The 57,671-nt window shown below is 60.1% G+C and carries 47 protein-coding genes, 1 other RNA gene and 1 pseudogene (1 of these 49 running past the window's edge); 17 read left to right on the top strand and 32 right to left on the bottom strand.

Annotated elements, in window-relative coordinates:
• The 4 genes from QMX93_RS10250 to QMX93_RS10235 all read right to left on the bottom strand — a co-directional run.
• Window positions 1-751: the 5' end (the start) of a bifunctional protein-serine/threonine kinase/phosphatase gene (locus tag QMX93_RS10250; protein WP_282355374.1), read on the bottom strand. Its footprint begins 920 nt before the window's first position; the window shows 751 of its 1,671 coding nt (coding positions 1-751); its start codon is at window positions 749-751; its stop codon lies off the left edge, out of view.
• A 7-nt stretch (window positions 752-758) separates the two neighbouring features.
• Window positions 759-1,970 carry a nitrate/nitrite transporter gene (locus QMX93_RS10245; protein ID WP_282355372.1) on the bottom strand — a complete coding sequence of 404 codons (1,212 nt, stop codon included), beginning with the start codon at window positions 1,968-1,970 and terminating at the stop codon, window positions 759-761.
• Between the two features lie 431 nt (window positions 1,971-2,401).
• Window positions 2,402-2,977: an ANTAR domain-containing protein gene (locus tag QMX93_RS10240; protein WP_007916390.1), complete on the bottom strand. Its 576-nt coding sequence runs from the start codon at window positions 2,975-2,977 to the stop codon at window positions 2,402-2,404.
• Window positions 2,978-2,991: 14 nt separating this feature from the next.
• Complete coding sequence (locus QMX93_RS10235; protein WP_282355368.1) at window positions 2,992-4,203, bottom strand: CmpA/NrtA family ABC transporter substrate-binding protein; 1,212 nt, start codon at window positions 4,201-4,203, stop codon at window positions 2,992-2,994.
• Between the two features lie 222 nt (window positions 4,204-4,425).
• On the opposite strand from QMX93_RS10235, the gene QMX93_RS10230 reads away from it, so the two are divergent.
• Entirely contained in the window at window positions 4,426-5,448 is a 1,023-nt protein-coding gene (locus tag QMX93_RS10230) for a quinone-dependent dihydroorotate dehydrogenase (protein ID WP_053118732.1), read from the top strand.
• 291 nt (window positions 5,449-5,739) lie between these two features.
• Here QMX93_RS10230 and QMX93_RS10225 read toward each other — a convergent pair whose 3' ends face one another.
• Window positions 5,740-5,955 carry a ribosome modulation factor gene (locus QMX93_RS10225; protein WP_003223300.1) on the bottom strand — a complete coding sequence of 72 codons (216 nt, stop codon included), beginning with the start codon at window positions 5,953-5,955 and terminating at the stop codon, window positions 5,740-5,742.
• Between the two features lie 532 nt (window positions 5,956-6,487).
• Here QMX93_RS10225 and rlmKL point away from each other — a divergent pair.
• Together rlmKL and QMX93_RS10215 are read left to right on the top strand one after the other, a co-directional pair.
• On the top strand, window positions 6,488-8,758 hold the full coding sequence (rlmKL, locus tag QMX93_RS10220; protein WP_282355365.1) for a bifunctional 23S rRNA (guanine(2069)-N(7))-methyltransferase RlmK/23S rRNA (guanine(2445)-N(2))-methyltransferase RlmL: 2,271 nt from the start codon (window positions 6,488-6,490) through the stop codon (window positions 8,756-8,758).
• 145 nt (window positions 8,759-8,903) lie between these two features.
• Window positions 8,904-11,285, top strand: a complete 2,382-nt coding sequence (locus tag QMX93_RS10215) for a diguanylate cyclase (RefSeq protein WP_282355363.1) — start codon at window positions 8,904-8,906, stop codon at window positions 11,283-11,285.
• A gap of 190 nt (window positions 11,286-11,475) precedes the next feature.
• On the opposite strand, the gene dacB is transcribed toward QMX93_RS10215, so the two are convergent.
• Entirely contained in the window at window positions 11,476-12,936 is a 1,461-nt protein-coding gene (gene dacB / locus QMX93_RS10210) for a D-alanyl-D-alanine carboxypeptidase/D-alanyl-D-alanine-endopeptidase (RefSeq protein ID WP_053118738.1), read from the bottom strand.
• Between the two features lie 233 nt (window positions 12,937-13,169).
• Here dacB and QMX93_RS10205 point away from each other — a divergent pair, with 233 nt between their 5' ends.
• Window positions 13,170-13,514 carry a YggL family protein gene (locus QMX93_RS10205; protein ID WP_007916365.1) on the top strand — a complete coding sequence of 115 codons (345 nt, stop codon included), beginning with the start codon at window positions 13,170-13,172 and terminating at the stop codon, window positions 13,512-13,514.
• A 135-nt stretch (window positions 13,515-13,649) separates the two neighbouring features.
• On the opposite strand, the gene QMX93_RS10200 is transcribed toward QMX93_RS10205, so the two are convergent.
• Window positions 13,650-14,840 (bottom strand): benzoate/H(+) symporter BenE family transporter, encoded by a 1,191-nt coding sequence (locus QMX93_RS10200; protein ID WP_282355358.1) that lies wholly within the window; start codon window positions 14,838-14,840, stop codon window positions 13,650-13,652.
• Window positions 14,841-15,176: 336 nt separating this feature from the next.
• Here QMX93_RS10200 and QMX93_RS10195 point away from each other — a divergent pair, with 336 nt between their 5' ends.
• Entirely contained in the window at window positions 15,177-15,941 is a 765-nt protein-coding gene (locus QMX93_RS10195) for a GntR family transcriptional regulator (protein WP_053118741.1), read from the top strand.
• A gap of 253 nt (window positions 15,942-16,194) precedes the next feature.
• Here the strand turns inward: QMX93_RS10195 and guaD are convergent, their stop codons facing one another.
• The 4 genes from guaD to xdhA all read right to left on the bottom strand — a co-directional run bounded on the left by guaD (window position 16,195) and on the right by xdhA (window position 22,344).
• The gene (gene guaD / locus QMX93_RS10190) at window positions 16,195-17,499 is read right to left on the bottom strand and encodes a guanine deaminase (RefSeq protein ID WP_282355353.1); all 1,305 of its coding nucleotides are present in this window, start codon (window positions 17,497-17,499) and stop codon (window positions 16,195-16,197) included.
• Between the two features lie 13 nt (window positions 17,500-17,512).
• On the bottom strand, window positions 17,513-18,370 hold the full coding sequence (gene xdhC / locus QMX93_RS10185; protein ID WP_122854388.1) for a xanthine dehydrogenase accessory protein XdhC: 858 nt from the start codon (window positions 18,368-18,370) through the stop codon (window positions 17,513-17,515).
• A gap of 127 nt (window positions 18,371-18,497) precedes the next feature.
• Window positions 18,498-20,897 carry a xanthine dehydrogenase molybdopterin binding subunit gene (gene xdhB, locus QMX93_RS10180; RefSeq protein WP_282355341.1) on the bottom strand — a complete coding sequence of 800 codons (2,400 nt, stop codon included), beginning with the start codon at window positions 20,895-20,897 and terminating at the stop codon, window positions 18,498-18,500.
• Complete coding sequence (gene xdhA, locus QMX93_RS10175) at window positions 20,890-22,344, bottom strand: xanthine dehydrogenase small subunit (protein ID WP_282355338.1); 1,455 nt, start codon at window positions 22,342-22,344, stop codon at window positions 20,890-20,892. Before xdhA ends, xdhB begins: the two co-directional genes overlap by 8 nt.
• A 290-nt stretch (window positions 22,345-22,634) precedes the next feature.
• Between xdhA and QMX93_RS10170 the strand changes: the two genes are divergently transcribed.
• The 6 genes from QMX93_RS10170 (at window position 22,635) to ffs (ending at window position 32,099) form a co-directional block, all read left to right on the top strand.
• Window positions 22,635-23,294 (top strand): GntR family transcriptional regulator, encoded by a 660-nt coding sequence (locus tag QMX93_RS10170; RefSeq protein WP_053118751.1) that lies wholly within the window; start codon window positions 22,635-22,637, stop codon window positions 23,292-23,294.
• Window positions 23,295-23,296: 2 nt separating this feature from the next.
• A complete protein-coding gene (gene smc / locus QMX93_RS10165; protein ID WP_282355335.1) occupies window positions 23,297-26,785 on the top strand; it encodes a chromosome segregation protein SMC in 3,489 nt (1,162 codons plus the stop codon).
• 259 nt (window positions 26,786-27,044) lie between these two features.
• Window positions 27,045-27,908, top strand: a complete 864-nt coding sequence (gene zipA / locus QMX93_RS10160) for a cell division protein ZipA (protein WP_053118755.1) — start codon at window positions 27,045-27,047, stop codon at window positions 27,906-27,908.
• Window positions 27,909-28,034: 126 nt separating this feature from the next.
• Window positions 28,035-30,392 (top strand): NAD-dependent DNA ligase LigA, encoded by a 2,358-nt coding sequence (gene ligA, locus QMX93_RS10155; RefSeq protein WP_282355332.1) that lies wholly within the window; start codon window positions 28,035-28,037, stop codon window positions 30,390-30,392.
• Between the two features lie 312 nt (window positions 30,393-30,704).
• Window positions 30,705-31,868 carry a putative zinc-binding metallopeptidase gene (locus QMX93_RS10150; protein WP_212544352.1) on the top strand — a complete coding sequence of 388 codons (1,164 nt, stop codon included), beginning with the start codon at window positions 30,705-30,707 and terminating at the stop codon, window positions 31,866-31,868.
• Window positions 31,869-32,002: 134 nt separating this feature from the next.
• An RNA gene (ffs, locus tag QMX93_RS10145) (signal recognition particle sRNA small type) lies at window positions 32,003-32,099 on the top strand.
• 195 nt (window positions 32,100-32,294) lie between these two features.
• On the opposite strand, the gene QMX93_RS10140 is transcribed toward ffs, so the two are convergent.
• The gene (locus QMX93_RS10140) at window positions 32,295-33,044 is read right to left on the bottom strand and encodes a transporter substrate-binding domain-containing protein (RefSeq protein ID WP_282355328.1); all 750 of its coding nucleotides are present in this window, start codon (window positions 33,042-33,044) and stop codon (window positions 32,295-32,297) included.
• A gap of 145 nt (window positions 33,045-33,189) precedes the next feature.
• Between QMX93_RS10140 and dnaX the strand changes: the two genes are divergently transcribed.
• The 5 genes from dnaX (at window position 33,190) to QMX93_RS10115 (ending at window position 38,966) form a co-directional block, all read left to right on the top strand.
• Window positions 33,190-35,280: a DNA polymerase III subunit gamma/tau gene (gene dnaX, locus QMX93_RS10135; protein ID WP_282355326.1), complete on the top strand. Its 2,091-nt coding sequence runs from the start codon at window positions 33,190-33,192 to the stop codon at window positions 35,278-35,280.
• A 67-nt stretch (window positions 35,281-35,347) separates the two neighbouring features.
• Window positions 35,348-35,686 carry a YbaB/EbfC family nucleoid-associated protein gene (locus QMX93_RS10130; RefSeq protein WP_053118768.1) on the top strand — a complete coding sequence of 113 codons (339 nt, stop codon included), beginning with the start codon at window positions 35,348-35,350 and terminating at the stop codon, window positions 35,684-35,686.
• A gap of 273 nt (window positions 35,687-35,959) precedes the next feature.
• The gene (locus QMX93_RS10125; RefSeq protein ID WP_212550409.1) at window positions 35,960-36,994 is read left to right on the top strand and encodes an NADP-dependent oxidoreductase; all 1,035 of its coding nucleotides are present in this window, start codon (window positions 35,960-35,962) and stop codon (window positions 36,992-36,994) included.
• Window positions 36,995-37,060: 66 nt separating this feature from the next.
• Window positions 37,061-37,663, top strand: a complete 603-nt coding sequence (gene recR, locus QMX93_RS10120) for a recombination mediator RecR (RefSeq protein ID WP_008088815.1) — start codon at window positions 37,061-37,063, stop codon at window positions 37,661-37,663.
• 154 nt (window positions 37,664-37,817) lie between these two features.
• Complete coding sequence (locus QMX93_RS10115) at window positions 37,818-38,966, top strand: acyl-CoA dehydrogenase family protein (RefSeq protein ID WP_282355315.1); 1,149 nt, start codon at window positions 37,818-37,820, stop codon at window positions 38,964-38,966.
• 90 nt (window positions 38,967-39,056) lie between these two features.
• Here the strand turns inward: QMX93_RS10115 and QMX93_RS10110 are convergent, their stop codons facing one another.
• The 19 genes from QMX93_RS10110 to ccoN (QMX93_RS10020) all read right to left on the bottom strand — a co-directional run bounded on the left by QMX93_RS10110 (window position 39,057) and on the right by ccoN (QMX93_RS10020) (window position 56,015).
• Window positions 39,057-39,605: an adenine phosphoribosyltransferase gene (locus QMX93_RS10110; protein WP_024012326.1), complete on the bottom strand. Its 549-nt coding sequence runs from the start codon at window positions 39,603-39,605 to the stop codon at window positions 39,057-39,059.
• A 78-nt stretch (window positions 39,606-39,683) separates the two neighbouring features.
• Window positions 39,684-40,418, bottom strand: a complete 735-nt coding sequence (gene fnr / locus QMX93_RS10105) for a fumarate/nitrate reduction transcriptional regulator Fnr (RefSeq protein WP_053118774.1) — start codon at window positions 40,416-40,418, stop codon at window positions 39,684-39,686.
• A gap of 132 nt (window positions 40,419-40,550) precedes the next feature.
• Entirely contained in the window at window positions 40,551-41,933 is a 1,383-nt protein-coding gene (gene hemN, locus QMX93_RS10100; RefSeq protein ID WP_282355312.1) for an oxygen-independent coproporphyrinogen III oxidase, read from the bottom strand.
• Window positions 41,934-42,208: 275 nt separating this feature from the next.
• Complete coding sequence (locus QMX93_RS10095; RefSeq protein ID WP_282355310.1) at window positions 42,209-42,892, bottom strand: sulfite exporter TauE/SafE family protein; 684 nt, start codon at window positions 42,890-42,892, stop codon at window positions 42,209-42,211.
• Window positions 42,885-43,097 (bottom strand): cbb3-type cytochrome oxidase assembly protein CcoS, encoded by a 213-nt coding sequence (gene ccoS / locus QMX93_RS10090; RefSeq protein ID WP_053118779.1) that lies wholly within the window; start codon window positions 43,095-43,097, stop codon window positions 42,885-42,887. The genes QMX93_RS10095 and ccoS overlap by 8 nt, the downstream gene beginning before the upstream one ends.
• Before the next feature lie 22 nt (window positions 43,098-43,119).
• A complete protein-coding gene (locus QMX93_RS10085; protein WP_282355307.1) occupies window positions 43,120-45,570 on the bottom strand; it encodes a heavy metal translocating P-type ATPase in 2,451 nt (816 codons plus the stop codon).
• Between the two features lie 140 nt (window positions 45,571-45,710).
• A complete protein-coding gene (locus tag QMX93_RS10080) occupies window positions 45,711-46,250 on the bottom strand; it encodes a FixH family protein (protein ID WP_212544359.1) in 540 nt (179 codons plus the stop codon).
• Between the two features lie 11 nt (window positions 46,251-46,261).
• Window positions 46,262-47,677, bottom strand: coding sequence for a cytochrome c oxidase accessory protein CcoG (ccoG, locus tag QMX93_RS10075; RefSeq protein ID WP_053118785.1), 1,416 nt, complete (start codon window positions 47,675-47,677; stop codon window positions 46,262-46,264).
• 262 nt (window positions 47,678-47,939) lie between these two features.
• Window positions 47,940-48,131 (bottom strand): hypothetical protein, encoded by a 192-nt coding sequence (locus QMX93_RS10070; RefSeq protein WP_159813746.1) that lies wholly within the window; start codon window positions 48,129-48,131, stop codon window positions 47,940-47,942.
• Window positions 48,132-48,265: 134 nt separating this feature from the next.
• Window positions 48,266-48,673, bottom strand: a complete 408-nt coding sequence (locus QMX93_RS10065) for a type II toxin-antitoxin system VapC family toxin (RefSeq protein WP_212544360.1) — start codon at window positions 48,671-48,673, stop codon at window positions 48,266-48,268.
• Window positions 48,674-48,928, bottom strand: coding sequence for a type II toxin-antitoxin system Phd/YefM family antitoxin (locus QMX93_RS10060; RefSeq protein WP_212544439.1), 255 nt, complete (start codon window positions 48,926-48,928; stop codon window positions 48,674-48,676).
• Window positions 48,929-49,097: 169 nt separating this feature from the next.
• Window positions 49,098-50,081 (bottom strand): cytochrome-c oxidase, cbb3-type subunit III, encoded by a 984-nt coding sequence (gene ccoP, locus QMX93_RS10055; RefSeq protein WP_053118790.1) that lies wholly within the window; start codon window positions 50,079-50,081, stop codon window positions 49,098-49,100.
• Window positions 50,078-50,263: a CcoQ/FixQ family Cbb3-type cytochrome c oxidase assembly chaperone gene (locus QMX93_RS10050; protein WP_003175465.1), complete on the bottom strand. Its 186-nt coding sequence runs from the start codon at window positions 50,261-50,263 to the stop codon at window positions 50,078-50,080. Before QMX93_RS10050 ends, ccoP (QMX93_RS10055) begins: the two co-directional genes overlap by 4 nt.
• A gap of 5 nt (window positions 50,264-50,268) precedes the next feature.
• Window positions 50,269-50,877 carry a cytochrome-c oxidase, cbb3-type subunit II gene (gene ccoO / locus QMX93_RS10045; RefSeq protein WP_053118792.1) on the bottom strand — a complete coding sequence of 203 codons (609 nt, stop codon included), beginning with the start codon at window positions 50,875-50,877 and terminating at the stop codon, window positions 50,269-50,271.
• Window positions 50,877-52,319 carry a cytochrome-c oxidase, cbb3-type subunit I gene (ccoN, locus tag QMX93_RS10040; protein WP_053118794.1) on the bottom strand — a complete coding sequence of 481 codons (1,443 nt, stop codon included), beginning with the start codon at window positions 52,317-52,319 and terminating at the stop codon, window positions 50,877-50,879. The genes ccoO (QMX93_RS10045) and ccoN (QMX93_RS10040) overlap by 1 nt, the downstream gene beginning before the upstream one ends.
• Window positions 52,320-52,800: 481 nt before the next feature.
• Entirely contained in the window at window positions 52,801-53,754 is a 954-nt protein-coding gene (ccoP, locus tag QMX93_RS10035) for a cytochrome-c oxidase, cbb3-type subunit III (protein ID WP_282355293.1), read from the bottom strand.
• Window positions 53,751-53,966: a cbb3-type cytochrome c oxidase subunit 3 gene (locus QMX93_RS10030; RefSeq protein ID WP_053118838.1), complete on the bottom strand. Its 216-nt coding sequence runs from the start codon at window positions 53,964-53,966 to the stop codon at window positions 53,751-53,753. The genes ccoP (QMX93_RS10035) and QMX93_RS10030 overlap by 4 nt, the downstream gene beginning before the upstream one ends.
• 5 nt (window positions 53,967-53,971) lie before the next feature.
• On the bottom strand, window positions 53,972-54,580 hold the full coding sequence (gene ccoO / locus QMX93_RS10025; protein WP_053118801.1) for a cytochrome-c oxidase, cbb3-type subunit II: 609 nt from the start codon (window positions 54,578-54,580) through the stop codon (window positions 53,972-53,974).
• 10 nt (window positions 54,581-54,590) lie between these two features.
• Entirely contained in the window at window positions 54,591-56,015 is a 1,425-nt protein-coding gene (gene ccoN / locus QMX93_RS10020) for a cytochrome-c oxidase, cbb3-type subunit I (RefSeq protein WP_282355289.1), read from the bottom strand.
• 95 nt (window positions 56,016-56,110) lie between these two features.
• Between ccoN (QMX93_RS10020) and QMX93_RS10015 the strand changes: the two genes are divergently transcribed.
• Window positions 56,111-56,803, top strand: coding sequence for an alpha/beta family hydrolase (locus QMX93_RS10015; protein ID WP_282355286.1), 693 nt, complete (start codon window positions 56,111-56,113; stop codon window positions 56,801-56,803).
• A 716-nt stretch (window positions 56,804-57,519) separates the two neighbouring features.
• Here the strand turns inward: QMX93_RS10015 and QMX93_RS10010 are convergent.
• Window positions 57,520-57,671 (bottom strand): annotated as a pseudogene (locus QMX93_RS10010) (IS110 family transposase); the annotation flags it as partial.

The following is a 57,671-nucleotide window of genomic DNA, read 5'->3' as shown; positions in this document are numbered from 1 at the left end:
CTGGCGGCAGTGGCCATTGCTGCAAATGCATCAACGCATCGCCAATACTCGCTTCGCCGACCGCATCGACCCGCACCAGCAAAGCGCTGGCGTTGTCCTGACTGCCGGCCAGATGCGCGGCGTTGACCAATGTTTGCGCCGCGCTGTGCAGATCCGGCTGATCACGCAGGATCGCCGCAATCGCGGTATCGCCCAGGGTTGACCACACGCCATCACTGAGCAGCACAAAGCTTTCGCCGTCACGCAATTCACCGTCGAGAAAATCCAGCACCAAATGTTGATCCAGCCCGAGCGCACGCTTGAGCACATGCTGCATGCCCGGCTGCTCCCAGACGTGATCCTCGCTGATGCGCTGCAACGCGTCGGCGTGCCAGCGGTATACCCGGCAATCTCCTACATGGGCGAGGGTAAAGCGCCGACCGCGCATGACCAAAGCACTGACGGTGGTGAGTAACGGCTGCCCACCGCCATTGGCCTGCAACCAGCGATTTTGTGCGAGGAGCAAGCGGTCGAGGGCCTGCGCCACGCTCCAGGTTTCCGGGGTGGCGTAATAGTCGAGCGCCAGCGCCTGCAACGTCGAACGCGCGGCGAGGCCGCCATCGGCGCATTGGCTGACGCCGTCGGCGATGGCGAACAGATAACCCTTGCTCGCCGCCAGCGGCGGGGCCGGCGTGACCAGGCGCAAAGCGTCCTGATTCTCCGCGCGCGGCCCGGCGGCGCTGGCTTCGGCGAAACTAAGTTGCAGGGCCATCGACGCCTCAGACCCGCGCCGCCGTCACCGCTGCCGAACCCCATGTGGTCCTCCAGCGACGCTTGACGCCGTGCAGGCCAAACCACGCCAACACGCCAAGGCTGGCGAACAACCACAGCGCCAGTTGATAGCTGCCGGTGCTCTGCTTGATCGCACCCATGCCCGCCGCCAAGGCGAAACCACCAATGCCGCCGGCCATGCCGATCAGCCCGGTCATTACGCCGATTTCCAGACGAAAACGCTGCGGCACCAGTTGGAAAACCGCACCGTTGCCTGCCCCCAAACCGAGCATGGTGCAGACGAAAAGTGCCAGCGCCGCGTAGGAACTTGGCAGGTTGAACCCGACGGCGGCGATGCAGATCGCAGCGACGGTGTACATCGCCAGCAAGGTGCGGATGCCGCCGAAACGGTCAGCCAGGGCGCCACCCAATGGACGCATCAAACTGCCGCCGAACACGCAAGCGGCGGTGTAGTAACCGGCGGTCACCGGGCTCAAACCGTATTGATCGTTGAAATAGCCGGGCAGGGCGCTGGCCAAGCCGATAAAGCCGCCGAAGGTGACGCTGTAGAAGAACATGAACCACCAACTGTCGCGGTCGCCGAGGGCTTTGAAGTAGTCGGTCATGGCTTTGGCTTTTGGCCGTTCCGGCGCGTTTTTCGCCAGCCAGGCGAACAGCACCAGCGTCAGTATCAGCGGGATCAGGGCGAAGCCGAAAACATTGCTCCAGCCGTAAGCGGCGGCGAGCACCGGGGCGAGCAGCGCGGCGAACACGGTGCCGGAGTTGCCCGCGCCAGCGATGCCCATGGCTTTGCCCTGATGCTGCGGCGGATACCATTGCGAGGCCAGCGGCAGGGCAACGGCAAACGAAGCGCCGGCCATACCGAGAAACAGGCCGAGGATCAGCGCTTGTTCGTAACTTTGAATGCCGATTTTCCAGGCCCCGAACAGTGCGCAGATGACGATGACCTGGCCAATCAGCCCGGCGGTTTTCGGCGAGAGTCGATCGGCGAGCATGCCCATGATGAAGCGCAGAACGGCACCGGCGAGGATCGGTGTGGCGACGACGAGGCCGCGTTGTTGCGTGGTCAGGTGCAGGTCGGCGGCGATCTGCACCGCCAAAGGGCCGAGCAAGTACCAGACCATGAAGCTCAGGTCGAAATAGAGGAAGGCCGCGAACAATGTCGGGGTGTGGCCGGATTTCCAGAAGCTTGAATTCATCGCGCACCTCAGCTGAAAAGAGTCTCGAAAGGAGTCATGCAACAGCAGGTGGGGCGCCGCACGGCCGCACCACCGGCCCCGGTCTGTGGGGCCAAAACGCAAAAACGCCGCTACCTGCTGCGCCGGGTGGGGCGAACGGGTGAGCGACGTCTTTGTCGTGGGTGGGGCAACCGCCGTTGGTTACCTGAGGGAATGCTTAGCGAGATTTGTGCCAACAGCGGGAAATCAAAAGCCCCTCACCCTAGCCCTCTCCCGGAGGGAGAGGGGACTGACCGGGGGATGCTCGCGAAGTACGTCGACCTGTGATTTCTGTTGTGAATCCATAATCGACTCGGTCTTTCAGGTCGATGTTTGACGCCAGACACCTAGATCAGTCCCCTCTCCCTCCGGGAGAGGGCTAGGGTGAGGGGCTTTTCAGCGGTGAAAACACCTCAACCCAACAACTCACTCATGGCAATAATCTGCTCCGCCACTTGAATCAGCTTTTGCTGCCGGCTCATCGCCTGGCGCCGCATCAGCGTGTACGCCTCTTCCTCATTGCAGTCCTTCATCTTCATCAACAAGCCCTTGGCCAGTTCAATACGCTTGCGCTCCGCCAGTTGCTGATCGCGCGCCTGCAACTGCGCGCGCAACGCCTGATCACTCTCGAAACGCGCCATCGCCACATCGAGAATCGGCTGCAAACGCTGGGCGTGAATGCCTTCGACGATGTAGGCACTGACCCCGGATTTGATCGCCTGACGCATCACTCCCGGATCATGCTCGTCGGTAAACATCACGATCGGCCGTGGCTGGTCGCGGCTGACCAGCACCACTTGTTCCATGACATCGCGGCTCGGTGACTCGGTATCGATCAGGATCACGTCCGGGCGCACCGTTTCGACGCGCGCGGGCAGGTCGATGGTCAGGCCGGATTCGTCGATGACTTCAAAACCGGCTTCGGTCAGCGCCGCTTTCAGACGTCCGACTTTTTTCGCGGTGTCGTTGATCAGCAGAATGCGCAACATGTTCGCGTCTCCTGTCAGCGGCGGGCGAGAAGGGCTGAGTCGTCGCTCATGGCGTGCAGTTTGAAGCTGCGCGCATAAGCGGCCGGGTCGCTGCCGTCCCAGATTTTGCCGTCGAGCAACTGGCTGCTGCGCATGTCGGTACCCCACGCGGCGACGCCGACTGCGGTGGCAGCGTCGCGATACAGATCGAGCTGCTGAACCTGACGGGCGACGCCCAGGTAATCCGGATCCTCGCGCAGCAAACCCCAGCGCCGGAACTGGGTCATGAACCACATACCGTCGGACAAGTACGGCAAATTCACCTCGCCATGGCCGTGGAAACGCAGCGCATGAGGATCCTGCCAGCGGTTGCCGAGGCCATCGGCGTAATCACCGAGAAAACGCGGTTCGATGCACGCCACTGGCGCGTCGAGGTATTCCGGCGCGCTGAGCAACTGCACGGTGCTGCGGCGGTTTTCCGGGCTCTCTTCAATGAAACGGCTGGCTTCAAGTATCGCCATCACCAACGCGCGTGCGGTGTTCGGGTATTGCTCGACGAATTCGCGGGTGCAGCCGAGGACTTTTTCCGGGTGATCGGGCCAGATGGTCTGGCTGGTGGCGAGGGTGAAGCCGAGATCCTGCTGTACCGCGCTGGCGGCCCACGGTTCGCCGACGCAAAAACCGTCGATGCGCCCGGCCTGCAAGTGCGCGACCATTTGCGGTGGCGGCACCACCACGCTGTCGACATCCTGCAGCGGATGAATGCCCTGACTCGCCAGCCAGTAATAAAGCCACATCGCGTGGGTGCCGGTGGGGAAGGTCTGGGCGAAGGTGAGTTTTGCGCGGCTTTGGTGCACGTGGCGATCCAGCGCGTCAGGACTGGTCACGCCGAGGTTCTGCAAACCGTGCGAAAGATTCAGGCTCTGGCCGTTTTGATTGAGGCCCATCAACACGGCCATGTCGGTCGGCGCGACACCGCCGATGCCCAGGTGCACCGCGTAAATCAGCCCGTACAAACTGTGCGCGGCATCGAGTTCGCCTTTGACCAGTTTGTCGCGCAATCCTGCCCAAGAGGTCTGGCGCTTGAGGTTCAGGGTCAATCCGTAAGGCTGAGCAAAGCCTTGCGTGGCCGCGACCACCACCGAGGCGCAATCGCTCAGGGCCATGAAGCCGAGGTTGATTGCACTCTTTTCCGGAGCATCGCTGCCGTTGACCCAGGCCAGCGGCCCTACCGAAGGTTCATTCATCCAACGCTACCTCGAAAAAAAACGCCGCCGCGGACTTTGCGCAGGCAAAACCCGGGACGACGCCATTGTCCTTGCCCGCACGCCGCCATTGGCCTGCAAGCTGATAACGATGGCGGTGCAAGGCATATGCCACTCGCCGCGATTTGCGCGTGCGCCTCGCGCGGTGGGGCGATGCCCGGCTATAATCGCCGCCTCTTTTCGCCGCCCGAGTCAAAGCCGCCCATGTACACCCTGGCCCGTCAGATGTTGTTCAAACTTTCCCCGGAAACCTCCCACGATCTGTCGCTGGATCTGATCGGCGCGGGCGGACGTTTGGGCCTCAACGGCTTGCTGTGCAAGGCACCGGCAAAAGTCCCGGTGACCGTCATGGGCCTGGAATTCCCCAACCCGGTGGGTTTGGCGGCCGGGCTGGACAAGAACGGCGCAGCCATCGATGGCTTCGCGCAACTGGGTTTCGGTTTTGTCGAAATCGGCACCGTGACCCCGCGTCCACAGCCGGGCAACCCGAAACCACGGATTTTCCGTCTGCCGGAAGCCGAGGCGATCATCAATCGCATGGGTTTCAACAACCTCGGTGTCGATAACCTGCTGGCGCGCGTGGCGGCGGCGAAATACAACGGCGTGCTGGGCATCAACATCGGCAAGAATTTCGACACGCCGGTTGAGCGTGCGGTCGACGACTACCTGATCTGCCTGGACAAGGTTTACGCCCACGCCAGCTACGTGACCGTCAACGTCAGCTCGCCGAATACCCCGGGCCTGCGCAGCTTGCAGTTCGGTGATTCGCTCAAGCAATTGTTGGCCGATCTGGCCACGCGCCGTGCTGAACTGGCGTTGCGTCATGGTAAGCATGTGCCGCTGGCGATCAAGATCGCACCGGACATGACCGACGAAGAAACCGCGCAGGTGGCGCAGGCGCTGATCGATACCGGGATGGACGCGGTGATCGCGACCAACACCACCCTGAGCCGTGTTGGCGTTGAAGGCATGGAACATGGCGACGAGGCGGGCGGTTTGTCTGGCGCGCCGGTGCGTGAGAAGAGCACCAATACGGTGAAAGTGCTGGCGGGCGAGTTGGCTGGGCGGTTGCCGATTATTGCCGCGGGCGGGATTACTGAAGGCAAGCATGCGGCGGAGAAGATTCTCGCGGGTGCGAGCCTGGTGCAGATTTATTCGGGCTTCATCTATAAGGGCCCGGCGCTGATCCGTGAATCCGTAGACGCAATCGCCGCCCTGCGCAAATAACTGTGAGGGGCTTTTGTGGTGAGGGGATTTATCCCCGATGGGCTGCGCAGCCGCCCCAAAACCATTCACCTCGCTGTGTCAGGTAAATCGGGATCTCAGTATTTGCGACTGCTGCGCAGCCGATCGGGGATAAATCCCCTCGCCACAGTGATCTGTGTAATCGGCATTCTTTGACAGGCATAAAAAAGGGCTCCTCGAAGGAGCCCCTGGGCCGTAGCCCGCCGTCCGGGAAGGACGTGCATGGTAAGTCGTTACAAATTCAGATTGTCGTGTCGGAGTAGGTGCCCTGTGTCAGCCGACGGCGTGAAGTTCGTTGAGTCTATGGATTCCCGCAGTGCCGGTCATACCGTCCCAGTTGTCGCCGCGTCCTTCTCGCCAGCCGTTAATCCAGGCTTGACGTACCGACGGTAGAGTAAATGGGCAAAGCTCACGGGATTTGCCACCAACGCCATATTGATATCCGCGCAAAAATGCTCTTTCCAACGGATCACGCTTAAGTCTTCTCATAGGGTGTTGCCCTCACTTGTTGACTGTTTGTGTCGCGTCGACCTCAATCGAGGTCTGGCAGAAAAAACTCTGCCGTGGTGCGGCTCGCTGCCGGCGTGGCGAGCCAAGGTGTTGACGCCGTTGCGACGTCAACCTGTGGTCAGTTCTAACCAATGAGTCACAGCGATGGAATGACCGTTTTGTCATAAGGACGTAACGAAAAGAGTGCTATAGCGATAAGTAACCGGGTATTTATTGAACGTTTATTGAGCAAACCCCGGTATGATCGGCCCCGCGCTGGATGATGGCCTTAATTCTTTAGTGAGAATGACCCACGTTTGCGCTGGAGTACTATTCGACGAAGGGTCGCTTTAAGACTTTTTGTTACTCCAACTTTTTTATCTGTCCTTGCATCTAAGCTCTTTTAACCCGAGCAGCGGGGATGGAACGGCACACCTTCGTGCCACGCGGGCGTTCTTTTAGAAAAGCGCCTGATTGAAAACCGGATCGGCAATGCGTTGCCGATTCACTAGCCAAAGGCTTTGGAAATACCATGTCCGACAGTTTCGAACTCTTCCTCACTTGCCCTAAAGGCCTTGAAGGCCTGCTCATCGAGGAAGCCGTCGGGCTTGGCCTTGAAGAAGCGCGCGAGCACACCTCCGCCGTGCGTGGCATGGCGACCATGGAAACCGCTTATCGCCTGTGCCTCTGGTCGCGTCTGGCCAACCGCGTGTTGCTGGTGCTCAAACGCTTCCCGATGAAGGACGCCGAAGACCTGTACCACGGCGTCCTCGACGTCGAGTGGCAGGATCACATGCTCAGCGACGGCACCCTGGCCGTCGAATTCAGCGGCCACGGCTCAGGCATCGACAACACCCACTTCGGCGCGCTGAAGGTCAAAGATGCCATCGTCGACAAACTGCGCACGCCGCAGGGCGACCGTCCGTCGATCGACAAGCTCAACCCGGATCTGCGCATTCACCTGCGTCTGGATCGCGGCGAAGCGATTCTCTCCCTCGACCTCTCCGGCCACAGCCTGCACCAGCGCGGCTATCGCTTGCAGCAGGGCGCCGCGCCGCTGAAGGAGAACCTCGCGGCGGCGATCCTGATCCGTTCCGGCTGGCCACGCATTGCCGCTGAAGGCGGCGCGCTGGCTGACCCGATGTGCGGTGTCGGTACGTTCCTCGTCGAAGCGGGGATGATCGCCGCCGATATGGCGCCGAACCTGCGTCGTGAGCAGTGGGGTTTCACCGCTTGGCTCGGTCACGTGCCAGCGCTGTGGAAAAAACTGCATGAAGAAGCCGCTGAACGCGCCGCTGCCGGTCTGGCCAAGCCACCGCTGTGGATTCGCGGTTACGAAGCCGATCCGCGTTTGATTCAACCGGGTCGCAACAACGTTGAGCGCGCCGGTCTGAGCGATTGGATCAAGATCTACCAGGGCGAAGTCGCCACTTTCGAGCCGCGTCCGGATCAGAACCAGAAAGGTCTGGTCATCTGCAACCCGCCGTACGGCGAGCGTCTCGGTGACGAAGCCAGCCTTTTGTACCTCTACCAGAACCTCGGCGAGCGTCTGCGTCAGGCTTGCCTGAACTGGGAAGCAGCGGTGTTCACCGGCGCGCCGGATCTCGGCAAGCGCATGGGCATCCGCAGCCACAAACAGTATTCGTTCTGGAACGGCGCGCTGCCGTGCAAACTGCTGTTGATCAAAGTCACTCCCGATCAGTTCGTCACTGGCGAGCGTCGTACGCCGGAACAGCGTCAGGCCGAGCGTGAGCAAGCGGCTTACGATCAGACCCCGGACGAGCCGCAAGAGCGCAAGTTCAACAAGAACGGCAACCCGATCAAACCGACGCCAGCCCCGGCACCGGTGATCGAGCAGCCGCGCTTGAGCGAAGGCGGGCAGATGTTTGCCAACCGTCTGCAAAAAAATCTCAAGGCGATGAGCAAGTGGGTCAAGCGCGAAGGCATCGATTGCTACCGCATCTACGATGCCGACATGCCTGAGTACGCGATGGCGATCGATCTGTATCACGACTGGGTGCACGTGCAGGAATACGCCGCGCCGAAGTCGATCGATCCGGAAAAAGCCTCGGCACGCATGTTCGATGCGCTGGCGGCGATTCCGCAGGCGCTGAACGTCGACAAGAGCCGCGTGGTGGTCAAACGCCGTGAGCGCCAGAGCGGCACCAAGCAGTACGAGCGTCAGAGCGCGCAGGGCAAGTTCAATGAAGTGACCGAGGGTGGCGTGAAGTTGCTGGTCAACCTCACCGACTACCTCGACACCGGCCTGTTCCTCGATCACCGCCCAATCCGCATGCGCATTCAGAAAGAGGCCGAGGGCAAGCGTTTCCTCAATCTGTATTGCTACACCGCGACCGCCAGCGTGCACGCAGCCAAGGGCGGCGCGCGCAGCACCACCAGCGTCGACCTGTCGAAAACCTACCTCGACTGGGCGCGCCGCAACCTGTCGCTGAACGGCTTCTCGGACAAGAACCGTCTGGAGCAGGGCGACGTGATGGTCTGGCTGGAAAGCTGCCGTGAAGAGTACGACCTGATCTTCATCGATCCGCCGACCTTCTCCAACTCCAAGCGCATGGAAGGCATCTTCGACGTGCAACGTGATCAGGTGCAGTTGATCGACCTGGCCATGGCGCGTCTGGCGCCGGGCGGCGTGTTGTACTTCTCGAACAACTTCCGCAAGTTCCAGTTGGAAGAGAACCTCACCGAGCGTTACGCGGTCGAGGAAATCAGCGCACAGACCATTGATCCGGATTTTGCCCGCAACACCAAGATCCACCGCGCCTGGAAAATAACGGCTCGTTGACGCTTCGCCAGACTGGATCCACAGAGCCTTGATTTTTAAAGGCTCTTGGATCCAGTCAGCGCTAGCCAAATTAATGGCTAATAGCTATAACTCAACCCATGGCCAAGGGGTTTTTCCCGGAACATTGGCGTAGTGAGTTGTCCTTATGTCGTTGCACCCCGTGCGCCCGAAGATACTGGGTTTTATCAGCGAAGAAGTCTCGGCCTGGCTGGTCGCGCTGCTGGTATTGCTCGCCGGCGGGATTCTCACGGGGCTGCTCGCCTGGGCCACACTCAATGAATTTCACCAGCAATTGCGTCAGCGATTTCAGCTGCTGACCAATGAACGTTACAGCCGCATCGAAGAACGCTTCGAGGATCAAGAGCAACGCCTCGACGGTCTGCGTCGTTTCTTCTCCAATTCTGAATCGGTGTCCCGCGCCGAATTCGACGGTTACACCCAACCTCTGTTACTGCGTACTCAAGCCTATTCGTTCGCCCTCAAGGTCAGTGGCGCCGAGCGCGCGGCGTTTGAGCAGCGCGTGCGGGATGACGGCTTGGGCGATTTCACCATTCGCGAACTGAATGCCCATGGCGAGTTGCAACTGGCCGCGCCTCGCGATCAGTACGTGCCGGTGCTGTACAGCCAGACCCAGAGCAAGCTCGGCTCGCCGTTGGGTTACGACTTGCTCGCGCAACCGATGCGCCGCGATACGTTGATGCGTGCCGATCAGTTGAACAATCTGGCGGTGTCGCAACCGTTGCACTTGGTCAGCACCGAACCGTCCTACGCACGCGGTGTATTGTTAGTGGCTCCCGTCGTCCACGAGGGTGAGCAGCAGTCGTTCGGTTATGTTGCGGCGGTGATCAGCATGCGCCAGCTGCTCGCCGACGGTTTGCCGGACGCGTTTCATGACTATCTGTCGGTGCGCATTCTCGATCTGTCGACCAATGATCAGCACGAAGTGTTGTTCGAATCGACCAATGAGCCGGCGCCGAGTGACTTGTCTGCGACTCGCCTGTTGCGAATGGCCGATCACGACTATCAAGTCGACATCCTGCCGAGCGAAGCGTTTATGCAGGCCAACCATTCGTCGGTTGGCAGCATCGTGATTCTCGGTGGGCTGTTGAGCGTTTTGCTCAGTGCGTTGTTGTATGTGCTGGTCAGTCAGCGTCAGCGCGCGGTGCGCATGGTCGAGCAACGCACCGAGGAACTGCACGCCAGCGAACAGGAATTGCGCGGCACCCATGGTCAGTTGCGCGGGGTGCTTAACGCGGCGACACAAGTGGCAATCATCGCCACCGACCTGCGCGGCGTGATCAGCACGTTTAATCCCGGCGCCGAGCAAATGCTCGGTTACAACAGCGCTGACGTTATCGGCCACATGACCCTGGAAAACCTGCATCTGCCGCGAGAACTCGCCACACGTTCGGCGGAGTTGAGCGCGCGTTACGGCAAAAGCATTCCGACTTGCCACGCGATGCTGGTTGAGGGCGGCGAAGTCGGTGGTCATGAAGCGCGCGAGTGGACGTTGGTGCGCAGCGATGGCAGTCATCTGCCAGTGAACATGCTCGCCACCCCGGTGCTCGACGAGCAGGGCTTGTGGGTTGGGCATCTGGCGATCTGCATCGACATCACCGAGCGCAAGCGTGTGCACGAGGCGCTGGCGGCGCGGGATGTGTTGCTGAAGAAACTCAGCGCCCATGTCCCCGGTGGCATTTACCAGTTCAAGATGGAATTCGACGGGCGCTTCAGCGTGATTTACGCCAGTGACGGCATTCGAGAGATCTACGAACTGGAGCCAGATGTGTTGCTACTCAATGCCGAGGCGATCTTCACCCGCATTCATCCGCAGGACACCACGCGGGTGCGCGCTTCGATCCGTGAGTCGGCGGACAACCTCAGCCCGTGGCGCGAGGAATACCGCGTGCAACTGCCCGAGCGCGGCCTGCGCTGGGTGCGCGGCGAGGCAACGCCGGAAGAGCTGCCGGGCGGCGGAGTGTTGTGGCATGGCTATATTTCCGACATCTCCGACCTCAAACGCGTCGAGGAAGAACTGCGTGCGCTGTCGGTGACGGACTCGCTGACGGGCATTCATAACCGCCGTTATTTCCAGGAACGCCTGACCACTGAAATGGCCCGGGTCGAGCGTGGCGGCGGCGAGTTGTCGGTGATCATGCTCGACATCGACCACTTCAAACGCATCAACGACCAGTACGGGCATGCCGTGGGCGATCGGGTGTTGCAAGCGGTGTGCGAGCGCATTGGTCACCGGTTGCGGCGTACTGATGTGTTCTGCCGTTTGGGCGGCGAGGAATTCATGGTGCTGTGCCCGGACATCGACGGCGAGCATGCGCACATGTTGGCAGTTGAGTTGTGGCAGGGTTTGCGGGGTGCGCCGGTGGATGTGGTCGGCGTAGTCACGGCGAGTTTCGGCATCGCCAGTTGGCGCACGGGAGAGGGCGCGGATGCGCTGCTGCTGCGCGCGGATTCCGGGGTGTACGCGGCAAAACAGGGCGGCCGCGATCGCGTCGAACAGATGAGCTAACGCCAAACCCTTGTAGGAGCAAGGCTTGCCCGCGAAGGCGTCGGTTCAGTCACCCACTTCATTGACTGATACGATGCCTTCGCGGGCAAGCCTTGCTCCTACAGAAGATCAAAAGATCGCAGCCTTCGGCAGCTCCTACATGTTCACCTGTAGGAGCTGCCGAAGGCTGCGATCTTTTGCTTTTTTGCTTTTAGAGGACTGACGCAGTCTGCGGCAGTTTCGGCTGGCGATACAGATCCAGCAGCACCTGATCGAGCACCGACGAGGCGCCAAACGGGGCTTTGTCGTTGAGGATCGCCACCACCGCCCAGGTATTGCCATTGACGTCGCGGCTGAAGCCGGCAATCGCCCGCACGGTGTTCAAGGTGCCGGTCTTGACGTGCGCCTCACCGCGCATTGCGGTGGTTTTCAGGCGTTTTCGCATAGTGCCGTCGGTGCCGGCGATCGGCAGCGAGCTGATGTATTCAGCGGCATACGGGCTGTGCCACGCGGCTTGCAGCATGTTCGCCATTTCACGGGCGCTGACGCGTTCAGCGCGGGACAGACCGGAGCCGTTCTCCATCACCAGGTGCGGCGCGGTGATGCCTTTCTTCGCCAGCCACTGACGGACGACGCGTTGCCCAGCCTTGGCATCATCGCCGTCGGCGTCGTTGCGGAATTTCTGGCCGAGGCTCAGGAACAGTTGCTGGGCCATGGTGTTGTTACTGTATTTGTTGATGTCGCGAATGATCTCGGCCAGATCCGGCGAATAAGCGCGAGCCAGCAGTTTGGCGTTGCTTGGCGTGGTCGCCAGACGATCCCGGCCCTGAATGCTGCCACCCAGTTCTTTCCAGATCGCGCGCACGGCGCCGGCGGTGTAGGTCGCGTGGTCGAGCAGCGACAGATAAGTCTGCGAGCTGCAGCCTTCGCCCAACTGGCCGCCAACGGTCACGGTCACGCTGCCATCGGCTTGCGGCACCGGGTTGTAGCGCACGCCGCCGGTGCATTGCTTCGACGGCAGGGCTTTGACGGTGTTTTCGATGTGGATGCTGGCAATCGGCGGCTCGACCGAGATCAGTACACGGCCACCGTCGTTGCGCGCGACAAAGCGCAGGGCTTTGAGGTTGACCAGCAGCGAGTCCGGCTTGACCAGGAACGGCTTGTTCTCGTCATTGCCGTCATCGTTGAATTCCGGCAGTTGCGGCTGGATAAAGAAGTTGCGGTCGAGCACCAGATCACCAGTGATCTGCGTCACGCCGTTGGCGCGCAGGTCGCGCATCAGCAGCCAGAGTTTTTCCATGTTCAGCTTCGGATCGCCGCCACCCTTGAGGTAGAGGTTGCCGTTGAGAATGCCGCCGCTCAGTGTGCCGTCGGTGTAGAACTCGGTTTTCCACTGATGATTGGGGCCGAGCATTTCCAGCGCTGCGTAGGTGGTCACCAGTTTCATGGTCGAGGCCGGATTGACCGACACGTCGGCGTTGAACACGGTCGCCGTGCCCGGCCCGTCGAGCGGCACCATCACCAGCGACAAGGCGCTAGGCTGCAATTTGCTCGCCTTGAGGGCTTTTTCGACATTCGGGGTGAGGGAAGTATTGATGGTGGCAGCGGAAACAGGCAGGGCCAGAGGCAGAAGAAGGCCGGCGAGAAACAGTGGACGCAACGATTTGATCATATGAAATAAAACCCTACAGCCGAGGGGAAAAAGACGAGGACATGGATGAAAAGGTCCTCAGTGGTCACGAAAGTGTCGGCATTATGCCCCAAGGTGTAACCGATTGTGGCTTCCTCGGGGTGGCGATTCGTTGATTTTTTTACAGGCGGTCGGCCTCTGTGTCCAGAGAGGCGGGCAAACGATTGCTGAAACTGGTAAAGTGCCCGCCGTATTTACTTAAGAGGATTGTTCCAATGGCGACTAACCGTTCCCAGCGTCTGCGCAAAAAACTGTGCGTTGATGAATTTCAAGAGCTGGGTTTCGAACTGAACCTGGACTTCAAAGAAGACTTGTCCGAAGAAGCCATTGACGCTTTCCTCGAAGCATTCATCAAAGAAGCCATGGAAGCCAACGGTCTGGGTTATGTTGGCGGCGACGACTTCGGTCTGGTTTGCCTGCAGAAGCGTGGCTCGGTCAACGAAGAGCAGCGCGCTGCCGTTGAAGCCTGGCTGAAAACCCGCTCCGAGCTGACCAAGTATGAAGTCAGCCCGTTGCTGGACGTTTGGTATCCGGAAAAGCCGATCAACGCGGCTAAGTGATACTGACAAAAACGGCGACCTGAGGGTCGCCGTTTTTTTTGGTGGATCAAAAGATCGCAGCCTCGTTTCACTCGACAGCTCCTACCGGGGAGCGCGATCTCCTGTAGGAGCTGCCGAAGGCTGCGATCTTTGCTTTTAAGCTTTGCGCCAATTCAAAATCAACAGCGTCAAAACCCCCGCAACAATCCCCCAAAACGCCGACCCAATGGAAAACAGCGTCAACCCCGACGCCGTGACCATAAAGGTAATCAGCGCCGCTTCCCGCTCCTTCACCTCGGTCATGGCAATGCTCAAGCCATTGATGATCGAGCCGAACAGCGCCAGCGCGGCAATCGACAACACCAATTCTTTCGGCAACGCTGCAAACAAGGCCGCCAATGTCGCGCCGAACACCCCGGCAATCCCGTAGAAAATCCCGCACCACACCGCTGCCGTGTAGCGCTTGTTGCGATCTTCATGGGCGTGCGGCCCGGTGCAAATCGCCGCGCTGATCGCCGCGAGGTTGATGCCGTGGGAGCCAAACGGTGCCAGCAACAGCGAGGCGATGCCGGTGGTGGTGATCAGTGGCGAGGCGGGGACGGTGTAGCCATCGGCGCGTAAAACGGCGATGCCGGGCATGTTCTGCGAGGTCATCGCCACGACGAACAGCGGGATGCCGATGCTGATGGTCGCCGCCAGCGAGAAATGCGGCGTCGTCCACACGGGCGTCGCCACTTCCAGATGAAAACCGCTGAAATCCAGCAATTCCATGAAGCCCGAAAGCGCGGTGCCGATCAGCAGCGCAGCGAGCACCGCATAACGTGGCGACAGGCGCTTGACCACTAAATAGGTGAAGAACATCCCCAGCACCAAACCCGTGCGGTGCTGCGCGGCGACGAAGATTTCGCTGCCGATCTTGAACAGAATCCCCGCCAACAACGCCGCCGCCAAGGACGCCGGGATCTTTTTTACCAGCCGTTCGAAGCTGCCAGTCAGGCCACAAATGGTCACCAGCACCGCGCAAGTGATGTAGGCGCCAATGGCTTCGCCGTAACTGACGCCACCCAGACTGGTGATCAGCAGTGCCGCGCCGGGCGTCGACCAGGCTATGGTGATTGGCGTGCGATAGCGCAGCGACAGCCCGATCGAACACACTGCCATGCCGATCGAAATCGCCCAGATCCACGAAGAAATCTGCCCGCTGGTCAGGCCCGCCGCTTGCCCGGCCTGGAACATCAACACCAGGGAGCTGGTGTAACCGGTCATCATCGCGATGAAACCGGCGACGATTGCTGATGGTGACGTGTCGGCCAGAGGGCGCAGTTGCGTGTGCGTGGCGTCGTTCATGACGGCGGTGTTCCTTCTACAGATGATATTCCCCTGTCGTAGCTGCCTAAGGCTGCGATCTTTTGATCTTTCTTCTAGAAAATTAAAATCAAAAGATCGCAGCCTTCGGCAGCTCCTACATTGAGATAGAGACGGGCGGCGGATTTCGGGATCAAGCCTAAACTCAATCGTAACGGATCGTTGCAATACAGCCGAACTCACAAACAGCCGTACAGTCGTGTTGCCACCATCCATTGTGTACAATCGCGGTGTTTTTTACGCGATACTTGCCAGCGACCTACTGTGCCGTATTACAGTCACGGTCTATTCGCCGCAGTTCTCCCGACTCGAGTGCCCATGAACGAACAGTTGCAACCCCTCAAGAAACAACCGCGAGCAGGCAAAGCCGGCCGCAGCGGAACCCAGGACGATATTGTCTACGCGCATATCTTCGAGGCCATCCTCGAACAGCGTCTGGCGCCCGGCACCAAGTTGAGCGAAGAAGCGCTGGGGGAAATCTTTGGGGTCAGCCGCACCATCATTCGCCGCGCGCTGTCGCGTCTGGCCCATGAAGGCGTGGTGCTGTTGCGGCCGAACCGTGGCGCCGTCGTCGCCAGCCCGAGTGTCGAGGAGGCGCGTCAGGTGTTCCTCGCCCGTCGTCTGGTCGAGCGCGCGATCACTGAGCTGGCGGTGCAACACGCCACCGCCGAGCAGATCGCCGAGCTGCGCCAGATGGTCAACGATGAGCGCGACAGCTTCTCGCGCGGTGATCGCGGCGCCGGTATTCGTCTGTCGGGCGAATTCCACCTGAAACTCGCGGAAGCGGCGATGAACGCGCCGTTGATCAGCTTCCAGCGCAGCCTGGTGTCGCAGACATCGCTGATCATTGCCCAGTATGAAAGCGGCAACCGTTCGCACTGTTCCTACGACGAACACACCCAGTTGATCGACGCGATTGAAAAGCGCGACGGAGATCTGGCGGTGCGTTTGATGATGCATCACATGGATCACATCGACAGCAAGCTCAACCTCGACGAAGAAAGCGCGTCGGATGATTTGCATGCGGTGTTCTCGCATTTGTTGCAGACCAAGAAGCCTGGGCGCCCTGCGGCCAAGCTCTAAAGATCGCAGCCTTCGGCAGCTCCTACAGGAGCGTGCGATCCAATGTAGGAGCTGCCGTGTTGCGATCTTTTGATCGTCCTGACAGGCAATAAAAATCCCCCGGGGTGAACACCAACGGGGGATTTTTTTATGCCTGATCGTTCCCACGCTCCGCGTGGGAATGCCTCTAGGAACGCTCCGCGTCCAGTGACGCGGAGCGTCACGGGGCTGCATTCCCACGCAGAGCGTGGGAACGATCATGGAGTAGGGTGGATTAGCGCTGATGCACCAGCGCACCCGCCGCATACGTCTGCTGCACCGTGCGGTCATCACCCAGCGTCATCAACACAAACAACGACTCGGCAATGTTGTTGGCCTGCTTCAAGCGATAGCTCAGCAGCGGTGTAGCGTTGTAATCCAGCACCAGGAAGTCAGCGTCGGAACCCGGTTGCAGGTTGCCGATCTTGTCTTCCAGACGCAGCGCCCGCGCGCCACCCAGCGTCGCCAGATACAGCGACTTGAACGGGCTCAGTCGCGCACCTTGCAGTTGCATCACTTTGTACGCTTCGTTCAGCGTTTGCAGCAGCGAAAAACTGGTGCCGCCGCCGACGTCAGTGCCCAGACCGACGTTGAGTTTGTGCTTCTCGGCCATCGGCAGATTGAACAGGCCGCTACCCAAGAAGAAGTTCGACGTCGGGCAGAACGAGATCGCCGAGCCGGTTTCCGCCAGACGCGCGCATTCGTCGTCGCACAAGTGCACGCCGTGAGCGAACACCGAGCGCTCGCCGAGCAATTTGTAATGGTCGTAAACGTCGAGGTAGCCCTTGCGCTCCGGGAACAGCTCCTTGACCCACTCGATTTCCTTGAGGTTCTCGCTGATGTGGGTCTGCATGTACAGATCCGGGTATTCAGTCAGCAGTTGACCGGCGAGGGTCAGTTGTTCCGGGGTGCTGGTCGGTGCGAAACGCGGGGTGACGGCATAGTGCAGACGACCCTTGCCGTGCCAGCGCTCGATCAGCGCCTTGCTTTCGACGTAGCTGGATTCGGCGGTATCGGTCAGATAATCCGGCGCATTACGATCCATCATCACCTTGCCGGCGATCATGCGCAGGTCGAGTTGCTCGGCCTTTTCAAAGAACGAATTGACCGACTGCGGATGCACGCTGCCGAACACCAGCGCGGTGGTGGTGCCGTTGCGCAGCAGTTCCTTGATGAAGATGTCCGCGACGTCATCAGCGTGGGATTTGTCGCCGAACTGGCTTTCGCAGGGGAAGGTGTAGGTGTTCAGCCAGTCGAGCAGTTGTTCGCCGTAGGCGCCGACCATGCCGGTTTGTGGCAAGTGAATGTGCGTGTCGATGAAGCCCGGGGTGATCAACGCGTCTTGGTAATGCTCGATTTCGATGTCCGCCGGCAGGGGCGGCAGCAGGTCGCTGGCGTGGCCGAGGGCGCTGATCTTGCCGCCATCGACCACCAGCAGGCCATCCTCGAAATATTCGTAGGAGGCTTCGATCCCGACTTCGGCGGGGTCGGCGATGCTGTGCAGGATGGCGGCGCGGTAGGCTTTGCGAGTCAGAGGCATGAGGGTTCTCTAATCAGTTTGAGGCTTTGAGTTTGGCGGCCTGACTGCGCCGCGAAACCGGCAGCAGTTTGGCAATCGGTTCGGCGCTGGCAGTCTGCTGGCCGAAGTTGGCGTTGTAGGTGGCGATGATTTCGCCGGCGATGGAGATGGCGATTTCCACAGGCAGTTTGCCTTTGACTTCGCCGATGCCCATCGGGCAGCGCATGCGTTGCACGACGCTGCTGTCGAAACCGCGATCACGCAAACGGTGTTCGAACTTCACGCGTTTGGTCTTCGAACCGATCAGGCCGAAGTAGGCGAAGTCGTTGCGTTTAAGGATTGCAGCAGTGAGTTCAAGGTCGAGCTGATGGTTGTGGGTCATGACGATGCAATAACTGCCGGCGGGCAGGTCATCGATTTCATCCACAGGCTCTTCGGCGACGATTTTACGCACGCCGTGAGGGATCTGTTCGGGGAATTCGGCATCGCGCGAATCGATCCAGCGCACCCGGCAGGGCAGGCTGGCGAGCAATGGCACCAAAGCGCGACCGACGTGACCGGCACCGAACACGGCGATTTGCGCCTGCACCTGGCCCATCGGTTCGAACAGCAACACGGTGGCGCCGCCGCAGCACTGGCCAAGGCTGGCGCCGAGACTGAAGCGCTCCAAGTGGGTGTCCTGCTTACCGCTGGCGAGCATATCGCGGGCGATCTGCATGGCTTTGTATTCCAGATGCCCGCCACCGATGGTGTCGAAGCTCTGATTGGCGCTGATGACCATTTTCGAGCCGGCGTTGCGTGGCGTCGAGCCGAGTTCTTCGATGATCGTCACCAGCACACAGGGCTCGCCCTGGTTCTGCAGGTCGGCGAGGGCGTCGATCCAGTTGTACATACACACCTCTCAGATCGTTCCCACGCTCTGCGTGGGAATGCATCACTGGACGCTCCGCGTCCGCTGTTCAGGATGCGACGCAGAGCGTCGCGGGGCTGCATTCCCACGCAGAGCGTGGGAACGATCATCAGAGCGGAGCCAACTCGGTTTCAGCTTCGACGGCCTTCACCGCCTTCAACTGCCGCATCTGCTCACAACCCCACAACACCCGCTCCGGCGTCGCCGGCGCATCAATCTGCGGCTGATGCTTGTAATCCCCGAGGCTCGCCACCGCATCCTTGATCGCACACCACGAAGCAATCCCGAGCATGAACGGCGGTTCACCGACAGCCTTGGAATGGAACACCGTGTCTTCCGGGTTCTTGCGGTTTTCCACCAGTTTCACCCGCAGGTCGAGCGGCATGTCCGCCACGGCCGGGATCTTGTAGCTGGCCGGGCCGTTGGTCATCAGCTTGCCTTTGTTGTTCCAGACCAGCTCTTCCATGGTCAGCCAGCCCATGCCCTGAATGAAGCCACCCTCAACCTGACCGATGTCGATGGATGGGTTCAGCGAAGCGCCGACATCGTGAAGAATGTCGGTGCGCAGCATCTTGTATTCGCCGGTCAGGGTGTCGACGATCACTTCGCAGCACGCCGCGCCAAAGGCGAAGTAGTAGAACGGACGACCACGGGCCTGGCTGCGGTCGTAGTAGATTTTCGGGGTCTTGTAGAAGCCGGTGCTCGACAGCGAGACCTGATTGAAATACGCCTGCTGGATCAGCGCTTCAAAGGTCAGGATGTGGTCGCGAACCCGCACATGGCCGTTGTGGAATTCAACGTCTTCTTCAGTGACTTTGAAGTGACGCGCAGCGAATTCGACCAAACGTTTCTTGATGATTTCCGCCGCGTTCTGCGCCGCTTTACCGTTCAGGTCAGCACCGCTGGAGGCGGCGGTCGGCGAGGTGTTCGGCACTTTGTCGGTGTTGGTCGCGGTGATCTGCACGCGATCGATTTCCACCTGGAACACTTCGGCCACGACCTGCGCGACTTTGGTGTTCAGGCCTTGGCCCATTTCTGTGCCGCCATGGTTCAGGTGGATGCTGCCGTCGGTGTAGATGTGGATCAGCGCGCCGGCCTGGTTCAAGAAGCTCGCGGTAAACGAAATACCGAATTTCACCGGGGTCAGCGCCAGGCCTTTTTTCAGGATCGGGCTGTTGGCGTTGTAGCGACGAATCGCTTCGCGGCGCTCGTAGTACTGGCTGCTTTCTTCCAGTTCGGCGGTCATTTCCTCGAGCATGTTGTGCTCGACGGTCTGGTAGTAATGGGTGACGTTGCGCTCGGTCTTGCCGTAGTAGTTGGCCTTGCGCACCGACAGCGGATCGACGTTCAAGTGACGGGCAATCGCGTCCATCACTTCTTCGATCGCGACCATCCCTTGCGGGCCACCGAAACCACGGTAAGCAGTGTTCGACGCGGTGTTGGTCTTGCAGCGATGACCGTTGATGGTCGCGTCGCCGAGGTAGTACGAGTTGTCCGAGTGGAACATCGCACGGTCAACGATCGAGGCGGACAAGTCCGGCGAGCAACCGCAGTTGCCGGCCAGATCCATGTTGATCCCGTGCAGGCGCCCGGTGCTGTCGAAGCCGACGTCGTATTCGACGTAGAACGGGTGACGCTTGCCGGTCATCAGCATGTCTTCAACGCGTGGCAGGCGCATCTTGGTCGGCTGACCGGTGAGGTGCGCAACCACCGCGCACAGGCACGCCGGGCTGGCGGCCTGAGTTTCCTTGCCACCGAAACCACCGCCCATGCGGCGCATGTCGACGACGATTTTGTTCATCGACACGTCGAGCACTTCGGCGACCAGTTTTTGCACTTCGGTCGGGTTCTGCGTCGAGCAGTAGACGATCATGCCGCCGTCTTCGGTCGGCATCACCGATGAGATTTGTGTCTCCAGGTAGAAGTGTTCCTGACCGCCGATGTGCAGCGTGCCTTGGATGCGGTGTTCAGCAGTGGCCAACGCAGAGGCTGAGTCGCCGCGCTGGTGGGTGTGGCTGTCGAGCACGAAGTGGCGTTTGCGCAAGGCTTCGACCACGTCGAGCACAGGTTCGAGGTCTTCGTATTCGATGATCGCGGCCATCGCGGCTTTGCGCGCGGTTTCCAGATCTTTCGCCGCAACGGCGAGCACCGGTTGACCAACGAACTGCACGTCATCGATGGCCAGCAGCGGGTCGCCCGGCATCAACGGGCCGATGTCTTTCAGGCCCGGCACGTCTTCGTGGGTGATGGCGATGCGCACGCCTTCGAAGGCGTAGCACGGCGAGGTATCGATGCTGATGATTTTCGCGTGGGCGCGATCCGACATGCGTGCATACAAGTGCAACTGGTTCGGGAATTCCAGGCGGTCATCGATGTACTGCGCTTCACCGGACACGTGTTTGGCGGCGCTGTCGTGCTTGACGCTGCGGCCGACACCGGAGGTCAGATCCTTGGCGAACAATTCAGCCAGTTCAGCTTGAGTTTTCTCTACGCCGTGATGGTTAGACATAAGCGGTCACCCGAGTCTCGATGTGCGGTGTTTGCAGTTCGATGAAGTATTTACGCAGCAGGTTCTGCGCGCTGAGCAGGCGATATTCCTTGCTGGCGCGGAAGTCCGAGAGCGGCGTGAAATCTTCCGCCAGCGCGGCGCAGGCCCGTTCGACCACAGCGTTGTTGAACGGCGCACCGATCAGCGCAGCTTCACAGTTGGCGGCGCGTTTCGGGATCGCGGCCATGCCGCCGAACGCCATACGCGCATCGGTGATCACGCCGTTTTCCACGCGCAGGTTGAAGGCGGCGCAGACGGCGGAGATGTCATCGTCCAGACGCTTGGAGACTTTGTAGGCGCGGAACAACTGCTCAGCCGTGGCGCGCGGCACGATGATCTTCTCGATGAACTCACTTTCCTGACGGGCAGTGACTTTGTAATCGATGAAGTAATCGTCGAGGTTCAGGGTGCGACGGGTTTCGCCTTTGCACAGCACAACCTGCGCGCCGAGAGCGATCAGCAGCGGTGGCGAGTCACCGATCGGCGAGGCGTTGCCGATGTTGCCGCCGAGGGTGCCCTGGTTGCGGATTTGCAGGGAAGCGAAGCGGTGCAGCAGTTCGCCGAAGTCCGGGTACTCGGCGTTCAGCGCTTCGTAGCAGTCGGAGAGGGCAGTGGCGGCGCCGATTTCGATGCGATCATCGAAGGTTTCGATGCGCTTCATTTCCGCGACGTTGCCGACGTAGATCATCACCGGCAGGGTGCGGTGGAACTGGGTGACTTCCAGCGCCAGATCGGTACCGCCAGCGAGCAGCCGTGCTTGTGGATAAGCGTCATAAAGGTCGGCCAGATCGGCGACAGTCAGCGGTACCAGGCAGCGCTTGTCGCCACTGTTCAGTTCGCCGATATCGGTCGGAGCGATGGCTTTGAGGCGCGCGATGGTCTCCGCTTCGCGGGCATCGAACTGATCCGGTTGCTTGCCGCAGCAGGATTGCTCGGCAGCCGCCAGAATCGGCCGGTAGCCAGTGCAACGGCAGAGGTTGCCGGCCAGTGCTTCGTGGGCTTTGGCGTGATCGGGTGCATCGCTGTTCTTTTGCAGGGCGAACAGCGACATGACGAAGCCGGGAGTGCAGAAACCGCACTGCGAGCCGTGGCACTCGACCATGGCTTTCTGCACGCTGTGCAGTTCACCTTTGTGCTTGAGGTCTTCGACGCTGATCAATTGTTTGCCGTGCAGCGACGAGACAAAGGTCAGGCACGAGTTGAGGCTGCGATAGCGAATGTGTTCGCGGCCATCGTCATCCGTTTGCAACTCGCCGACCACTACGGTGCAGGCGCCGCAGTCACCGCTGGCGCAACCTTCTTTAGTGCCGGATTTACCAACGTGTTCACGCAGGTAGTTGAGCACGGTCAGATTCGGGTCCAGGGCGTGCTCGCTACGGAGTTCCTGGTTAAGTAAAAACTGGATCACGGAAGGCCTCGCAGACTCATTATTGTTGTTAACCGACTTGAGCCGAATTTAGCAGGTCTGACTTTTCGGTCAATGGTTTTCTGACTTAAAGGTCAGGAAAATCCATTTCGTCGATCAACAACGTGTCTATTCAGTATTGACCTTCATTGGTCAGCCTGGTTTTTTGTTTGGTTTTCTGAAGAAAACTGCGGGAATCGTGCCAAAAACCGCTGAGTGGGCACTCCGCCATGAGCCCGCATTTGCGCTACACTGCGCCGCTTGTGCAGATCGATAGAGTTTGAAGGACAACCATGACGTTCAAGGCGCCGGACAGCCTCGCCGAGCAAATCGCTCACCACCTCGCCGAACGCATCATTCGTGGCGAAATGAAGCCGGGAGAGCGCATCCAGGAACAAAAGGTCACGCTGGCCCTCAATGTCAGTCGCGGCTCCGTTCGTGAAGCCTTGCTGATCCTTGAACGCCGTCACCTGATCGCGATCCTGCCGCGCCGTGGTGCGCACGTCACCGAAATGACGCCGCATAAGGTGCAGAGCCTGTGCACGCTGATGAGCGAGCTGTACATCCTGCTCGGCAACTCGGTGGCCAATGGCTGGCAAGTCCAGTCGGACATGGCGCCGTTCGTGCAGATCCAGCAGCGCCTGACCGCCAGCTACGAGCGTCAGGACATCCGCAGCTTCGTCGACGACAGCTTCAGCGTGATGCGCGCCGCCTATCCATTTGCCAACAATCCTTACCTGCAAGAAACGGTCGAGAACCTGCAGCCGGCGATGAGCCGCGCCTACTTCCTCGCCCTCGAACAGCGCAAGGCGGAAATGAGCGAGTTCCTCGAACTGTTCGAACGCTTGCTGGCCGCCGTGCTTGCCCGTGATTTGCCGCAGATCCGCATCGTGCTCACGGCTTACGGCCAGCGCAGCTGCGATCTGGTGGTTGCTGCCTTGACGGGCGCTTAAGCGTGCGGCTCAAGTGCATCAAACTCGCGGGATTCAAATCCTTCGTCGACCCGACCACGGTGAACTTCCCCAGTAACATGGCGGCGGTCGTCGGGCCGAACGGTTGCGGCAAGTCGAACATCATCGACGCCGTCCGCTGGGTGATGGGCGAAAGTTCGGCGAAGAACCTGCGTGGCGAGTCGATGACCGACGTCATCTTCAACGGCTCGACCAGCCGCAAGCCGGTGAGTCAGGCCAGTATCGAGCTGGTTTTCGACAACTCCGACGGCACGCTGCTGGGCGAATACGCGGCCTACGCGGAAATTTCCATTCGCCGCAAAGTCACCCGCGACAGCCAGACCACCTATTACCTCAACGGCACCAAATGCCGTCGTCGCGACATCACCGATATCTTCCTCGGCACCGGCCTCGGCCCGCGCAGCTACTCGATCATCGAGCAGGGGATGATCTCCAAGCTGATCGAATCCAAGCCCGAAGACCTGCGTAACTTTATTGAAGAAGCCGCGGGCATCTCGAAATATAAAGAGCGCCGTCGCGAGACCGAAAACCGCATCCGCCGCACCCACGAAAACCTCGCGCGTCTGACTGACTTGCGCGATGAGCTCGAGCGTCAACTCGAACGCCTGCACCGTCAGGCCGAAGCGGCGAAGAAGTACCAAGAATTCAAAGCCGAGGAGCGTCAGCTCAAGGCGCAACTGTCGGCCCTGCGCTGGCAGGATCTGAATGATCAGGTCGGTCAGCGCGAGTCGATTATCGGCACCCAGGAAATCAGTTTCGAAGCCTTGGTCGCTGAGCAGCGAAATGCTGACGCGGCCATCGAACGCTTGCGCGACGGTCACCATGATCTGTCCGAGCGCTTCAATCTGGTGCAAGGGCGCTTCTATTCGGTCGGCGGTGACATCGCCCGGGTCGAACAGAGCATCCAGCACGGCCAGCAACGTCTGCGGCAGTTGCAGGACGATCTGAAAGAAGCCGAGCGCGCCCGCCTTGAAACCGAATCGCATCTGGGCCACGACCGCACGCTGCTGCTGACCCTCGGCGAAGAGCTGAACATGCTCACCCCCGAGCAGGAAGTCACCAGCGCGGCCGCCGAAGAAGCCGCCGCTGCGCTGGAAGATTCCGAAAGCGTCATGCACGGCTGGCAGGAGCAGTGGGACGCTTTCAACCTGACAGCAGCCGAACCGCGCCGTCAGGCTGAGGTGCAGCAGTCGCGCATCCAGCAGCTGGAAACCAGCATGGAGCGCCTCGCCGATCGGCAAAAGCGTCTCGGCGAAGAGCGCGCGTTGCTCTCGGCCGACCCGGAAGACGCGGCGATCATGGAGCTCAACGAGCAGCTCGCCGAGTCCGAAGCGACCCTCGAAGATTTGCAGACCAGCGAAGAAGCGCAGGTCGAAAAACTCGAACAACTGCGTCAGGAATTGCAGCAAGCGCTGACCGCGCAGCAACAGGCACAGGGCGATTTGCAGCGCCTCAACGGTCGCCTCGCATCCCTCGAAGCGTTGCAGCAAGCCGCGCTCGATCCGGGCACCGGCACTGCTGAGTGGCTGAAGGAGCACAACCTCGCCGAGCGTCCGCGCCTGGCTGAAGGTTTGAAGGTCGAGGCCGGTTGGGAATTGGCGGTGGAAACCGTGCTCGGCGCCGATCTGCAAGCGGTGCTGGTCGACGACTTCAGTGGCTTCGATTTGTCCGGTTTTACTCAGGGCGATTTGCGCCTGCTCAGCCCGGCCAGCGATGGCGTGCGAGTGGCGGGCAGCTTGCTGGATAAAGTCGATGCGCAGATCGATCTGTCGCCGTGGCTCGGTCAGGTCAAACCGGTCGACAGCCTCGAGCAGGCGTTGGCTTTACGCGGGCAGTTGAGTGCTGGCGAGAGCTTGATCAGCCGCGACGGTTACTGGGTCGGTCGACACTTTTTACGCGTACGACGTGCCAGCGAAGCGGAAAGCGGCATGCTCGCCCGTGGTCAGGAAATCGAAGCGCTGCACCTCGAACGCGAAGAGAAAGAAGCCACCGTCGAGGCCATGGAAACCCGTCTGCAAACCCTGCGCGCGCAACAGCGTCAGCAGGAAAACGGTCGCGAACATTTGCGTCGTTTGCTGCAAGACGAAGCGCGCCAGCAAGGCGAACTGAAAGCTCAGTTGTCCGCCGGCAAAGCCAAGGCCGAACAGCTGACTCTGCGTCGCACCCGTCTCGATGAAGAGTTGATCGAACTTGGCGAACAACGCGAGCTTGAGCACGAACAAGTCGGCGAAGCGCGCATGCACTTGCAGGAAGCGCTGGATGCCATGGCGCTGGACACCGAGCAGCGCGAGTTGCTGCTGGCCCAGCGTGACAGCCTGCGCGAACGCCTTGATCGTGTGCGTCAGGAAGCGCGGCAGCATAAGGATCATGCGCATCAATTGGCCGTGCGTCTCGGCTCGTTGCGCGCGCAGCATGACTCCACGCGTCAGGCGCTCGAGCGTCTGGAAATGCAGTCCGAGCGCCTGACTGAAAAACGCGAACAGTTGAGTCTGAACCTGGAGGAGGGCGAGGCGCCGCTGGAAGAACTGCGCCTGAAACTCGAAGAGCTGCTCGACAAGCGCATGACCGTCGACGAAGAACTCAAGACCGCGCAGATCGCCCTGGAAGACGCTGACCGCGAATTGCGCGACGCGGAAAAACGCCGGACTCAGGCTGAACAACAATCGCAATTGATTCGCGGCCAACTCGAACAGCAGCGCATGGAATGGCAAGCCCTGACCGTGCGCCGCAAGGCCTTGCAGGATCAATTGCTCGAAGACGGCTACGATCTCAACGGCGTGCTCGCGACATTAACCGCGCAAGCCAGTGAACGCGAAGCCGAAGAAGAACTCGAACGCATCAATGCGCGGATTCAACGCCTGGGCGCGATCAACCTCGCGGCCATCGACGAATACACGCAGCAGTCCGAACGTAAACGTTATCTGGATGCGCAGGACGCTGATCTGGTCGAAGCACTGGAGACGCTGGAAAACGTTATCCGCAAGATCGACAAGGAAACCCGTAACCGCTTCAAAGATACCTTTGATCAGATCAATGGCGGTTTACAGGCGCTTTTCCCAAAAGTTTTCGGTGGCGGGCGCGCGTATTTGGAACTGACGGGCGAAGATCTACTCGATACAGGGGTAACGATCATGGCGCAGCCGCCAGGGAAGAAGAACAGCACCATCCATTTGCTCTCCGGCGGGGAAAAAGCCCTGACCGCATTGGCACTGGTTTTTGCGATCTTCAAGTTGAACCCGGCGCCGTTCTGCATGCTCGATGAGGTTGACGCGCCGCTGGATGACGCTAACGTTGGACGCTACGCACGCTTGGTCAAAGAGATGTCGCAGACCGTGCAGTTCATCTATATCACCCACAACAAAATCGCCATGGAAATGGCCGAGCAGTTGATGGGTGTAACGATGCATGAACCGGGTTGTTCGCGACTGGTGGCCGTGGATGTCGAGGAGGCAATGGCGATGGTGGACGCCTGAGCCCGCACGCTGTCGGAAAGGTATTAGAGGGTTGTAGGACTTTTTTACCGACTTCGACTTGCTGGCCAATCGACATATTCGTGCAAGCCAATGAGACAGACGGTGTAAAGTTGCCTTTGGTCGTGCTAGTTTAATGTCAAATTTTCGTATACGTGGGCAAAACGCCTGTCAGAACATAGAGTTGGCGCCACGTTTTAAAGCGGTTTGCACAGTGTAAACCCCTTATTTTTCAGCATTTTTTATAGAGGCACGGGATTACATGGAAATCGGTCTGCGCGAGTGGCTGATCGTCATCGGCATCATAGTGATAGCCGGTATTCTTTTCGATGGCTGGCGCCGTATGCGCGGCGGCAAGGGAAAACTGAAGTTCCGTCTTGACCGAAGTCTGTCCAACCTGCCGGACGAGGACACCAGCGCTGAGCTGTTGGGCCCGGCCCGCGTGCTGGACACGCATAAAGAACCGCAGCTGGACGAACACGATTTGCCGTCGGTGAGCATGCCGGCCCGCGAAGCACGCGAGCCTCGCGATTCCGGCAATAAACGTGGCAAGCGTGGCAGCAAAGGTTCGGCGCAGGGTGACTTGAACCTCGATCTGGATCTGGATGACGGCCCGAGCTTCAGCAGCCGTGACGATGATTTCGCCGACGACAGCAAGCCTGCCCCGGCCGTGGTCGAAAAAGATCAGCCGCAAGCTGAAGAAGTTTTGGTGATCAGCGTGATCTGCCGCGACGCCGCCGGCTTCAAAGGCCCGGCGCTGTTGCAGAACATTCTGGAAAGCGGTCTGCGTTTTGGCGAGATGGATATTTTCCACCGTCACGAAAGCATGGCCGGCAACGGTGAAGTGCTGTTCTCGATGGCCAACGCGGTCAAACCGGGCATTTTTGATCTGGACGACATCGACCATTTCAGCACCCCGGCGGTGAGCTTCTTCCTCGGCCTGCCAGGCCCGCGTCATCCGAAGCAAGCCTTCGACGTGATGGTTGCCGCAGCCCGCAAGCTTTCGCAGGAACTCAACGGCGAGCTGAAAGATGACCAGCGCAGCGTGCTGACTGCACAGACGATCGAGCACTACCGTCAGCGCATCGTCGAATTCGAACGCCGCGCATTGACCCAGAAGCGCTAAGACCTGTAGGCGCAGAGCTTGCTCGCGAAGCGATCTCAAGGACGCCATCGCGAGCAAGCTTTGCTCCTACAATGATTAAAAGATTGAGCAGCCTCGGCTGCTCTTTTGCTTTATGAGAGAACACCCATGACCGCCGCCAAACACCGCATTCTCGAGCTGCGCGCTGAACTCGATCAGCACAACTACCGTTACCACGTCCTCGACGAGCCGAGTATTCCGGATGCAGAGTACGACCGGTTGTTCCACGAGCTCAAGGCACTGGAAGCCGCCAATCCGGAACTGATCACCAGCGACTCGCCGACCCAGCGCGTCGGCAGCGTGGCGCTCACCGCGTTCACTCAGGTGCGTCACGAAGTGCCGATGCTCAGCCTCGGCAACGCCTTCGAAGAAAGCGACATGCGCGAGTTCGATCGTCGCGTCACCGAAGGTCTGGATATCCCTGCCGGCGATCTGTTCGGCGGCGGCGCGGCGGTGGAATACAGCTGCGAGCCGAAACTCGATGGCCTGGCGGTCAGCCTGCTCTATCAGGACGGCGTGCTGGTGCGCGGCGCCACACGCGGCGACGGCACCACAGGGGAAGACATTAGCGTCAACGTGCGCACCGTGCGCAACATTCCGCTGAAGCTGCACGGCGAAGGCTGGCCGGCGACGCTGGAAGTGCGCGGTGAAGTGTTCATGTCCAAGGCCGGTTTCGAGCGCCTCAACGCCTCGCAACTGGAAGTCGGCGGCAAGACTTTCGCCAACCCGCGTAATGCCGCCGCCGGCAGCTTGCGTCAGCTCGATTCAAAGATCACCGCCAACCGTCCGCTGGAATTCTGCTGCTACGGCATCGGCCAGGTCTCCCACGACATTTCCGACACCCACATCGGCAACCTCAAGCAATTGCAGAAGTGGGGCATGCCGATCAGCCATGAGCTGAAACTGGCAAAAGGCATCGACGAATGCCTGGATTACTACCGCGACATCGGCGCACGCCGTAACGCGCTGACCTATGAAATCGACGGCGTGGTGTTCAAGGTCAACAGCATTGCCGATCAGCGCGAACTCGGCTTCCGCGCCCGCGAACCGCGTTGGGCGATCGCGCATAAATTCCCGGCGATGGAAGAACTCACCGAACTGCTCGACGTGGAATTTCAGGTCGGTCGTACCGGAGCAGTCACTCCGGTCGCGCGTCTGAAACCGGTCAAAGTGGCTGGCGTCACGGTGGCTAACGCCACATTGCACAACATGGACGAAGTCGCGCGACTGGGCCTGATGATCGGCGACACCGTGATCATCCGCCGTGCCGGTGATGTGATTCCGCAAGTGGTGCAAGTGGTGCTTGAGCGTCGTCCGGACAACGCCCGCTCAGTGGCGATTCCCGAGAGCTGCCCGGTGTGCGGCTCGCACGTCGAGCGCACACAGCTGATCAAGCGCAGCAAGGGCAAGGAAACCGTCAGCGAAGGCGCTGTGTATCGCTGCGTGGGTCGACTGGCCTGTGGCGCGCAACTGAAGCAGGCGATCATTCACTTCGTCTCGCGCCGGGCGATGGACATCGAAGGCTTGGGCGATAAGAGCGTCGAGCAATTGGTCGATGAAGGTCTGGTCAGTTCGCCGGCCGATCTGTATGCGCTGAAGTTCGACGACATCGTCGATCTCGAAGGTTTTGCCGAGGTCTCCAGTAACAAGCTGTTGGCGGCCATCGAAGACAGCAAGCAGCCGGGGCTGGCGCGCTTCATCTATGCGCTGGGTATTCCCGATGTCGGCGAGGAGACCGCCAAGGTGCTGGCGCGCTCCCTGGGTTCGCTGGAGCGCGTGCAGCAGGCGTTGCCGCAAGTGCTGACGTACCTGCCGGATGTCGGTCTGGAAGTGGCGCACGAGATTCACAGCTTCTTTGAAGATGCGCATAACCAGCAGGTGATCACCGAATTGCTGGGGCATGGTTTGCAGATTCAGGATCAGGGCGAACTGGGCGCAGAGTTTGCGGCCAGTACTACGCTCGGCGGTTTCCTCGACAAGCTGCACATTCCTTCGGTCGGCCCGGGTGGCGCGCAGAAACTGGCGGACAAGTTTGGTTCGCTGGAAGCGGTGATGAACGCTGACTGGCTGGACATGCGTCAGGCGTTGCCGGAGAAACAGGCGAATTCGGTGCGCGAGTTTTTTGCGGTTGCGGAGAATCGGCAACTGGCTGAGGCGTCCGAAAAACAGCTGCGTGATTTCGGCATGCACTGGCAGAGCGAGAAGAAAGTCGTCGAAGGCTTGCCGTTGTCCGGCGAGACCTGGGTGCTGACGGGTAAGGTCGAGTTGATGAGCCGGGATGTGGCTAAAGATCACCTCGAAAGCCTGGGGGCGAAGGTTGCTGGTTCGGTCTCGGCGAAAACTCATTGCGTTGTTGCAGGCCCCGGTGCCGGATCGAAACTGACCAAAGCCAATGAGCTGGGCGTAAAAGTGATGGACGAAGAAACCTTTATCGCCTTCCTCAAAACCCATGGCCTCCAGGTCTGACACAAAACCCTGTGGCGAGGGGATTTATCCCCGTTCGGCGACGCAGTCGTCGCAAAACCATACGGCTCGGTACATCTGATTTACCGCGTCGTATGGATTTGGGGTCGCTTCGCAACCCATCGGGGATAAATCCCCTCGCCACAATGGTGCTATCTCTTTGATCGTTCCCACGCTCCCGCGTGGGAATGCCGCCCCGGACGCTCCGCGTCCGCTGTGACGCAGAGCGTCACTGGATGCATTCCCACGCAGAGCGTGGGAACGATCATCGCGCCAGAATGATCTAGTCTCTGCAAGCCCCAGGGAGAGATCGCCATGCACCGTTTTTTCGAGCAACTCAGTTCTCGCATCATCGCGCCGTTCATGGGCGAATCTTCGCGCAACAGCAAAGTCTGGCCGTGCCGCTGCGGCCAGTCGTTGTTCTTTCGTAACAGCCAGTGCCTGGCCTGCAATGCCTTGCTCGGTTATCAGCCGGAAGAAAGCCGCATCACCTCCCTGTCGCCCGGTGTGGAGAACGGCACCTGGACGCTGGATGCTGATCCCGACGCAGGCCTGTTTCGCCGCTGCGCCAACCTCGACACGCCCGCCGCGTGCAACTGGCTGCTGCCGGCCAACGTCGACGATGCCTTGTGCGTCGCCTGTAGCCTCAATCGCACCATCCCCGACCTGTCCGACCCGGAAAATCCCGAGCGCTGGCGCAAGGTCGAAATCGCCAAGCGCCGCCTCGTCGCGCAACTGATCACCCTCGGCTTGCAGGTCATCCCGAAAACCGTGGATGAAGACAGCGGCCTCGCTTTCGATTTCATCGGCGTCGACCTCGAAGGCAATGCGCCGATGACCGGCCACGCCAACGGCCTGATCACCCTCGACATCAAAGAAGCCGACGACGCCCACCGCGAGCGGGTGAGGGCGCAGATGCACGAACCGTATCGCACGCTGCTCGGGCATTTTCGTCACGAGGTCGGGCATTACTATTGGGATCGGCTGATCGCCAACGGCCCGTGGCTCGATTCATTCCGTAACCTGTTCGGCGACGAGCGCGCCAGTTACGCCGAGGCACTCGATCGTCATTACCAACAAGGCGCGCCCCTCGACTGGCCGCAGCACTACGTCAGCGCGTACGCGACCATGCACCCGTGGGAAGACTGGGCGGAAACCTGGGCGCATTACCTGCACATGATGGACGCGGTGGACACGGCGCTGGGTTTTGGCATGAGCGCGCGGGAAATGGATTTCGATTACCAGCCGTTTCCGAGCAGCACGCTGTACGACCCGCAACATCCCGGTGGCGAGGCGTTCCTGGCGTTTGTTAATGCGTGGATCGAGTTGGCCGGCATGCTCAATGAATTGTCACGCAGCATGGGTCAGCCGGATTTTTACCCGTTCGTGCTGCCGGCGGCTGCGATTGCCAAGCTGCACTTCATTCATCTGGTGATCCAGCAGGCGGGCGGCAAAGCGGACGAGGTACTGGCCCTGTAGGAGCTGCCGCAGGCTGCGATCTTTATGTCCTTGACCTTGTTCATATTTTTAATCTGAAACCAACGGTTGTAACTTCGTCTCAGATAGGTACAATGGCGCGGCTCGCCGACAGGCAAGCGTCGTTATGGTGACCCCATCGGTCCCCCCGCAACGATTACCCGTGAACCTGGTCAGAGCCGGAAGGCAGCAGCCACAGCGGGAACATTGTGTGCCGGGGTGTGGCTGGTGGGGTCGCCACCTTAACGAACAATCGAACGCTTCAACCAGAACTGCATGGGTTTCACCCACTGCGGTTTTTTTGTGTCTGCGATTAAGCGGTTCACACAGATCCCTTGTAGGAATGAGCCTGCTCGCGATGGCGTCCTGTCTGCTATAAATGTGTTGGCTGATACACCGCCATCGCGAGCAGGCTCACTCCTACAGGGGTTAGCGATCGCTCTCAGGGTGGCCGGTGTAAAGCCGGATAATTTCATCAATCTCCCCCGACATTTTCATCCGCAACAACGTGCGCAAGATCCGCTGCACCGGCACCTTCGGGTCATTTCTCACATAACAACCGACCTTCTGCTCTTGCAACACCGCCACCGCTTGCAATTGCTGCTCCGGCGTCAGGCGCTGATTGAACCAGTCCAGCGTCCACTGATTGCTCACCGCATAGCGATAACGTCCGGCCAGCAACTTCTCCAATACCTGCTCCTGATTGCGCGCATCTTCGCGATGCAAGCGATCGGTATCGAACAGCGGTTGCAGGGTCGGGTAGATGTAGCCAAGCACAGTGCCGATGGATTGGCGGGGCAGGGTGGCAGGGTTAATGCTGACGGGCTGATCCTTGCGACTGACCAACAGATCACGCTGAAACAGCAGCGGCAGACTCCAGATGTAATCTCCCGACTGATTCGGCAGCCACGACTGTGCGGCATAGCAGCGAACATCAATCTCGCCGTGCTCCATGGCGCTCTGCACCCGGGCGCGCGGCAGCACGTGAAACTCGGCCGGCGCGCCGACCTGGGTGGCGAGGCTGAGCATGATGTCGTAGAGGATGCCCTGAGTCGGGCGGCCGCGTTCGTATTGCACCATCGGCATCGCCCAACTGTCGGGCATGGCAAAGCGCAGCGGTGGCTCTGCGGCCGCCACGCTCAGGCTGAATCCCAGCAGTGCCCCCACGGCCCAACGCATAAACGCTCCGGTAATTCCCTGTCCTGAGCCGATAAAAGCCTCTGCTGATGGAGCTTAGCCACATTAGACGAGGACATCGGATGCAATTTTGCCCTTGCTCCGCTAGCATTAGCCGCTTCTGCTTCCTTCGCTGCGACGGTTTTCGATGAGTTATCAGGTTCTTGCACGTAAATGGCGTCCGCGCTCGTTCCGCGAAATGGTCGGCCAGACCCATGTGCTCAAAGCTCTGATCAATGCCTTGGACAGCCAGCGGCTGCACCACGCGTACCTGTTTACCGGGACGCGCGGGGTGGGTAAAACCACGATTGCGCGGATCATTGCCAAGTGCCTGAACTGTGAGACAGGTATCACTTCCAGCCCGTGCGGCGAGTGCTCGGTGTGCCGTGAAATCGACGAGGGCCGTTTCGTCGACCTGATCGAGATCGACGCCGCGAGCCGCACCAAGGTCGAAGACACCCGCGAACTGCTCGACAACGTGCAGTACGCCCCAAGCCGTGGGCGCTTCAAGGTCTACCTGATCGACGAAGTGCACATGCTTTCCAGCCATTCCTTCAATGCGCTGCTGAAAACCCTTGAAGAGCCGCCGCCCTACGTCAAGTTCATCCTCGCGACCACTGACCCGCAGAAACTTCCGGCAACGATTTTGTCGCGCTGCCTGCAGTTCTCGCTGAAGAACATGACGCCGGAGCGCGTGGTCGAGCATTTGACCCACGTGCTGACCGCCGAAAGCGTGCCGTTCGAAGACGACGCGCTGTGGCTGCTCGGTCGCGCCGCTGACGGTTCGATGCGTGACGCCATGAGCCTGACCGATCAGGCGATTGCTTTCGGTGAAGGCAAGGTGCTCGCCACCGACGTGCGGGCGATGCTCGGCACGCTGGATCACGGTCAGGTCTTTGACGTTCTGCATTCGTTGATTGAAGGCGATGCCAAGGCTCTGCTTGAAGCGGTGCGCCACCTGGCCGAGCAGGGCCCGGACTGGAACGGCGTGCTCTCGGAAATTCTCAACGTGCTGCACCGCGTCGCTATCGCTCAAGCGCTGCCGGAAGGCGTCGACAACGGCCATGGCGATCGCGATCGCGTGTTGGCGCTGGCGCAAGCCTTGCCGGCCGAAGACGTGCAGTTCTATTACCAGATGGGCCTGATCGGCCGCCGCGATTTGCCGCTGGCGCCGGATCCGCGCGGCGGTTTCGAAATGGTGCTGCTGCGAATGCTGGCCTTCCGGCCGGCTGATACGGCGGACGCCCCGAGGCAACCGCTAAAGCCAGTGGGGATCAGCCAGGCCACAGTTGATTCCGCAAATTCAGTGGCTGCCGCGCCTAAACCTGCGCCGGTGGTTGCTGTGGCTGTTGCCCCGACGCCGGCTCCTGTAACAGCACGTGCGCCGGCTCCAGAGCCTGCGCCGGTTGCTCCAGTTGCCGAGCCAGAGCCAGAGCCAACACCCGTCGTCGCCGAAGCCGTTGTCGATCTGCCGTGGAACGATCCGGTAGAAGCCGAGGCCGAGCCAGAACCCGAGCCGGCTCAGCAACCTGCCGTCGAGCCCATGCTGGAAACCGCCGCCGAGCAACCCGAGTTGCCGCCGATGCCGTTGCCGACCCCGGACAGCGTCGTCCCTGACGCACCAGAATGGGCCGCCGCGCCGATTCCAGAGCCGTCAGTCGCCGACGTCGATGCCGCTACCCCGGGCACCGACATGGATGACGAGCCGCCGCTGGACGAGGATTACATCGAGCCGGACATGGACTCGGCGTACAGCTACCTTGACGAACTGGCCAGCGAACACGCCGCCGACCCGGAGCCGGAACCCGAGCCTGAGCCTGCAGCGGCGCCGGCCACCGGTCTGGCCTTGCAATGGCTGGAGCTGTTCCCGAAACTGCCGATCTCCGGCATGACCGGCAGCATCGCCGCCAACTGCACCTTGATCGCGGTTGATGGCGATCATTGGCTGATGCACCTCGATCCGGCGCACAGTGCGCTGTTCAACGCCACGCAGCAGCGACGTCTGAACGATGCGTTGAACCAGTTCCACGGCCGTACGCTGACGCTGACCATCGAGCTGATCAAACCAGAGCAGGAGACCCCGGCTCAGGCCGCCTCCCGTCGCCGGGCCAACCGTCAGCGCGAAGCGGAGGAGTCGATTCATGGCGATCCGTTCATCCAGCAGATGGTTCAGCAGTTTGGCGCGGTGGTGCGACACGATACTATTGAACCTGTCGACGCCTTGGTCGCCCAAGGCTAATAACTGAAGGTGCCCGGCCTCCATGGCCGGGCGCTGTTTTGATCCAAGTACTTTTGAGGTGATTCCCATGATGAAAGGTGGCATGGCCGGCCTGATGAAGCAGGCGCAGCAGATGCAGGAAAAAATGGCCAAGATGCAGGAAGAACTGGCCAACGCCGAAGTCACCGGTAAGGCCGGCGGCGATATGGTCACCGTGGTGATGACCGGTCGTCACGACCTCAAGCGCGTCAGCATCGACCCTACCCTGCTGCCGGGTCTGGACGAAGACGACCGTGAAGTGATCGAAGACCTGGTCGCCGCCGCCGTCAACGACGCCGTGCGCAAGATCGAAGCCAGCAGCCAGGAAAAAATGGGCGGCATGACCGCCGGCATGAACCTGCCTGCGGGTATGAAACTGCCATTCTGATTCGCCAACCGGCGGCAGATGAGCTACACAAAATGCCAGGCATTGCGCCTGGCATTTTTGTTTCTGCCTGATCGTTCCCACGCTCTGCGTGGGAATGCAGCCCGGGACGCTCCGCGTCCCAATTCCAGAGCCGAACGCAGAGCGTCCGTTGAGACATTCCCACGCGGAGCATGGGAACGATCATGTCGTGCAGTGCGAAACATCGAACGCGCAAATGCCTCAACGGTCTGCTCCCTATACCCGCTGAATTCATCATTCACAGGAGACGCTGACATGTCCGACCCTCTTACCCTCAATCAACGCTTCGTCCTTGCCTCGCGTCCGGTTGGCGCGCCGACCCCGGAAAACTTCCGCCTCGAACGCGAAGCGCTGCCCGATCTGCAGGACGGCCAGATACTGCTGAAAACCCTCTACCTGTCCCTCGACCCCTACATGCGCGGTCGCATGAGTGACGCACCGTCCTACGCCGCGCCCGTCGAAATCGGCGAAGTGATGACCGGTGGCGCTGTCAGTCGCGTCGAAGACTCGCGTCATCCGAAGTTTCATAAGGGTGATCTGGTGGTCGGTGCCACAGGCTGGCAAAGCCACAGCATCAGCGATGGCCGCAACATCATCCCGATCCCGTCCGGGTTGCCGAGCCCGTCGATGGCCCTCGGTGTGCTGGGCATGCCCGGCATGACCGCGTACATGGGCCTGATGGACATCGGTCAACCGAAAGAAGGCGAGACCCTCGTCGTCGCTGCCGCGTCCGGTGCTGTCGGTTCGGTGGTCGGCCAAGTGGCGAAGATCAAAGGCCTGCGCGCGGTCGGTGTCGCCGGTGGTGCCGAGAAGTGCAAATACGTGGTCGAGGAATTGGGCTTCGACGCCTGCATCGATCACAAGGCTGACGACTTCGCCGAGCAACTGGCCAAGGCGTGCCCGAATGGCATCGACATCTATTACGAAAACGTCGGCGGCCACGTATTCGACGCGGTCGTGCCGTTGCTCAACCCCAAAGCACGCATCCCGCTGTGCGGCCTGATCGCCGGTTACAACGCCTCTGAAGCCCCGAAAGGCCCGGATCGTCTGCCGATGCTGCAGCGTACGTTGCTGACCAAACGCGTACGCATTCAGGGCTTCATCGTCTTTGATGATTACGGCGATCGTCAGCCGGAATTCATCAGCGCGATGGTGCCGTGGGTGCGCGACGGCAAGGTGAAATTCCGCGAGGACGTGGTCGATGGCCTGGAGCAGGCGCCGGAAGCGTTTATCGGTCTGCTGGAGGGACGTAACTTCGGCAAACTGGTGGTGCGGGTCGCCCAGGACTGAGTATTTGACGCTGGCCAGAGGCGCGGGTATAAACCGCGTCTCGTTGTTTTGTCGGACTTTTTACCCATGAGCTTCAGCCCTTTGATTCGCCAACTGATCGACGCCCTGCGCACCTTGCCCGGCGTGGGTCAGAAAACCGCCCAGCGCATGGCGTTGCAGATGCTCGAGCGTGATCGCAGCGGCGGTCTGCGTCTGGCTCAGGCCCTCAGCCAAGCCATGGAAGGGGTCGGTCACTGCCGCCAATGCCGCACGCTGACCGAAGACGATCTGTGCCCGCAATGCGCCGACACCCGCCGCGACGACACGTTGCTGTGCGTGGTCGAAGGGCCGATGGATGTCTACGCCGTCGAGCAAACTGGCTTCCGTGGCCGCTATTTTGTGCTCAAGGGGCATTTGTCGCCGCTGGACGGTCTCGGGCCTGAGGCGATCGGTATTCCGCAACTGATGGCGCGGATTGAAGAGGCGGGGACGTTTGCTGAAGTGATCCTCGCGACCAATCCTACGGTTGAGGGTGAAGCCACGGCGCATTACATCGCGCAGTTGTTGCAGAACAAAGGCCTGATCGCTTCGCGAATTGCCCACGGCGTGCCGCTGGGTGGTGAGTTGGAGTTGGTGGACGGCGGCACGCTGGCGCATTCGTTTGCCGGGCGGAAACCGATTTCCCTCTGATAAAAATCAAAAGATCGCAGCCTGCGGCAGCTCCTACAGGGAAACGCATTCCAATGTAGGAGCTGCCGCAGGCTGCGATCTTTTGATCTTCTGTATCTTGTAAACCAAGCAAGCGCTCGGTTAAGTTCGGCGAACCCTTCCGTGGAGCTCGCCCATGCCTGCCTTTCAGGAATACTTCGACCCAAGCCATCAATTAGTCCGCGACAGCGTCAGAAGTTTCGTCGAACGCGAGATCCTGCCGGACGTTGACCAGTGGGAAGAAGCCGAAAGCTTCCCCCGTGAGCTGTACCTGAAGGCTGGTGCCGCCGGCATCCTCGGCATCGGCTACCCGGAAGCGCTCGGTGGTAGCCATGAAGGCGATCTGTTCGCCAAGGTCGCCGCCAGTGAGGAATTGATGCGCTGCGGCTCTGGTGGCCTGGTAGCGGGGCTCGGCTCGCTCGATATCGGTCTGCCACCGATCGTCAAATGGGCGCGCCCTGAAGTGCGAGATCGCGTCGTGCCGCAAGTGCTCAGCGGCGAAAAGATTAGCGCGCTGGCGGTCACCGAGCCCGGTGGCGGCTCTGACGTCGCCAACCTGCAAACCCGCGCCGTGCGTGACGGCGACGTCTATCGGGTCAGCGGCAGCAAAACCTTTATAACCAGTGGCGTGCGCGCGGATTTCTACACCGTCGCGGTACGCACTGGTGCGCCGGGCTTCGGTGGTATCAGCCTGTTGATGATCGAGAAGGGCACGCCCGGTTTCACCGTGGGTCGTCAGTTGAAGAAAATGGGCTGGTGGGCGTCGGACACGGCTGAATTGTTCTTCGACGATTGCCGGGTGCCTGTAGGAAATCTGATCGGCGCCGAGAACATGGGCTTCGCCTGCATCATGGGCAATTTTCAGAGCGAGCGCCTTGCCTTGGCGCTGATGGCCAACATGACCGCGCAACTGGCGCTGGAAGAGAGTCTGAAATGGGCGCGCGAGCGTGAAGCGTTCGGCAAACCGATCGGCAAGTTTCAGGTGATCAAACATCGCTTGGCTGAGATGGCTACGGCACTCGAGGTGTCGCGCGAATTCACCTACCGGCAAGCGGCGAAAATGGCGGCGGGGCAGAGTGTGATCAAGGAGATTTCCATGGCGAAGAACTTTGCCACGGACACCTCGGATCGGATTACCACGGAGGCGGTGCAGATTCTTGGTGGGCTTGGGTATATGCGCGAGAGTCTGGTGGAGCGGCTGTATCGGGATAACCGCATCTTGTCGATTGGCGGCGGGACGCGGGAAGTGATGAACGAGATCATCAGCAAACAGATGGGGCTTTAAAGTCAAAAGATCGCAGCCTTCGGCAGCTCCTACAGGGAAACGCACATCCCAATGTAGGAGCTGCCGAAGGCTGCGATCTTTTGCTCTTGATTACTTGTCAGTCAACGCAAACTGCGTCAGGCAGAAGGTCGGGATACCCATGTCCTGCAGACGCTGCGAACCTTGCAGCTCCGGCAGGTCAATAATCGCCGCCGCCTCATGCACCCGCGCGCCCATGCGACGAATCAGGTTGGCCGCCGCAATCAGCGTGCCACCGGTGGCGATCAAATCATCAAACATCACCACCGAATCGCCTTCGCAAAGGCTATCAGCGTGCACTTCCAGAAACGCTTCGCCGTATTCGGTCGCGTAACCTTCAGCGAGCACGTCCGCCGGCAGTTTGCCTTGCTTGCGGAACAGCACCAGTGGCTTGTTCAACTGATAGGCCAGTACCGAACCGATCAGAAAACCGCGCGCATCCATCGCGCCGATGTGGGTGAAATCGGCTTCCACGTAGCGGTGGGCGAAGCTGTCCATCACCAGGCGCAGGGCCGTGGGCGATTGGAACAGCGGGGTGATGTCGCGAAAAATCACGCCTGGTTTCGGGAAGTCGATCACGGGGCGGATCAGGGATTTGATGTCGAAGGAGTCGAAGACCATCGTCGAGGTGTCCTGGCAGGGCTGCAAACGGCGCAGTATACCCGCGGCTGAAACGCTTCGCTCAACCGCGGATCGAGATCAGCCTTCTAACGAACCACCGGCCAGCGCGCAGAGCTGGATCGGGTCGAGGATGTGAATCTCCTTGCCCTCGGCGGCGATCAGCTGGTTTTGCTGGAAGCGGGTGAACACGCGGGATACGGTTTCCACCGCCAGACCCAAGTAGTTGCCGATTTCGTTACGCGACATTGCAAGGCGGAATTGATTGGCCGAGAAGCCGCGAGCGCGGAAGCGTGCGGACAGGTTGACCAGGAAGGTGGCGATGCGCTCGTCGGCGGTTTTCTTCGACAGCAGCAACATCATTTGCTGGTCATCGCGAATTTCGCGGCTCATCACGCGCATCAACTGACGGCGCAGCTGCGGCAATTGCAGGGCCAGTTCGTCGAGGCGTTCAAAGGGAATTTCGCAGACCGAGGTGGTTTCCAGTGCCTGAGCGGACACCGGGTGTTTCTCGGTGTCCATGCCGGACAGGCCAACCAGTTCGCTTGGCAAGTGGAAGCCGGTCAGTTGTTCTTCGCCGGAATCGCTCAGGCTGAAAGTCTTCAGGGCGCCGGAGCGTACTGCAAAAACGGAATCGAACGTGTCGCCCTGGCGGAACAGGAACTCACCCTTTTTCAACGGGCGGCCACGTTTAACGATCTCGTCCAGCGCATCCATGTCTTCCAGATTCAGAGAAAGTGGCAGGCAGAGAGGGGCCAGGCTGCAATCCTTGCAATGAGCCTGGTTATGAGCGCGCAGTTTAACTGGCTCGGACATTTCTTTAATCCTTGTGGGAAAACACACATAAGACGTAAGGGTAACCCACAAGAGGACGTTCAGGCCAGTGTGTGGCGCGTCTGTCCTGCCGGCAAAGTCTCGCTGTCCGGACTGATTTATTTTGCTGGGCGCTCAAATCACCCGGGAAAAACGCTGGCGGTTTTGCTGCTCCAGGTAAGCGTCAAACACCATGCACACCGAACGCACCAGCAAGCGTCCCGCCGGCAGAATCGCGATGCGGTCACGATCCAGAGTGATCAAGCCATCGTTGGCCATGCCTTGCAGTTGTGGCCATAGCGCGCCGAAGTAACCCTGAAAATCGATGTTGAACTGCTGCTCGATGTCGGCGAAATCCAGACTGAAGTTGCAGATGAGTTGCTGAATCACCGCGCGTCGTAGCCGATCATCGGCGTTGCACACCAAGCCACGGCTGGTCGCCAGTTGCGCGGCGGCGAGGCTGTTCTGGTATTCGTTCAGATCGCTGCTGTTCTGGCAGTACAGGTCGCCAATCTGGCTGATCGCCGAAACCCCCAGGCCAATCAAATCGCAATGGCCGTGGGTGGTGTAGCCCTGGAAGTTGCGTTGCAGGGTTTCCTCTTCCTGAGCAATCGCCAGTTCGTCATCGGGCAGGGCGAAGTGATCCATGCCGATGTAGCGGTAACCGGCGGCGATCAATTGTTCGATAGTGCGCTGAAACATCTCCAGTTTCTGCGCCGGGCTCGGCAGTTCGCTGGTGTTGATCCGCCGCTGCGGCATAAAGCGTTCCGGCAAGTGCGCGTAGTTGAACACCGAGAGCCGATCCGGTTGCAGGCTGATGACTTCCTCGACGGTACGGGCGAAGTTGTCCGGGGTCTGTTTGGGCAGTCCGTAAATCAGGTCGATGTTGATCGAGCGAAATTGCAGGGTGCGCGCAGCGTCGATCACGGCGCGGGTTTCTTCCAGACTTTGCAGGCGATTGACAGCGCGCTGTACGGCCGGATCTAGGTCTTGCAGGCCAATGCTGACGCGATTGAAACCGAGTTCTCGCAGCAGGCCCATGGTCGACCAGTCGGCTTCGCGCGGGTCGATTTCGATGCCGTAATCGCCGGAATCGTCATCCAGCAGATTGAAATGCTTGCGCAGGTGCGCCATCAACTGACGCAGTTCATCGTGGCTGAGAAAGGTCGGGGTGCCGCCGCCGAAGTGCAGTTGCTCGACTTTTTGTGCGGGGTCGAGGTGGCAGGCGATCAACTGGATTTCCTGCTCCAGACGTTGCAGGTACGGCAGGGCGCGGCCGCGATCCTTAGTGATGACCTTGTTGCAGGCGCAGTAGTAGCAAATGTTCGCGCAGAACGGCACATGCACATACAGCGACAACGGGCGCAGGGCTTTGCGACTGTCGCGCAGAGCGTGAAACAGATCGAACGAGCCGACCTGACTGTGAAATTGCACGGCCGTCGGATACGAGGTGTAGCGCGGTCCCGCGAGATCGTAACGGCGAATCAGATCAGAGTCCCAACGAATGGCGTCGAGCATGCGGGCATTCCCCCGGATAGGCTGGCAGTGTGGGGGGAGTCTATCGGGGTGCGGCGATGAGGCACTTGATTTGCATCAAGGGTGGTGGGTGATGCAGAGGGGCTGTGATGATGAGATTTATTGTGGCGAGGGGATTTATCCCCGTTCGGCTGCGCAGCAGTCGCAAAACCTGACTGCTGGGTATGGCGGGAGAATGCAGGGGGCCGCTTCGCGACCCAGCGGGGATAAATCCCCTCGCCACAATGGATCTGTACAGGAATTTCATTGGGGTTGATTCAGTGGCCCATCAACCAATGTTGATGCGGGCCGGGAAGGGTCCAGATGCCGAACAGGATGACCAGCAGCCCACCCGTCATGCGCACGCTGCGCTTGCGCAACAGCGCAGTGACGCGCTCTGCCGCTAGGCCCGTGGCGAGCAAGACCGGCCACGTCCCCAGCCCAAACGCGAGCATCAACAACGCACTGTCCAGCGCATTGCCCTGACTCGCCGACCACAGCAACGTGCTGTAAACCAGTCCACACGGCAGCCAGCCCCACAACGCGCCGAGCAACAACGCACGCGGCACACTCGACACGGGCAACAAACGGTTAGCCACTGGCTGAATGTGCCGCCACAACCCGCGTCCGAGGCTTTCGATCCGCGTCAGCCCGCTCCACCAACCGGCCAGGTACAAACCCATGGCGATCAACAACAAACCGGCCAGTACGCGCATGAACATTGCCGCAGGACTGTTGGCAACCGCCCAGCCCGCCAGACCGATCAACAATCCAGCCGTGGCATAACTGAGAATCCGCCCGAGGTTATACGCCAGCAGCAGTCGAAAACGCCGACTGCGTTGCTCCTTGGGAATCGCCAGGGTCAGCGCGCCCATCAAGCCGCCGCACATGCCCAGGCAATGGCCGCCACCGAGCAAGCCGAGGATCAGCGCCGAGACCAGCAGTGGCGCCAGTTCAAGCATGGGGTGGGGCCTTGTCGTCCGGTTTGGTCGCGTTGACTTCGTCGACGGCAGCGGTGTGTTGCGGATCCTGATCGTCGAACAGGATGCTGTGGGCCGGGCCGTCGAGGTCGTCGTACTGACCGCTGTCCACCGCCCAGAAGAAAATGTAAACGGCGATGGCCACGATCAGCAGTGCGGCGGGGATCATCACGTAGAGAGCTGGCATCTGTACTCCATGCCCGCGCGGCTCAGGCCGGCAGCGGGCGGGTTTCCGAACGAGTGCTGGCGTGCGGCGAACCCGGCAGGCGAGTCAGGCGCAAAGCGTTGAGCACCACGGTCAACGAACTGATCGACATGCCGACCGCGGCCCACACCGGCGTGATCCAGCCGAGGGCGGCGAACGGCAACATGAGGCCATTGTACAGCGCCGCCCACAGCAGGTTCTCGATGATTACCCGACGGGTGCGCCGCGCCAACGTGAAAGCTTGAACCAGCGCGTCGAGGCGATTGGACAGCAGCACCGCATCGGCGCTGGTTTTCGCCAGATCGGTGGCCGAGCCCATCGCCACACTGATGTCAGCCGCCGCCAGTACCGGCACGTCATTGACGCCGTCGCCAAGCATCAGCACCTTGCGACCTTCCTTGTGCAACCGTTGCAAGACTTGCAGTTTGTCGTCAGGACGCAAACCACCACGGGCCTCGTCGATGCCCAATTCGGCGGCGACGCTGGCGACCATCGGCGAGCTGTCCCCCGATAGCAATAATGTGCGCCAGCCGCGCGCCTTGCACGCCGCGAGCAGGGCGGGGGCGTCATCGCGCAAGCGGTCATCGAGGACGAACCAAGCCAACGGCCCCTGAGCGTCGCCCAGCAGCAGCCATTGGCCTGCTTCGTCCGGCATCCTCGGGACTGCCGCGCCGCTGAGGGCGCAGACAAATTGCGCCTGACCGATGCGCAAGCGTTGTTCGCCGACCAAGCCTTCGAGGCCGAGCCCCGGTGTGCTGTGAACTTCCTCTGCCGCCAGCGGTGCGCGACCGAAAGCTCGGGCAATCGGGTGTTCTGAACGGTTTTCCAGCGCGGCGGCGAGGCTCAGGCATTGCTCGCTGTCCAGTGCGCCGAGCGGGCGGATCGAACGCAATACCAAGCGGCCCTCGGTGAGGGTGCCGGTCTTGTCGAAAATCACTGTGTCGATCTGATTCAGGCCTTCCAGCACATGGCCGCGCGTCAACAGCAAACCGAGTTTGTGCAGGGTGCCGGTGGCGGCGGTGAGGGCGGTCGGCGTCGCCAGCGACAGCGCGCAGGGGCACGTCGCGACGAGCATGGCGAGGACGATCCAGAACGCGCGCGAGGAATCCAGCTCCCACCAGAGCAGGCCGATGACGGCAGCGGCGATCAGCGACAGCAACAGGAACCATTGCGCGGCGCGGTCGGCGATTTCGGCCAGTCGCGGTTTTTCTGCCTGAGCGCGATCAAGCAGGCGGACGATGGCGCTCAGGCGCGTGTCTTGCCCCAGCGCCTGCACTTCAACCGTCAGCGCCCCTTCGACATTAAGGGTGCCGGCGGTGACCGCATCGCCCAGCGTGCGCGGTTGCGGCAGGTATTCGCCGGTGAGCAGCGATTCGTCGATGCTTGATTGGCCATCAATGATCTTGCCGTCAGCCGGGAGGATCGATCCGGCTTGCACCAGAATCTTGTCGCCCGTGCGCAGCTCGCTGAGCAAAATGCGCTCGCTCTGGCCGCTACCGTCCAGACGCAGGCACGACGCGGGCAACAGATTGACCAGTTGGGCCGTGGCAGCGGCGGTACGCTCGCGGGCGCGGCGTTCCAGATAACGCCCGGCGAGCAGGAACAACGCAAACATACCGACCGCATCGAAGTACAACTCGCCGACGCCGGTAATTGCCGTCCAGATCCCGGCGATGTAGGCGCTGCCGATGGCCAGCGACACCGAGACGTCCATGGTCAGGTGGCGGGTGCGCAAATCACGCATTGCGCCTTTGAAAAACGGCGCGCAGCTGTAGAAGACGATCGGCGTGGTGAGGAACAGCGCGACCCAGCGCAGAATCGTGTGCAGCTCAGGACTGAGGTCGATGTTGAATTCCGGCCAGGTGGCCATCGTCGCCATCATTGCCTGAAACCACAGCAATCCAGCGACGCCGAGCTGGCGCAGGGCGAGACGGTTTTCGCTGGCCAGTTGTTCGCTGGCGCGGTCGGCCTGATACGGGTGGGCGGCGTAACCGATGTGGCGCAGTTCGGCGAGGATCTGGCTCAGCGGCAATTGCGCGTCGGCCCAGCTCACGTGCAGGCGATGGTTGGACAGGTTCAGTCGTGCTTCGGCCACGGCAGGCAGGGTGCGCAGATGTTTCTCGATCAGCCAGCCGCACGCGGCGCAACTGATGCCTTCCATCAATAACGTGGTTTCGGCCAGATCGCCTGCATGGCGCACGAACGGTTGTTGCACGTCGGCGCGGTCGTACAGCGCCAGTTCGTCGGTCAGTTGCACCGGCAGCGCTTCGGGGTTGGCCGAGGCTTCGCTGCGATGCTGGTAATAACTGTCGAGGCCGCCGGCAACGATGGCTTCGGCCACGGCCTGGCAGCCCGGGCAGCAGAATTCGCGGGATTCCCCGAGTACGACAGCGGTGAAGCGGCTGCCCGACGGAACGGGCAGGGCGCAGTGGTAGCAGGGGAGTGGGCTGGTCATGGCACTTGTTCCGATGATCGTTCCCACGCTCCGCGTGGGAATACCTCCCCGGACGCTCCGCGTCCGCTTCGGCTGGGACGCGGAGCGTCCTTGGCTGCGTTCCCACGCAGAGCGTGGGAACGATCAGGCACAGGAGTTGTTTATTTTTTCAGGTCTTCGGCGCCTTGGAGGGGTTCATCACCCAGCAGCAGATCCTTGTCGTGGCTGACCAGTTCTTCTTCGAACATGCGCCACACGTGGTCATCCTGACTGCCGAGCAGTTCAACAAAACGACGCCCTTCAACCTTGTCGTTCAGTTGTCCGAGGTAACGGCCGGTTTCAGATTCGCTGCGGGTCAGGACGATCTTGCGATCCTTCTCCGGCTGGGTCGGCGAGATCAGGTTCAGTTCCAGTGTCTTCGGCTGACTGTCACCGCTCAAACGCAGATCAACTTCGCCGGTAACGCCGTCCAGATGCACGTTGGCGCGCATCTTCAGGTTCTGCGCGAGCAACTCACGATCCAGCGAACGGTTGATGCCTTTGCCGGCCTCGTAGTAGTTGTCGTTCACCAGGTTGTCCGGGTTGTTTACCGCGATGGTCACCATGGACAAGGTCAGGGTCACCGAGCAGGCCAGAATCCCGATGATGATCCATGGCCAGAGGTGCTTGTACCAAGGGCTTGCGGCGTTTGCTGCGGGCATGTTCAGTTCTCTCAACGGATTTGTGGGCCGATGAATCGGCTCTTGGCTTCAACGTGGACGCTGTTGTCATCGGCATCCTTGAGGATGAATTTCACCTCGTTGGTGCTCGATGGCAGTTGTTCGGGGGCGCTCGACAGTTCGACCGGCATGCTGAAAATTTCCCCGGCCGGCACCTTGATCTCGCGTTTGCCTTGCAGGCGCAGATCCGGCAGACCGCTGGCTTCCAGCACATAGGTGTGGTCGCGCTGATCCTTGTTCATGATCTTCAGGCTGTAGACGTTTTCGATCCGGCCTTCAGCGTTTTCGCGGTACAGCACGCGATCCTTGCTGACGTCGAAACCAACCAGCGAGCGCATGAAGAACGCGGTCACCAACAGGCTGATCATCGCCAGCAACACCACGGCATAGCCGATCAGGCGCGGTCGCAGTTTATGGGTTTTCTGCCCGGACAGGTTGTGCTCGGTGGTGTAACTGATGAGGCCGCGCGGATAATTCATCTTGTCCATGATGCTGTCGCAGGCGTCGATGCACGCGGCGCAACCGATGCACTCGATCTGCAGACCGTCGCGAATGTCGATGCCGGTCGGGCAGACCTGAACGCACATGGTGCAGTCGATGCAATCACCGAGGCCCTGCGCTTTGTAGTCGATGCCTTTTTTGCGCGGGCCACGGCTTTCGCCCCGGCGCGGATCGTAGGAAACAATCAGCGTGTCTTTATCGAACATCACGCTCTGGAAGCGCGCATACGGACACATGTAGATGCAAACTTGCTCGCGCAACCAACCGGCGTTGCCGTAGGTGGCGAGAGTGAAGAAACCGACCCAGAAGTACGACCAGCCATCGGCCTGGCCGGTGAAGAATTCAAAAACCAGTTCGCGGATTGGCGAGAAGTAACCGACAAAGGTCATGCCAGTGACAAAACCAATCAGCAGCCACATCGCGTGTTTCGCGGCTTTGCGCAGCAGTTTGTTGGCGCTCATCGGCGCCTTGTCGAGTTTGATGCGCTGGTTGCGGTCGCCTTCGGTGACCTTCTCGCACCACATGAAAATCCACGTCCATACGCTTTGCGGGCAGGTATAGCCGCACCAGACACGACCGGCGTACACGGTGATGAAGAACAGGCCGAACGCGGCGATGATCAACAAACCAGACAGCAGGATGAAATCCTGGGGCCAGAAGGTGGCGCCGAAGATGAAGAATTTGCGCTCGGGCAGGTTCCACCACACCGCCTGATGGCCGCCCCAATTCAGCCAGACCGTACCGAAATACAGCAGAAACAGCGCGGCGCCGCCCATCATCCGCAGGTTGCGGAACAGGCCGGTGAAAGCGCGGGTGTAGATTTTTTCTCGTGAGGCGTAAAGGTCAACGCTGTTGTTCGCGTTTTTGCTCGGTGGTGTGACGTCGTGTACCGGAATCTGGTTGCTCATCATTGCATCCCACGGCAGTGGAAAAATGCCTCGGTCGATACGTGCCAACCGCGGTCAAAAGGGGGTATTGCAGTGGCGCAATGATACGCCTGTCGCTCTAGCTCAAGGGTGCGACCTTTGGTCGCGTTGGGGGAAGAGCGTGAATGGTGTAGCGATTGCAGCAAAGCATGATGCAGGTCAATTGACTATAGACGATGGCTGTTGCCGGTATCGTGACAGCTGAGGAGGGCAGTGCAGGCACCGCCCTGTTTTCACTCACCGATCAAGGCAGTCGGCCACCGCCGAGGCTGTCGAGGCCACCACTGCCGCGCTTTCTATCAGCAGCGCTTTCGTTATCGACGGAACGCTTTTGTCTGTTCAGGTTATCAGTCGTGCCTGCCGAGTCATTCAGTTGTGTGGGTGCACCTTCCGGGATCGATGGTTCGGTGTTCAGGGTTTCGTCTTGTTGGGTCATTGCTCAGCATCCTTGTCTGAATTTTTTGCGGTACTAACTGCGTCACTGCAGTTGAGTCCAGACGTTATCGCTTGTCGGCGAATGTGCCCATCGAATTTCAATTGCCAAATATGAGCAGGCAACCGGCCAGTCACTCATTCCCATGGATTGATCAACGCCACACCGCTGGAAGCAAAATCAGCCACATTGCGCGTCACTACCGTCAGCCCGTGCACCAATGCCGTGGCGGCAATCAGTGCATCGCTTTCATTGGCGCTGTCCGGCACGTGCAGGCTGGCGCAGCGCAGGGCAACGGCGGCATCCACCGGCAGGATCCGCGCATCGAACGCCGGCATGACGTGACGCTTGAGCCAGTTGCGCAAAACCTTGCCCTGCACCGGGTCGCGGCGCTCCATGCGCAGGACGCCGGTTTCCAGCTCCTTCAAAGTAATCGCCGAGATAAACAGGCGAGGGGCAATCACGGTATTGGCCCAGGCCACCACGTTTTTATCGGCCTTGGGTTTGCGCAGTTCGGAAATCACATTGGTATCGAGTAAATACATTCAGGACAGATCCACAGGGCGGTGAGTGATCACGGCACGCTCGGCTTCGAACTCGATATCGGCCGCTTCGGGCATGACCAGGAGATCGACAATGCTTGCGTTAGTGCCGGTCAGTTTTTCGTACTCCTCAATGCTTAGCAGCACGTGGGCAGGCTTGCCACGGTCAGTGATGATTACCGGCCCCTGAAGCGCGGCTTTTTTGGCACTGCTTGTGTCCTGATTGAACTCACGGCTGGAAATGGTGGTGATGGCCATCATGAGGACCTCTCCCGAAAGATTTTGTAGGAACGTTACTACCGACTTGGAGATCCGACAACCTTCAATTGCAGCAGAGCGTCACCATTGGTCGAACACCGAAAGAACCAAACAAAACGGCCCCGCCAATGTGAGTTGGCGGGGCCGTTTTTTGTTTCAAGCGTAAGCCTTACTCGGCGTTCGCTTCCGGGGCTTTTTCACCGTGGGACAAGCTGTAAACGTACGCGGCCAGCAAGTGAACCTTGTCGTTCCCTTGCAGTTGTTCCTGCGCAGGCATCTGGCCCTGACGGCCGTAACGGATGGTCTGCTGCAATTGCGCGAAGCTCGAACCGTAGATGAACGCGGCCGGGTGAGTCAGGTTAGGTGCGCCCATCGCTGGCGTACCTTTGCCTTCCGGGCCGTGGCACGCCACGCAGTTGCCGGCGAACAGTTTCTGGCCGTTGGCGACATCCGCTTTGGTGCCTTCCGGCAGCTTGCGACCATCGAGGTTGCTCACCACGAACGCGGCAACGTCAGCAACGCCTTGCTCGCCGATCACTTCAGCCCAGGCCGGCATCACCGCGTGGCGACCGCCCATGATGGTGGTCTTGATGGTTTCCGGTTCGCCGCCCCAGCGCCAGTCGGCGTCGGTCAGGTTCGGGAAACCGTAAGCGCCCTTGGCGTCGGAACCGTGGCACACCGAGCAGTTGGAGGCGAATAAACGGCCCCCCATTTTCAGTGCTTGCGGATCCTTGGCGACTTCTTCGATCGGCATGGCGGCGAACTTAGCGAAGATCGGACCGAACTTGGCGTCCGAACGGGCCATTTCCTTTTCCCATTCGTGCACGCCGGTCCAGCCGGTCTGGCCGTTGGCGAACGCGGTCTGCTTGTCGTTATCGAGGTAGTTGTACCCCGGCAGCAGGCCTTTCCAGTTGCCCAGACCCGGGTACAGCACCAGGTAACCCAAGGCAAAAATGATGGTGCCGACGAACAGCATGAACCACCATTTTGGCAGCGGGTTGTCGTACTCCTCGATCCCGTCGAAGGAGTGCCCGACCGTCTCTTCCGTCTGCTCGCTGCGCTGGCCCTTGCGGGTCGACAGCAGCAGCCAGGTCAGGGAAAAGATCGTACCGAGACTGAGGACTGTGACGTACAGACTCCAGAATGTAGTCATTCTTTGTTACTCCTAGAAGCTTGCTCGACGTGCTTGATGGCTTCGGGATCATCCGCGAAAGGCAGCAAGGTCGCGTCTTCAAACTCCGACTTGCGCTTGGGGCTGAACACCCACAGCGCCAGACCGATGAAGGCCACCATCACAACAACGGTGCCCAGGCCACGAATCATCCCGATATCCATCTAAATCACCGTTTGCTTTTGATGATGGTGCCCAGGCCTTGCAGATAGGCCACCAGCGCGTCCATTTCGGTTTTGCCCTTCACGGCATCCTGAGCACCGGCGATGTCTTCGTCGGTGTAAGGAACGCCGAGCGTGCGCAAGACTTCCATTTTTTTGGCCGTCTCCTTGCCGTCGAGCTTGTTTTCCACGAGGAACGGGTACGCCGGCATTTTCGACTCAGGCACCACGTTGCGCGGGTTGTACAAGTGCGCGCGGTGCCAGTCATCGGAGTAACGCGCGCCGACACGGGCCAGATCCGGGCCGGTACGTTTGGAACCCCACAGGAACGGGTGATCCCAGACGCTTTCACCGGCCACCGAGTAGTGGCCATAGCGTTCGGTTTCAGCGCGGAACGGACGGATCATCTGCGAGTGGCAGCCGACACAGCCGTTGGCGATGTAGACGTCGCGGCCTTCCAGTTCAAGGGCGGGGCGTGGCTTCATGCCTTCGACCGGCTTGTTGGTGACGTCCTGGAAAAACAGCGGAACGATTTGAGTCAGGCCACCGATGCTGACGGCGATGACCATGAAGAAGGCCAGCAGGCCAATATTCTTCTCGACAGCTTCATGCTTCATCAGTGAGCTCCAACGACAGCGATCTGGGCGGCGGCTTCAGCTTCAACAGCGTTCGAGGCGCGCACGGTGCGCCATACGTTGTAAGCCATCAGGAACATGCCGCTGGCGAAGAAAGCACCGCCCAAGGCACGCACGATGTAACCCGGGTGGCTGGCTTGCAGCGCTTCAACGAACGAGTAGGTGAGGGTGCCGTCATCGTTGATTGCACGCCACATCAGGCCCTGAGTGATGCCGTTGACCCACATCGAAGCGATGTACAGCACGGTGCCGATGGTCGCGAGCCAGAAGTGCGCGTTGATCAGGCCGACACTGTGCATCTGCGCACGACCGAACAGTTTCGGGATCATGTGGTAGATCGCGCCGATCGAGATCATCGCCACCCAGCCAAGAGCGCCGGCGTGTACGTGGCCGATGGTCCAGTCGGTGTAGTGCGAGAGCGAGTTGACGGTCTTGATCGCCATCATCGGACCTTCAAAGGTCGACATGCCGTAGAACGCCAGCGAGACCACGAGGAAGCGCAGGATCGGGTCGGTGCGCAGCTTATGCCAAGCGCCCGAGAGGGTCATCATGCCGTTGATCATGCCGCCCCAGCTTGGTGCCAGCAGGATGATCGACATCGCCATGCCCAGCGATTGTGCCCAGTCCGGCAGTGCGGTGTAGTGCAAGTGGTGCGGGCCGGCCCAGATGTACAGGGTGATCAGTGCCCAGAAGTGCACGATCGACAGACGATACGAGTAGATCGGACGTTCGGCCTGTTTTGGCACGAAGTAGTACATCATCCCGAGGAAACCGGTGGTCAGGAAGAAACCTACGGCGTTGTGGCCGTACCACCACTGGATCATCGCATCGGTCGCGCCGGAGTAGGCGGAGTAGGACTTGAACAGGTTCACCGGCAGGGAAGCGTGGTTGACGATGTGCAACATCGCCGTGACGACGATGAAGGCACCGTAGAACCAGTTACCCACATAGATGTGCTTGGTTTTGCGCTTGGTGATGGTGCCGAAGAACACCAGACCGTAGGTGACCCAGACAATGGCCAGCAAAATGGCGATCGGCCATTCCAGTTCCGCGTATTCCTTGGTGGTGGTGTAACCCAGCGGCAAGGTAATGATCGCGCCGACAATGACCGCTTGCCATCCCCAGAAGGTGAAGGCCGCGAGGCTGTCGGAAATCAGTCGCGTCTGGCAGGTTCGCTGCACGACATAGTAGGAAGTGGCAAACAGTGCACAACCACCGAAGGCGAAAATCACCAGGTTTGTGTGCAACGGGCGCAGGCGTCCAAAGCTCGTCCACGGCAGACCGAAGTTCAACTCCGGCCAAACCAGTTGCGAGGCGATGAAGACACCGAGCCCCATGCCAAGGATCCCCCAGACCACCGTCATGATGGCGAACTGGCGGACTACCTTATAGTTATAAGCAGTCGGACTGATTGCTGTGCTCATTCTAAGGTTCCACGGTTTGGGTGTTTTATTAGGATTAAAATCGGCCGCAAGTATGCAGAGAGCAGGGGGTCATTGCAACGCGCCATGACCTGGGTCAATGCTTTCCAACGCTGATTCTGCGGCCTTTCCATGCGCCGCGTAAGGACAAAAATGCCCTCGAAAAAAAAGTCGCTGCGGATGAAAAAAGCGAGGGGTTCAGGTCGCTTGTAACGAGGTGTGTTCAAACGGCCGGTTTGGGTGACGAATGGCAATCGGCGCGACAGCCGGTATCTACTGGCCTTTGCGGCGAATCTGTCAGCTAATTCATCGAACACAACGCTCAGGATCGACCTGCAACCGGCATGAGCCAGTCCGCATCGAGCAAGCTTAGACCCGAATTCGGGGAACCGAAAGGCGAGGGTGTTAAGGGGTGCGACAATGCGTCGCAAAGGGGTGGGAAACTGCCGCACGGAGAATCGTGCGGCAGAGGTGTACGCAATGCTTACTTCTGGTTGTCTTCAGTAATCAGTTTTTCTGTATTCAATCCGTGGGTGAGGCTGTACACATAAGCCGCCAGCAATTGCACTTTATCGTTGCCCAGCAGCTCGTTTTGCGCCGGCATGTGACCCTGACGACCATGGCGAATGGTCTGCTCGAGTTGGGTCAGGCTGGTGCCATAGATAAATCCGGCCGGGTGCGTCAGATTCGGCGCGCCCATGGCTTCGGTGCCTTGGCCGGTCGCCCCATGACAGGCTACGCAGGTGGTGCTGAACGCCTGCTGGCCCGCTTGCAGGTCAGCCTTGCTGTCGGCGGGCAACGGCAATTTGGCCAGATCATGACGCACATACGCGGCCACGTTTTTCACCCCGGCCTCGCCCAACACTTCGCCCCACGCCGGCATCGCCGCGACCCGGCCACCCATGATGGTGGTCTTGATGGTCTCGGCGTCGCCGCCCCAACGCCAGTCGCTGTCGGCGAGGTTAGGGAAGCCGAACGCGCCTTTGGCGTCCGAGCCGTGGCACACCGAGCAGTTGGAAGCGAAGAGGCGGCCACCCATTTTCAGCGCCTGCGGATCCTTCGCCACTTCTTCCACCGGCATGGCGGCGAACCTGGCGAAGATCGGCCCGAACTTGGCGTCAGCCTTGCTCATTTCCTTTTCCCACTCGTGAACGCCGGTCCAGCCGTCCTCGTAACCCGGGAGGATGCCTTTCCAGTTGCCCAGACCCGGATACAGAATCAAATAGCCCACGGCAAATACCAGCGTGCCGGCGAAGAGCATGAACCACCACTGCGGCAGCGGGTTGTCGTACTCCTCGATGCCGTCGAAGCTGTGGCCCATGGTCTGGTCGACGCTGCCTTTGGTCTCGCCCCGGCGGGTGCCGATCAGCAACCACGTCAGGCCGATCAGGCTGCCGATGGTCAGTACGCAGATCCACGTACTCCAGAAGGTGGTCATGGCCGGGTACTCCTTGGTTCAGGTGCTTGGGTTGTTTCAAATGCTGGGGTCGTTTCGGGCTGTGGCTCGTCGGCGAACGGCAGCAGACGTGCTTCGGCGAACTCCGGGGTGCGCTTGCGGTTGAACACCCACAAGGTCAAACCGACGAACGCTACAAACACGACAACAGTGCCTAAACCACGGATCAGCCCTGCGCTCATTTCAAAGACCATCGTGCTCACCTCTTGCTCTTGATCGCAGTGCCAAGCACTTGCAGGTAGGCGACGAGCGCGTCCATTTCGGTCTTGCCCTTGAGGCTGGCCACCGCGCCGGCGATGTCATCGTCGGTGTACGGCACGCCGAGGGTGCGCATGACTTTGATCTTGGTTTCGGTGTGGCTGCTGTCGACCGCTTGCGTGACCAGCCATGGGTAGGCCGGCATTTTCGATTCCGGTACGACGTTGCGCGGGTTGTACAAGTGCGCACGGTGCCAGTCATCCGAGTAGCGCGCGCCGACCCGGGCCAGATCCGGCCCGGTACGTTTCGAGCCCCACAGGAACGGGTGATCCCAGACGCTTTCACCGGCCACCGAGTAGTGTCCGTAACGTTCGGTTTCGGCGCGGAACGGGCGGATCATCTGCGAGTGGCAGCCGACGCAACCTTCACGGATATAGATGTCGCGGCCTTCCAGTTGCAGCGCGGTGTAAGGCTTCATGCCTTCGACCGGTTTATTGGTGACGTCCTGGAAGAACAGCGGGACGATCTGGGTCAGGCCGCCGATGCTCACGGCAAGCACCATGAGCAACATCAGCAGGCCGACGTTCTTTTCAATCGTTTCGTGTTTCATGGCGGACTCCTCAGGCCATCTGCGCGGCAGCGACGACGTCAGCAGGCTGCGAGGCCCGCACGGTGCGCCAGGTGTTGTAAGCCATCAGGAACATGCCGCTGAGGAAGATCGCCCCGCCAATCAGCCGCACGATGAAGCCAGGGTGGCTGGCCACCAGGGTTTCGACGAAGGAATAGGTCAGCGTGCCGTCCTCGTTGATGGCGCGCCACATCAGGCCTTGCGCGATGCCGTTGACCCACATGGACGCGATGTACAGCACGGTGCCGATGGTCGCGAGCCAGAAGTGCGCGTTGATCAGGCCGATGCTGTGCATCTGCGCTTTGCCGAAAATTTTCGGGATCATGTGGTACAGCGCGCCGATGGAAATCATCGCTACCCAACCGAGCGCGCCGGCGTGGACGTGGCCGATGGTCCAGTCGGTGTAGTGGGAGAGGGCGTTGACCGTTTTGATGGCCATCATCGGACCTTCGAAGGTCGACATGCCGTAGAATGCCAGCGAGACCACGAGGAAGCGCAGGATCGGGTCGCTGCGCAACTTATGCCAGGCGCCCGAGAGGGTCATCATGCCGTTGATCATGCCGCCCCAGCTCGGTGCCAGCAGAATCAGCGACATCACCATGCCCAGCGACTGTGCCCAGTCCGGCAGCGCGGTGTAGTGCAAGTGGTGCGGGCCGGCCCAGATGTACAGGGTGATCAGTGCCCAGAAGTGCACGATCGACAGACGATACGAGTACACCGGACGCTCGGCCTGTTTCGGCACGAAGTAGTACATCATCCCGAGGAAACCGGCGGTGAGGAAAAAGCCTACGGCGTTATGGCCGTACCACCATTGCACCATCGCGTCGGTTGCACCGGCGTACACCGAGTAGGACTTGGTGAAACTCACCGGCAACTCAAGGTTGTTGACGATGTGCAGAATCGCCACGGTGATGATGAACGCGCCGAAGAACCAGTTGCCCACGTAGATGTGTCTGGTTTTGCGCTGCATGATCGTGCCGAAGAACACGATCGCGTAGGCGACCCAGACAATGGTGATCAGAATGTCAATCGGCCATTCCAGCTCAGCGTATTCCTTGGAGCTGGTGTAACCCATTGGCAGGCTGATGGCCGCCAGCAGGATCACCAGTTGCCAGCCCCAGAAGCAGAACGCGGCGATTTTCGGTGCGAACAATTGGGTCTGGCAGGTACGTTGCACCGAGTAAAACGAACTGGCGAACAGCGCGCAGCCGCCGAACGCGAAGATCACCGCGTTAGTGTGCAGCGGGCGCAGGCGGCCAAAACTGGTCCAAGGCAAATTGAAGTTGAGTTCGGGCCAGACCAATTGGGCCGCGAGAAAAACCCCGAGCCCCATGCCGACGATGCCCCACACCACCGTCATAATGGCGAATTGGCGGACCACCTTGTAGTTGTAGGCGGTACTGATAGAAGTGTTCATGGTTCCCCATCCACGGTTCAGCCGAAGTGAGCCCGCGCAAAAGACGCGGCGAATCCTTCGTCTGGAGTTATAGGCAGACTAAAAGCGAGGCAAGCATGGACAAACAGCACAAGGCCAGTATTGACGGGGATCAATGGGCGCAGTGCGTGCGTGATCATGGGTGGCTTTGGGATGCTGCTCATGGCGAAGCTGCGGCGACGTTGATCCTGGCTCACGGTGCTGGTGCGCCGATGGACAGCGACTGGATGAACGACATGGCTGGGCGCCTTGCTGCTCTTGGGATTAACGTGTTGCGCTTTGAGTTTCCGTATATGGCGCAGCGGCGGGTTGACGGTGGTAAACGTCCGCCCAATCCGGCGCCGAAGCTGTTGGAGTGCTGGCGTGAGGTGTTTGCTGTAGTGCGACGTCATGTCACTGGGGTTATGGCGATTGGCGGGAAGTCGATGGGGGGGCGGATGGCGAGTCTTTTGGCTGACGAATTGGGCGTGGATGCGTTGGTGTGTCTGGGGTATCCGTTTTATGCGGTGGGGAAGCCGGAGAAGCCTCGGGTTGAGCATTTGGCTTCTTTGCAGACGCGGACGTTGATTGTGCAGGGGGAGCGGGATGCGCTTGGCAATCGGGAGGCGGTCGAGGCTTACACGTTGTCACCGAGTATTGAGGTGACGTGGCTAGCGGTCGGCGATCATGATCTGAAGCCGTTGAAGGTTTCCGGGTTTACCCATGAGCAGCATTTGGCCAGCGCTGCGCAGAAAGTATCCGAGTTTCTCAAGGGTTCACGAAAATCCTGAACCGCATAAAGATCGGCTCCCTTTCCCCTCGCCCCCTTGGGGGAGAGGGCTGGGGTGAGGGGGATGGATATCAGCTGCGACATATTTTTTGAGTACATATCCATTGCTGCGGTAACGGCCGCTCAGGGTTCCGCCCTTACGGCGGGTCACTTTTTCCAGACGCCGAAAAAGTAACCAAAAAGGCTTGCTCCTACGTTCGGCCCGCTCGCTGGGGCTCGGGGTTCCTTCGCTCCGGGCTCCATCCGGGCGCATCGCCTCCGGTTTGCTGCGCTGCACCTCCTCTCGATGTGTTTGGCTGCGCCAAACGGTCGCTGCGCTCCCACCCCCGGATGAATCCCTCCACTCAGCCTTCCGATGTCGCTTGTGGATCAAGATCAAAATCTGCAGCCGAGCTTGCGCTCATCCTGTTGAGTGGGGCGGCTGCGCCGCGAATCCATGTAGGAGCTGCCGCAGGCTGCGATCTTTTGATCTTGATTTTGTAGGAGCTGAGCTTGCTCGCGAAGGCGGCTTGATAGCCGACCTGTCTTTTGCTGAATGCACCGGATCCCACTGTAGGAGCCAGCCTGCTGGCGATGGCGACCCGCCGAATCTCTATCAGATGTACTCAATTCGTGTGGGAGCTGGCTTGCCAGCGATAGTGACCTACCAGCCAACCCATCCCTAACCGGTGTAACAAATCCCACTGTGGGAGATTCTATGGTTGCGAACAACGTTTTTTAGGCAGTTTTGCTGACGTATGCTTTCTCGCTCTTCAGCAGCGCGTATGCAATACGCGCAAGTTTACGTGACAAAATCACCAGCGCTTCAGTGGTGGCCTTGCCCTTGTTTCGATGATGCTCATAGGTTTCCTTCCAGGCCGCTGTGCGGC

It is taken from the genome of Pseudomonas sp. PS01303 (assembly GCF_029959385.1).
Lineage (GTDB): Bacteria > Pseudomonadota > Gammaproteobacteria > Pseudomonadales > Pseudomonadaceae > Aquipseudomonas > Aquipseudomonas rustica.
Note: the sequence above shows the minus strand (reverse complement) of the source record. Positions and strands in the feature narration are given on the sequence as shown.

Excerpts from the sequence above, each read along its gene's own strand:
- QMX93_RS10245 (WP_282355372.1), bottom strand. The coding sequence starts at position 1,970 with ATGAATTCAAGCTTCTGGAAATCCGGCCACACCCCGACATTGTTCGCG.
- QMX93_RS10240 (WP_007916390.1), bottom strand. The coding sequence starts at position 2,977 with ATGTTGCGCATTCTGCTGATCAACGACACCGCGAAAAAAGTCGGACGT.
- QMX93_RS10235 (WP_282355368.1), bottom strand. The coding sequence starts at position 4,203 with ATGAATGAACCTTCGGTAGGGCCGCTGGCCTGGGTCAACGGCAGCGAT.
- QMX93_RS10230 (WP_053118732.1), top strand. The coding sequence starts at position 4,426 with ATGTACACCCTGGCCCGTCAGATGTTGTTCAAACTTTCCCCGGAAACC.
- QMX93_RS10225 (WP_003223300.1), bottom strand. The coding sequence starts at position 5,955 with ATGAGAAGACTTAAGCGTGATCCGTTGGAAAGAGCATTTTTGCGCGGA.
- rlmKL (WP_282355365.1), top strand. The coding sequence starts at position 6,488 with ATGTCCGACAGTTTCGAACTCTTCCTCACTTGCCCTAAAGGCCTTGAA.
- QMX93_RS10215 (WP_282355363.1), top strand. The coding sequence starts at position 8,904 with ATGTCGTTGCACCCCGTGCGCCCGAAGATACTGGGTTTTATCAGCGAA.
- dacB (WP_053118738.1), bottom strand. The coding sequence starts at position 12,936 with ATGATCAAATCGTTGCGTCCACTGTTTCTCGCCGGCCTTCTTCTGCCT.
- QMX93_RS10205 (WP_007916365.1), top strand. The coding sequence starts at position 13,170 with ATGGCGACTAACCGTTCCCAGCGTCTGCGCAAAAAACTGTGCGTTGAT.
- QMX93_RS10200 (WP_282355358.1), bottom strand. The coding sequence starts at position 14,840 with ATGAACGACGCCACGCACACGCAACTGCGCCCTCTGGCCGACACGTCA.
- QMX93_RS10195 (WP_053118741.1), top strand. The coding sequence starts at position 15,177 with ATGAACGAACAGTTGCAACCCCTCAAGAAACAACCGCGAGCAGGCAAA.
- guaD (WP_282355353.1), bottom strand. The coding sequence starts at position 17,499 with ATGCCTCTGACTCGCAAAGCCTACCGCGCCGCCATCCTGCACAGCATC.
- xdhC (WP_122854388.1), bottom strand. The coding sequence starts at position 18,370 with ATGTACAACTGGATCGACGCCCTCGCCGACCTGCAGAACCAGGGCGAG.
- xdhB (WP_282355341.1), bottom strand. The coding sequence starts at position 20,897 with ATGTCTAACCATCACGGCGTAGAGAAAACTCAAGCTGAACTGGCTGAA.
- QMX93_RS10170 (WP_053118751.1), top strand. The coding sequence starts at position 22,635 with ATGACGTTCAAGGCGCCGGACAGCCTCGCCGAGCAAATCGCTCACCAC.
- zipA (WP_053118755.1), top strand. The coding sequence starts at position 27,045 with ATGGAAATCGGTCTGCGCGAGTGGCTGATCGTCATCGGCATCATAGTG.
- ligA (WP_282355332.1), top strand. The coding sequence starts at position 28,035 with ATGACCGCCGCCAAACACCGCATTCTCGAGCTGCGCGCTGAACTCGAT.
- QMX93_RS10150 (WP_212544352.1), top strand. The coding sequence starts at position 30,705 with ATGCACCGTTTTTTCGAGCAACTCAGTTCTCGCATCATCGCGCCGTTC.
- QMX93_RS10140 (WP_282355328.1), bottom strand. The coding sequence starts at position 33,044 with ATGCGTTGGGCCGTGGGGGCACTGCTGGGATTCAGCCTGAGCGTGGCG.
- dnaX (WP_282355326.1), top strand. The coding sequence starts at position 33,190 with ATGAGTTATCAGGTTCTTGCACGTAAATGGCGTCCGCGCTCGTTCCGC.
- QMX93_RS10130 (WP_053118768.1), top strand. The coding sequence starts at position 35,348 with ATGATGAAAGGTGGCATGGCCGGCCTGATGAAGCAGGCGCAGCAGATG.
- QMX93_RS10125 (WP_212550409.1), top strand. The coding sequence starts at position 35,960 with ATGTCCGACCCTCTTACCCTCAATCAACGCTTCGTCCTTGCCTCGCGT.
- recR (WP_008088815.1), top strand. The coding sequence starts at position 37,061 with ATGAGCTTCAGCCCTTTGATTCGCCAACTGATCGACGCCCTGCGCACC.
- QMX93_RS10115 (WP_282355315.1), top strand. The coding sequence starts at position 37,818 with ATGCCTGCCTTTCAGGAATACTTCGACCCAAGCCATCAATTAGTCCGC.
- QMX93_RS10110 (WP_024012326.1), bottom strand. The coding sequence starts at position 39,605 with ATGGTCTTCGACTCCTTCGACATCAAATCCCTGATCCGCCCCGTGATC.
- fnr (WP_053118774.1), bottom strand. The coding sequence starts at position 40,418 with ATGTCCGAGCCAGTTAAACTGCGCGCTCATAACCAGGCTCATTGCAAG.
- hemN (WP_282355312.1), bottom strand. The coding sequence starts at position 41,933 with ATGCTCGACGCCATTCGTTGGGACTCTGATCTGATTCGCCGTTACGAT.
- QMX93_RS10095 (WP_282355310.1), bottom strand. The coding sequence starts at position 42,892 with ATGCTTGAACTGGCGCCACTGCTGGTCTCGGCGCTGATCCTCGGCTTG.
- ccoS (WP_053118779.1), bottom strand. The coding sequence starts at position 43,097 with ATGCCAGCTCTCTACGTGATGATCCCCGCCGCACTGCTGATCGTGGCC.
- QMX93_RS10085 (WP_282355307.1), bottom strand. The coding sequence starts at position 45,570 with ATGACCAGCCCACTCCCCTGCTACCACTGCGCCCTGCCCGTTCCGTCG.
- QMX93_RS10080 (WP_212544359.1), bottom strand. The coding sequence starts at position 46,250 with ATGCCCGCAGCAAACGCCGCAAGCCCTTGGTACAAGCACCTCTGGCCA.
- ccoG (WP_053118785.1), bottom strand. The coding sequence starts at position 47,677 with ATGAGCAACCAGATTCCGGTACACGACGTCACACCACCGAGCAAAAAC.
- QMX93_RS10070 (WP_159813746.1), bottom strand. The coding sequence starts at position 48,131 with ATGACCCAACAAGACGAAACCCTGAACACCGAACCATCGATCCCGGAA.
- QMX93_RS10065 (WP_212544360.1), bottom strand. The coding sequence starts at position 48,673 with ATGTATTTACTCGATACCAATGTGATTTCCGAACTGCGCAAACCCAAG.
- QMX93_RS10060 (WP_212544439.1), bottom strand. The coding sequence starts at position 48,928 with ATGGCCATCACCACCATTTCCAGCCGTGAGTTCAATCAGGACACAAGC.
- ccoP (WP_053118790.1), bottom strand. The coding sequence starts at position 50,081 with ATGACTACATTCTGGAGTCTGTACGTCACAGTCCTCAGTCTCGGTACG.
- QMX93_RS10050 (WP_003175465.1), bottom strand. The coding sequence starts at position 50,263 with ATGGATATCGGGATGATTCGTGGCCTGGGCACCGTTGTTGTGATGGTG.
- ccoO (WP_053118792.1), bottom strand. The coding sequence starts at position 50,877 with ATGAAGCATGAAGCTGTCGAGAAGAATATTGGCCTGCTGGCCTTCTTC.
- ccoN (WP_053118794.1), bottom strand. The coding sequence starts at position 52,319 with ATGAGCACAGCAATCAGTCCGACTGCTTATAACTATAAGGTAGTCCGC.
- ccoP (WP_282355293.1), bottom strand. The coding sequence starts at position 53,754 with ATGACCACCTTCTGGAGTACGTGGATCTGCGTACTGACCATCGGCAGC.
- QMX93_RS10030 (WP_053118838.1), bottom strand. The coding sequence starts at position 53,966 with ATGGTCTTTGAAATGAGCGCAGGGCTGATCCGTGGTTTAGGCACTGTT.
- ccoO (WP_053118801.1), bottom strand. The coding sequence starts at position 54,580 with ATGAAACACGAAACGATTGAAAAGAACGTCGGCCTGCTGATGTTGCTC.
- ccoN (WP_282355289.1), bottom strand. The coding sequence starts at position 56,015 with ATGAACACTTCTATCAGTACCGCCTACAACTACAAGGTGGTCCGCCAA.
- QMX93_RS10015 (WP_282355286.1), top strand. The coding sequence starts at position 56,111 with ATGGACAAACAGCACAAGGCCAGTATTGACGGGGATCAATGGGCGCAG.